At 60.9% G+C, this 57671-nt stretch carries 54 protein-coding genes and 1 pseudogene (1 of these 55 running past the window's edge); 16 read left to right on the top strand and 39 right to left on the bottom strand.

Annotation, left to right across the window (positions count from 1 at the left end; all coding sequences use genetic code 11):
- Positions 1-1130, top strand: partial view of an allophanate hydrolase gene (atzF, locus tag C8D95_RS20760; RefSeq protein WP_109761116.1) — the 3' portion only. 670 nt of this gene lie to the left of the window's left edge; the window shows 1130 of its 1800 coding nt (coding positions 671-1800); its start codon lies off the left edge, out of view; it ends in the stop codon at positions 1128-1130.
- Between the two features lie 408 nt (positions 1131-1538).
- Positions 1539-2453, top strand: a complete 915-nt coding sequence (locus C8D95_RS20755) for a LysR family transcriptional regulator (protein WP_109761115.1) — start codon at positions 1539-1541, stop codon at positions 2451-2453.
- On the opposite strand, the gene C8D95_RS21840 is transcribed toward C8D95_RS20755, so the two are convergent.
- A complete protein-coding gene (locus tag C8D95_RS21840) occupies positions 2450-2866 on the bottom strand; it encodes a hypothetical protein (protein ID WP_126918506.1) in 417 nt (138 codons plus the stop codon). The genes C8D95_RS20755 and C8D95_RS21840 overlap by 4 nt on opposite strands.
- 427 nt (positions 2867-3293) lie before the next feature.
- Here C8D95_RS21840 and C8D95_RS20740 point away from each other — a divergent pair, with 427 nt between their 5' ends.
- Positions 3294-4187 (top strand): tyrosine-type recombinase/integrase, encoded by an 894-nt coding sequence (locus C8D95_RS20740; protein ID WP_109761113.1) that lies wholly within the window; start codon positions 3294-3296, stop codon positions 4185-4187.
- Between the two features lie 71 nt (positions 4188-4258).
- Here the strand turns inward: C8D95_RS20740 and C8D95_RS20735 are convergent, their stop codons facing one another.
- Complete coding sequence (locus C8D95_RS20735) at positions 4259-4597, bottom strand: hypothetical protein (RefSeq protein WP_109761112.1); 339 nt, start codon at positions 4595-4597, stop codon at positions 4259-4261.
- 30 nt (positions 4598-4627) lie between these two features.
- Positions 4628-5290, bottom strand: coding sequence for a sugar transferase (locus C8D95_RS20730; RefSeq protein ID WP_109761111.1), 663 nt, complete (start codon positions 5288-5290; stop codon positions 4628-4630).
- A 142-nt stretch (positions 5291-5432) separates the two neighbouring features.
- Between C8D95_RS20730 and C8D95_RS23005 the strand changes: the two are divergent.
- A pseudogene (locus tag C8D95_RS23005) lies at positions 5433-5684 on the top strand (tyrosine-type recombinase/integrase); the annotation flags it as partial.
- Between the two features lie 45 nt (positions 5685-5729).
- On the opposite strand, the gene C8D95_RS20720 reads toward C8D95_RS23005, so the two are convergent.
- From C8D95_RS20720 to C8D95_RS22185, 4 genes are all read right to left on the bottom strand, one after another.
- Positions 5730-6701, bottom strand: coding sequence for a UDP-glucuronic acid decarboxylase family protein (locus C8D95_RS20720; RefSeq protein ID WP_109761110.1), 972 nt, complete (start codon positions 6699-6701; stop codon positions 5730-5732).
- Positions 6702-6730: 29 nt separating this feature from the next.
- Positions 6731-7573 (bottom strand): glycosyltransferase family 2 protein, encoded by an 843-nt coding sequence (locus tag C8D95_RS20715; protein ID WP_109761109.1) that lies wholly within the window; start codon positions 7571-7573, stop codon positions 6731-6733.
- Between the two features lie 118 nt (positions 7574-7691).
- Positions 7692-8306 carry a hypothetical protein gene (locus C8D95_RS22190; protein ID WP_164721585.1) on the bottom strand — a complete coding sequence of 205 codons (615 nt, stop codon included), beginning with the start codon at positions 8304-8306 and terminating at the stop codon, positions 7692-7694.
- The gene (locus tag C8D95_RS22185) at positions 8303-9028 is read right to left on the bottom strand and encodes a hypothetical protein (RefSeq protein WP_164721586.1); all 726 of its coding nucleotides are present in this window, start codon (positions 9026-9028) and stop codon (positions 8303-8305) included. Before C8D95_RS22185 ends, C8D95_RS22190 begins: the two co-directional genes overlap by 4 nt.
- A gap of 465 nt (positions 9029-9493) precedes the next feature.
- On the opposite strand from C8D95_RS22185, the gene C8D95_RS20700 reads away from it, so the two are divergent.
- Complete coding sequence (locus tag C8D95_RS20700; protein WP_109761107.1) at positions 9494-10405, top strand: tyrosine-type recombinase/integrase; 912 nt, start codon at positions 9494-9496, stop codon at positions 10403-10405.
- 15 nt (positions 10406-10420) lie between these two features.
- Here the strand turns inward: C8D95_RS20700 and C8D95_RS20695 are convergent, their stop codons facing one another.
- The 24 genes from C8D95_RS20695 to C8D95_RS20580 form a co-directional block, all read right to left on the bottom strand.
- The gene (locus tag C8D95_RS20695) at positions 10421-12175 is read right to left on the bottom strand and encodes a carbamoyltransferase family protein (protein WP_109761106.1); all 1755 of its coding nucleotides are present in this window, start codon (positions 12173-12175) and stop codon (positions 10421-10423) included.
- Between the two features lie 62 nt (positions 12176-12237).
- Positions 12238-12657, bottom strand: coding sequence for a glycosyltransferase (locus C8D95_RS20690; RefSeq protein WP_109761105.1), 420 nt, complete (start codon positions 12655-12657; stop codon positions 12238-12240).
- Positions 12658-12916: 259 nt separating this feature from the next.
- Entirely contained in the window at positions 12917-14092 is a 1176-nt protein-coding gene (locus C8D95_RS20685) for a glycosyltransferase (RefSeq protein WP_109761104.1), read from the bottom strand.
- Complete coding sequence (gene wzy / locus C8D95_RS20680; protein ID WP_164721588.1) at positions 14089-15531, bottom strand: O-antigen polysaccharide polymerase Wzy; 1443 nt, start codon at positions 15529-15531, stop codon at positions 14089-14091. Before wzy ends, C8D95_RS20685 begins: the two co-directional genes overlap by 4 nt.
- 10 nt (positions 15532-15541) lie before the next feature.
- Positions 15542-16702, bottom strand: a complete 1161-nt coding sequence (locus C8D95_RS20675) for a glycosyltransferase family 4 protein (protein ID WP_109761102.1) — start codon at positions 16700-16702, stop codon at positions 15542-15544.
- A gap of 301 nt (positions 16703-17003) precedes the next feature.
- Positions 17004-18119, bottom strand: coding sequence for a glycosyltransferase family 4 protein (locus C8D95_RS20670; protein ID WP_126918509.1), 1116 nt, complete (start codon positions 18117-18119; stop codon positions 17004-17006).
- A gap of 78 nt (positions 18120-18197) precedes the next feature.
- The gene (locus tag C8D95_RS21835) at positions 18198-19529 is read right to left on the bottom strand and encodes a glycosyltransferase family protein (protein ID WP_126918510.1); all 1332 of its coding nucleotides are present in this window, start codon (positions 19527-19529) and stop codon (positions 18198-18200) included.
- Complete coding sequence (locus C8D95_RS21830; RefSeq protein WP_146203018.1) at positions 19526-19897, bottom strand: hypothetical protein; 372 nt, start codon at positions 19895-19897, stop codon at positions 19526-19528. The genes C8D95_RS21835 and C8D95_RS21830 overlap by 4 nt, the downstream gene beginning before the upstream one ends.
- 349 nt (positions 19898-20246) lie before the next feature.
- A complete protein-coding gene (locus tag C8D95_RS20655; protein ID WP_126918511.1) occupies positions 20247-21503 on the bottom strand; it encodes a glycosyltransferase in 1257 nt (418 codons plus the stop codon).
- A complete protein-coding gene (locus tag C8D95_RS20650; protein WP_109761097.1) occupies positions 21500-22783 on the bottom strand; it encodes a glycosyltransferase family 4 protein in 1284 nt (427 codons plus the stop codon). The genes C8D95_RS20655 and C8D95_RS20650 overlap by 4 nt, the downstream gene beginning before the upstream one ends.
- Before the next feature lie 387 nt (positions 22784-23170).
- Entirely contained in the window at positions 23171-24211 is a 1041-nt protein-coding gene (locus C8D95_RS20645) for a glycosyltransferase (protein WP_126918512.1), read from the bottom strand.
- A gap of 13 nt (positions 24212-24224) precedes the next feature.
- Complete coding sequence (locus tag C8D95_RS20640; protein WP_109761095.1) at positions 24225-25121, bottom strand: alpha-1,2-fucosyltransferase; 897 nt, start codon at positions 25119-25121, stop codon at positions 24225-24227.
- Entirely contained in the window at positions 25111-25485 is a 375-nt protein-coding gene (locus C8D95_RS23000; RefSeq protein ID WP_428842853.1) for an acyltransferase, read from the bottom strand. The genes C8D95_RS20640 and C8D95_RS23000 overlap by 11 nt, the downstream gene beginning before the upstream one ends.
- Before the next feature lie 207 nt (positions 25486-25692).
- On the bottom strand, positions 25693-26655 hold the full coding sequence (locus C8D95_RS20630) for a glycosyltransferase family 2 protein (protein ID WP_206508446.1): 963 nt from the start codon (positions 26653-26655) through the stop codon (positions 25693-25695).
- Positions 26656-26820: 165 nt separating this feature from the next.
- Complete coding sequence (locus C8D95_RS20625) at positions 26821-27951, bottom strand: glycosyltransferase family 4 protein (protein ID WP_109761092.1); 1131 nt, start codon at positions 27949-27951, stop codon at positions 26821-26823.
- A 33-nt stretch (positions 27952-27984) separates the two neighbouring features.
- Positions 27985-28551 (bottom strand): class I SAM-dependent methyltransferase, encoded by a 567-nt coding sequence (locus C8D95_RS20620; RefSeq protein WP_109761091.1) that lies wholly within the window; start codon positions 28549-28551, stop codon positions 27985-27987.
- Between the two features lie 75 nt (positions 28552-28626).
- The gene (gene asnB, locus C8D95_RS20615) at positions 28627-30462 is read right to left on the bottom strand and encodes an asparagine synthase (glutamine-hydrolyzing) (protein WP_109761090.1); all 1836 of its coding nucleotides are present in this window, start codon (positions 30460-30462) and stop codon (positions 28627-28629) included.
- Between the two features lie 114 nt (positions 30463-30576).
- Positions 30577-31386: an FkbM family methyltransferase gene (locus tag C8D95_RS20610; protein WP_126918515.1), complete on the bottom strand. Its 810-nt coding sequence runs from the start codon at positions 31384-31386 to the stop codon at positions 30577-30579.
- A 222-nt stretch (positions 31387-31608) separates the two neighbouring features.
- On the bottom strand, positions 31609-32181 hold the full coding sequence (locus C8D95_RS21825; protein WP_126918516.1) for a hypothetical protein: 573 nt from the start codon (positions 32179-32181) through the stop codon (positions 31609-31611).
- Positions 32182-32410: 229 nt separating this feature from the next.
- Positions 32411-33133: an FkbM family methyltransferase gene (locus C8D95_RS20600; RefSeq protein WP_109761087.1), complete on the bottom strand. Its 723-nt coding sequence runs from the start codon at positions 33131-33133 to the stop codon at positions 32411-32413.
- A gap of 310 nt (positions 33134-33443) precedes the next feature.
- On the bottom strand, positions 33444-34697 hold the full coding sequence (locus C8D95_RS20595) for an ABC transporter ATP-binding protein (protein WP_109761086.1): 1254 nt from the start codon (positions 34695-34697) through the stop codon (positions 33444-33446).
- Entirely contained in the window at positions 34697-35548 is an 852-nt protein-coding gene (locus C8D95_RS20590) for an ABC transporter permease (RefSeq protein ID WP_109761085.1), read from the bottom strand. Before C8D95_RS20590 ends, C8D95_RS20595 begins: the two co-directional genes overlap by 1 nt.
- A 547-nt stretch (positions 35549-36095) precedes the next feature.
- Positions 36096-36458, bottom strand: a complete 363-nt coding sequence (locus C8D95_RS20585; protein WP_109761084.1) for a MarR family EPS-associated transcriptional regulator — start codon at positions 36456-36458, stop codon at positions 36096-36098.
- Between the two features lie 152 nt (positions 36459-36610).
- Complete coding sequence (locus C8D95_RS20580) at positions 36611-37354, bottom strand: metallophosphoesterase (RefSeq protein ID WP_164721593.1); 744 nt, start codon at positions 37352-37354, stop codon at positions 36611-36613.
- A 206-nt stretch (positions 37355-37560) separates the two neighbouring features.
- On the opposite strand from C8D95_RS20580, the gene nusG reads away from it, so the two are divergent.
- A complete protein-coding gene (gene nusG, locus C8D95_RS20575; RefSeq protein WP_241239819.1) occupies positions 37561-38061 on the top strand; it encodes a transcription termination/antitermination protein NusG in 501 nt (166 codons plus the stop codon).
- A gap of 23 nt (positions 38062-38084) precedes the next feature.
- Here the strand turns inward: nusG and C8D95_RS20570 are convergent, their stop codons facing one another.
- On the bottom strand, positions 38085-39164 hold the full coding sequence (locus C8D95_RS20570) for a polysaccharide biosynthesis/export family protein (protein ID WP_164721594.1): 1080 nt from the start codon (positions 39162-39164) through the stop codon (positions 38085-38087).
- A gap of 254 nt (positions 39165-39418) precedes the next feature.
- On the opposite strand from C8D95_RS20570, the gene C8D95_RS20565 reads away from it, so the two are divergent.
- Positions 39419-40054, top strand: coding sequence for a hypothetical protein (locus C8D95_RS20565; protein ID WP_126918517.1), 636 nt, complete (start codon positions 39419-39421; stop codon positions 40052-40054).
- On the opposite strand, the gene C8D95_RS20560 is transcribed toward C8D95_RS20565, so the two are convergent.
- The gene (locus C8D95_RS20560; protein WP_109761079.1) at positions 40041-40445 is read right to left on the bottom strand and encodes a hypothetical protein; all 405 of its coding nucleotides are present in this window, start codon (positions 40443-40445) and stop codon (positions 40041-40043) included. The genes C8D95_RS20565 and C8D95_RS20560 overlap by 14 nt on opposite strands.
- A 275-nt stretch (positions 40446-40720) precedes the next feature.
- Between C8D95_RS20560 and C8D95_RS20555 the strand changes: the two genes are divergently transcribed.
- From C8D95_RS20555 to C8D95_RS20545, 3 genes are all read left to right on the top strand, one after another.
- Entirely contained in the window at positions 40721-42997 is a 2277-nt protein-coding gene (locus tag C8D95_RS20555) for a GumC family protein (protein ID WP_126918518.1), read from the top strand.
- A 61-nt stretch (positions 42998-43058) separates the two neighbouring features.
- Entirely contained in the window at positions 43059-44378 is a 1320-nt protein-coding gene (locus C8D95_RS20550) for an O-antigen ligase family protein (protein WP_109761077.1), read from the top strand.
- A gap of 1 nt (position 44379) precedes the next feature.
- A complete protein-coding gene (locus C8D95_RS20545; protein WP_164721595.1) occupies positions 44380-45150 on the top strand; it encodes a metallophosphoesterase in 771 nt (256 codons plus the stop codon).
- Positions 45151-45188: 38 nt separating this feature from the next.
- Here C8D95_RS20545 and C8D95_RS20540 read toward each other — a convergent pair whose 3' ends face one another.
- Positions 45189-45851: a sugar transferase gene (locus C8D95_RS20540; protein ID WP_109761075.1), complete on the bottom strand. Its 663-nt coding sequence runs from the start codon at positions 45849-45851 to the stop codon at positions 45189-45191.
- 308 nt (positions 45852-46159) lie between these two features.
- Here C8D95_RS20540 and C8D95_RS20535 point away from each other — a divergent pair, with 308 nt between their 5' ends.
- From C8D95_RS20535 to C8D95_RS22650, 3 genes are all read left to right on the top strand, one after another.
- Entirely contained in the window at positions 46160-46813 is a 654-nt protein-coding gene (locus C8D95_RS20535; RefSeq protein ID WP_109761074.1) for a protein-L-isoaspartate O-methyltransferase family protein, read from the top strand.
- Between the two features lie 14 nt (positions 46814-46827).
- On the top strand, positions 46828-48180 hold the full coding sequence (locus C8D95_RS20530) for a TolC family outer membrane protein (RefSeq protein ID WP_109761139.1): 1353 nt from the start codon (positions 46828-46830) through the stop codon (positions 48178-48180).
- 77 nt (positions 48181-48257) lie between these two features.
- A complete protein-coding gene (locus tag C8D95_RS22650; protein ID WP_241239820.1) occupies positions 48258-49607 on the top strand; it encodes a hypothetical protein in 1350 nt (449 codons plus the stop codon).
- Between the two features lie 94 nt (positions 49608-49701).
- Here the strand turns inward: C8D95_RS22650 and C8D95_RS20520 are convergent, their stop codons facing one another.
- Together C8D95_RS20520 and C8D95_RS20515 are read right to left on the bottom strand one after the other, a co-directional pair.
- Positions 49702-50985 (bottom strand): homoserine dehydrogenase, encoded by a 1284-nt coding sequence (locus tag C8D95_RS20520; protein WP_109761073.1) that lies wholly within the window; start codon positions 50983-50985, stop codon positions 49702-49704.
- Between the two features lie 71 nt (positions 50986-51056).
- Positions 51057-51335 carry a hypothetical protein gene (locus tag C8D95_RS20515; protein WP_109761072.1) on the bottom strand — a complete coding sequence of 93 codons (279 nt, stop codon included), beginning with the start codon at positions 51333-51335 and terminating at the stop codon, positions 51057-51059.
- Positions 51336-51450: 115 nt separating this feature from the next.
- Between C8D95_RS20515 and C8D95_RS20510 the strand changes: the two genes are divergently transcribed.
- Both C8D95_RS20510 and C8D95_RS20505 read left to right on the top strand, forming a co-directional pair.
- Complete coding sequence (locus C8D95_RS20510) at positions 51451-52041, top strand: TetR/AcrR family transcriptional regulator (RefSeq protein ID WP_109761071.1); 591 nt, start codon at positions 51451-51453, stop codon at positions 52039-52041.
- Positions 52038-52526 (top strand): hypothetical protein, encoded by a 489-nt coding sequence (locus tag C8D95_RS20505; protein ID WP_109761070.1) that lies wholly within the window; start codon positions 52038-52040, stop codon positions 52524-52526. Before C8D95_RS20510 ends, C8D95_RS20505 begins: the two co-directional genes overlap by 4 nt.
- 37 nt (positions 52527-52563) lie before the next feature.
- Here C8D95_RS20505 and C8D95_RS20500 read toward each other — a convergent pair whose 3' ends face one another.
- The 3 genes from C8D95_RS20500 to C8D95_RS20490 are packed head-to-tail and all read right to left on the bottom strand — an operon-like array spanning position 52564 to position 55629.
- Positions 52564-53127 (bottom strand): TadE/TadG family type IV pilus assembly protein, encoded by a 564-nt coding sequence (locus C8D95_RS20500; protein ID WP_109761069.1) that lies wholly within the window; start codon positions 53125-53127, stop codon positions 52564-52566.
- The gene (locus C8D95_RS20495) at positions 53127-53885 is read right to left on the bottom strand and encodes a TadE/TadG family type IV pilus assembly protein (RefSeq protein WP_109761068.1); all 759 of its coding nucleotides are present in this window, start codon (positions 53883-53885) and stop codon (positions 53127-53129) included. The genes C8D95_RS20500 and C8D95_RS20495 overlap by 1 nt, the downstream gene beginning before the upstream one ends.
- A gap of 22 nt (positions 53886-53907) precedes the next feature.
- Positions 53908-55629 (bottom strand): TadE/TadG family type IV pilus assembly protein, encoded by a 1722-nt coding sequence (locus C8D95_RS20490; protein ID WP_109761067.1) that lies wholly within the window; start codon positions 55627-55629, stop codon positions 53908-53910.
- A 302-nt stretch (positions 55630-55931) separates the two neighbouring features.
- On the opposite strand from C8D95_RS20490, the gene C8D95_RS20485 reads away from it, so the two are divergent.
- Entirely contained in the window at positions 55932-57368 is a 1437-nt protein-coding gene (locus tag C8D95_RS20485) for a Glu/Leu/Phe/Val family dehydrogenase (protein ID WP_109761066.1), read from the top strand.
- Positions 57369-57671: the final 303 nt, after the last annotated feature.

The raw sequence follows: 57671 nt of genomic DNA, 5'->3' as shown, positions 1-57671 counted from the left end.
TCTTCTCGGCGGCGGCGCGCTATGACGACGCGGACGGCTATTCCAAGCGTGTCGTCGCCCCGCGCATGGGTGCCGCAGAATCCGCTCTGCGCGTGGGCGTGCCAAGCGCGGCGACCCGCCAGTTCTTTGGCGACACGGTACAGGAGCAGGCCTTCGCAGACACGCTCGCGCGGCTCTCCTATCTTGGAGCGACGCTGGTCGAGCTGGACTTCAAGCCCTTCTTTGACGTGGCGGCGATGCTGTACGAGGGCGCCTGGGTCGCCGAGCGCATGGCGGCGGTCGAGACGTTCATGCGCGAGCGCCCCGACGAGATCCATCCCGTCACCCGCCAGATCATCGGAGCGGCTAACCGACTGTCCGCCGCGGACGCGTTTCGCGGCATCTACCGGCTAGCCGACCTTCGCCGCAGCGCCGAAGGGTTGATGACCGGGATCGACCTGCTTTGCGTGCCGACCATCCCGACCTTCTACACCCTGGCGGACCTGGAAGCCGACCCGGTCACGCCCAATTCGCGACTTGGCACGTACACGAACTTCGTCAACCTGATGGATCTATGCGGGATTGCAGTCCCGACAGGCCTTCGCGCGGACGGCCGTCCGAGCGGTGTCACGCTGCTTGCGCGTGCGGGGCAGGACGCGCGCGCGGCTGCGGTCGCGAAGGGGCTTCACGAGGATGCCCTGCCCATGCTGGGCGCCACCCAATTGCAGGTGAGGCCGGGCGACCTCGGCAACCCGCGTCCCGATCCCGACGAATGCGTCATCGCCGTCGTCGGTGCTCACATGTCCGGCTTGCCGCTGAACCACATGTTGACCGAGCTCGGCGGATGGTTCCTCGAGAGTGCTAGGACGGCGGCCGACTATCGACTGTACGCATTACCGGGCGGCCCCCCGCAGCGGCCTGGACTTCTGCGCAGTGCGTCCGGCAGTACAATCGCATTGGAGCTTTGGGCGCTTCCCTTGAGGGGCTTGGGTCCGCTCCTTGCCTCCGTCCCAGGACCGCTGTCGATAGGCAGTGTCACGCTGTCCGATGACCGGTGTGTCAAGGGGTTCCTGATGGAGGCGCATGCGGCTGAGGCATCCGATGACATCACCCATTTCGGTGGGTGGCGGGCCTATCTTGCGAGCCGCTAGGTCGTGCAGAGACCCGTCACAATTCCACTTGCTTGGAAAGCTCGAGCGACTGTCGCTGCGCCGGGGTCGATGTGGCCACCCAGTGGTTCGGTGCTGATAGGCCGCGCGGCCAGTCTTGGCGCCAATCATCGAGGCCGTATGGTCCGCTTCGGCACGAGCGGCTTTGGCAACTGTCGATATCCCGGCCTCCAATTCATGAAGGCGGGTTTCAGCGCGTCGACCATCCTGCGCTGCCGCTCAGGAGACGCTGAGACCAGTCAAACAACAGGATTGCTCTGTTCCGGGGGACAATCATGCGCAGCCGCAAAGAAATTCGCGCTTCAGGGGTCGGAGAGCCCCAAGACATAGGAGTTCGGGACGGGGATGAATGAACAGTGTAGAACCCATTGAGTGTCTAGAAAGGACTGCATGCGACACCTCGATCCGTTCAAGGACATCGTCGTTATTGCCCGGGTCGGTTCGATCCGGAAGGCTGCCGAGATACTTAACATCAGCCCGACCGCGCTGAACCGACGACTGCTTGCGATGGAAGCAGATTTCGGTGTGCAGATTTTCGAGCGCCTGCCCAAGGGGTTGAGACTTTCCTCCTCAGGCGAATTGATCATCCGACACATGCGCAACCAGCTTTCGCAGCATGACTACCTGATCTCGCAAATTGACAACTTGTCCGGATTGCGGAGTGGTCATGTATCGATCGCCTGCAGCCAAGCCTTGCTGCCGCATTTTCTGCCGGAGCAGATCGCGACCTTCAGAACGGCGCACCCCGACGTGACCTTCAGCGTGCGTCTGCGCGACAGAGGGATGGCGGAAAGCAGCTTGCAGGACCATTCCGCAGACATTGCGGTTGTCCTGGAGCCGATGAACCTCAGCGTGTTCCAGAACGAACTCACAGTGGGTCAGCCGGTCTGGTGCCTGATGCGCGAGCAGCATCCGCTCGCGGCGAAAAACACGATCCGGCTGGGCGAATGTTCAGAGTACCACGTTGCGCTGCCGGAACCCAGTTATGGCGTCCGGTTCCTGATGGACCGGACACACATGACCTCGATCTACGGGCTCAAGCCCGTGGTCGAGGCTGACAGCTTCGAGTTCCTGCGCGGCCTTTCGGAATATGAGGACGTCTTGACCTTCCACATCCCGATCAGCCTGCCGGCAAAGCCGCCCCCGGGCATGGTCTATCGGCCGCTCGACCCTCGGGATGTGGCCGAAGGCCGTCTGTCGATCGGGTACCTCAAGGGGCGCACGCTGCCCGTCGCCGCGGCCAGCTTTCTCGAGCACGTCTGCCGTGCACTTGGCGAGCGCCACGGTGATCTGGTGAAAGCCTAGTTTCGCAAGCAGCGGACCGAGCGGACTATCGGCGTGGTCGTGCCGCCCGTCGACACCAGCGCGGCCTTGCGTATGACCCGGGCGGGACCTTCGACCTTGCTTGCTGCGCGTTCGCGCATCTTGCCCACCTGGGCGACCTCCAGCGCGGTCACGTTCCCCGGGTTGTCGGCGCACACGCGCGCGCCTGAGCCCTTGGCTTGGGGCATTGGCAGGAGCGCGACGATGCCAAGGGCCAATACCACATTCAGGACCATAGACATCCGCATGGACCTGTTCTGGAAAGTATCAATTGCGATGGACATTTCATCTTCCCTGCTACGTCGTTGCTGGTGTTCTGGAGCCCATTCACCAAGACTGGAAGGAACACCGCTATAGGAAGAATGAAGCGCAGTACGCGGGATGTCGCGTGACATCTTTGCACTCGCCCAGTGCATAAAACGCAGATGAAGGTGCATTACGGTACTCACGGCGTCTCAAGCTGTTCAACGCAAGGTGCAGTGCTAATCGTCACCTACAGTTCGTCCCGCCTTAGCGATTCCTGAGCTCTCGAGCCGGACTACTATCCCCGGTGCGCCGTCAGCCGCCTCGATGAACTCGATACCGAAACCCTCAAGGGTCTCACGCAGCCTGATCACGTTTGCGGCTGTGGCTGACGGCTTCCCATCCGTCATTTCAATCCGCTTGATCGTGCTGGTGCCCAAGGAACTTGCCTTCGCCAACTCAACAACGCTGAGCCGCAAAGCCAATCGAGCCACTCGAAACTGCAGTCCAGTCATGCTTGACCTACTCCATATGATACCATATATACCATATGGTACCGTTTAGTAAAGGCTAGCCCACATGAACACGTTAGAATGGCGTTCAGAGTTCCTGCGCTTGGAAGGAGCCTACTCACCAGCCACCATGAAATCCTACTATAGTGATGTCGACATCTTCGCGGCTTGGTGCGCGGAGGAGGGCAGGAACGTCCTTCCAGCCACGGCCGACACAGTCAGTGCCTTCCTCGAAGCGCAGGCACTCGGTCGCTCAATGTCGACGGTGCAGCGGCGGCTGTACTCGATAAGAAAGGCGCACCGTCTGATGCGCCTTCCCGACCCTACATTGGATGAAGAGGTCTTGCTGGCCTTGCGTCGCGTCCGTCGAGCCAAGAACGCACGTCCGAAGCAGGCCCTTGCGCTCACACGAGACGTCCTCGACCGAATTCTGAGGACTCAGCCCGAGACCCCAGTCGGTCTACGTAACGCGGCGCTGCTCTCCCTCGGCTATGAGCTCCTGACCCGGCGCTCTGAATTGGCGGCGCTCAGGCTCGAAGACGTGACCTGGCGCGAAGATGGGACGCTTAGGGTTTTGATACCGAGGAGCAAGGCGGACCAGTTCGGTCAAGGTCGGCTCGCATTCACTTCAGTCAGTACACGCGAACGAGTGGACGCCTGGCTTTCCTGTCGCGGAGCGCACATCTCCTGGCTGTTCTGTCCGATATACGCCGGCAAGCCTATCGCGCGACCGCTCGGAACCTCGACCATTCGGGACATCGTGAAATCGTCTGCAAAGGCCGCGGGCTATGACGCAACTTTTGTCCGAGACTTGAGCGGTCACTCGATGCGGGTGGGCGCCGCGCAGGATTTGCTCACTGCAGGGCATGACACGGCCGCAATCATGAGGGCAGGGGGCTGGAAATCGGTCGCCGTGCTTAGCCGGTATCTGGAAGCGGCAGAACACAACGTCTGGAACTGAGGGGACAAATGTCATTGAGGCAGCGGAGAGGTCAGGTGATCCGCGCCACCTTGATCTCTGACGCGCGTGGTTCACGAAACGCTGCTGTGGCGCAAGATAAATGCCTCTATTGCTTCGCACTTCTTGTTGTTCAGCTGGGGCCCGTTTAGCCTGCGATAAGACACGTCGAGAAGATGTATGCGCGTCTCGACATGCCTGATCTTCTGCTCGATACTCCGCCTCTCGCTTTCCGGCGCGGTCTCGAGTTGGGCCGTCAGGTCGGCCAAAAGGTCGGACAGTGCGGTTGACCGCTGGACCTGAAGCTCGACGACCGCCTGACACTCTTGCACCGGCTGCGCGTGCCCCGCGGTTACCCCGAACATCACGATACCGAAAGCCGAAGCGACGGAGCGGATCCTGTGAATAGACATGTCATCCCCCAATTACATGTGGATGCGCCGCTACCGGGCGCCGAAGCCGCTGAAGAAGATCACCACAGTGCGCCAGATGATGAAGGCCTCGAGAGCGAAGCTGGCGCGCCGGACGTAATAGCTGTCGAACCTGGCCTTTCGGCGGATCGCATTGGCGCTGTCTGCATAACCGCCCTGGACCTGTGCCAGCCCCGTGATGCCGGGGCGGACGCGGAATCGTTCGCTGTATCGAGGGACCGTCTGCCAGAACAGATGGGAGTGCTCCCAGGCGTCAGGCCGGGGACCAACAACGCTCATTTCTCCGCGCCAGACGTTTACGAAGTTCGGCAACTCATCCAATCGGAATCGTCGGAGGATCCGCCCAAGAGGCGTGATTCGCTCGACTTCCAGCGGAGCAGTGGCTGGACGCGCGTTCGTGACGACCTCCTCCGGCAGCATCGTCCGAAACTTCAACATGGTGAACCGGTCGCCATAAAGCCCCATTCGATGCTGCGAATAAAGCAGCGGACCCGGATTGAAGAGCGGATTGAGAAGAAAAAGGAGGATGCCGACAAAGGCTGTGAGAACCAGTCCGAAAGGGCAAAGGATCAAGTCGAATGCGCGTTTGCTGAGTACTCGCTCAAGCTTAATGCCGGACTGGCGTTCGGCGGCGACAACCAGAATAGGATTCTTGTCGAAATCACGGGAATACATGGCGGGCAGCCCTCAACGAAAATGAATTTGTCGACTGATCAACCACCGTTGGATATGCGGTAACACCGTTTGTCGAGTGACACTAGCCTTGACAGGGCATTTTTCCGCGGCGATCTGAAATGGACGATTCGAAGTCCGATGAATGAGCACCAAGTCCGTTCCCAGGGCAACTTCTTCGTCTATGATCGTCTCTGGCGCAGGCTCGCGCGCAACCCAAACTTCAGTAATGGACACAGGGCGCAGGGCCGCTGGGTCCGATGCCTCTGCCGTCCTGGATCTGAGCAGCCATTCGATGCGGGTCGGCGCGGCACAAGACCTTCTCACGGCGGGGCATGACACGGCCGCGATCATGAGAGCAGGGGGCTGGAAATCGGTCGCCGTGCTCAGCCGCTATCTCGAGGCGGCGGAGCGCATCGTCTGGAAGCGAGGCGTGAACCTGTCACGCAGCGGCGAGTTCAGGCAGCAGTTTCCTGAAATAGTCGATGGTCCGGTCGAGACCTTCGTCCAGAGCGACGGAGGGCTGCCAGCACAGCTTCTCCTTCGCCACAGAAATATCCGGCTGGCGCTGTTTCGGGTCGTCTTCCGGAAGGGCCTCGTGGATCAGCCTGGACCGCGATCCCGTCTTGGAGAGCACCTTCTCCGCAAGCTCGCGGATCGTGAACTCCCCCGGGTTGCCGAGGTTCACCGGCCCGGTGACGTCGTCCTCGCTCTCCATCAAGCGGACAAAGCCCTCGACGAGGTCGTCGACGAAGCAGAAGGACCGCGTCTGCTGCCCTTCGCCGTAGATTGTAATGGGATCGCCGCGCAGCGCCTGCACGATGAAGTTCGACACCACGCGGCCGTCGGCGTGATGCATGCGAGGCCCGTAGGTGTTGAAGATCCGCGCCACCTTGATCTGTAGACGGTGCTGGCGGTGATAGTCGAAGAAGAGCGTCTCCGCGCAGCGCTTGCCCTCGTCATAGCAGGAGCGCGGCCCGATGGGGTTGACGTTGCCCCAGTAGCTCTCCGGCTGCGGATGCACGCTCGGATCACCGTAGACCTCGCTGGTCGAGGCCTGGAAGATGCGGCACTTCAGGCGCTTCGCCAGACCGAGCATGTTGATCGCGCCGTGCACCGAGGTCTTCGTCGTGGCCACCGGATCATGCTGGTAGTGCACCGGCGAGGCCGGGCAGGCGAGGTTGTAGATCTCGTCGACCTCGACGTAGAGCGGGAAGGTCACATCGTGGCGCAGGAACTCGAAGCGCGGATGGCTGTGCAGGTGATCGATGTTGCGCTTGGTCCCGGTAAAGAGGTTGTCGGCGCAGAGCACCTCGTGGCCCTGCTCGAGCAGCCGGTCGATCAGGTGGGAGCCCAGGAAGCCGGCGCCGCCGGTGACCAGGATACGTTTGCGGCTGTCATAGAGGCGTGCCAAGCGGGATCACTCCTTGCAGTTCTGGAACATTATTTCGTGCGCGACTGCTCTCGGAGGAGGAGCCGTATCGTTCGGAAATACCACGCCTTGTAAGTGGCATAGTGGTAGCCGGCACGGCCGTCCAGCACCCCCAGCTTCACCACGTAGGTATAGACAAAATAGAACATTGCGTACCACCCCGCACCAATGTGGCGATACTTGAACCGCTGCCGCCCGGTGAGCGCCTCCCAAGCGAGGGGATCGCCGGCGAGCGCCGCCGTGCGCTTCGCTTCCCAGGCGGCGTAATCGATGTGCTTGCGGAGAAACTGCGCGAGCCCGCGGTCGTCGCGATGCTCGATCGGCACGGTGATCTCGGCCGTGCGCCCCTCGAGGATGGGATGCTCGTGGATCTCCATGTCGAGGCCGCTCCAGGCCTCCTCCTCGATCCTCTCGTAGAGCCCCGCGCCGACGCGGAACAGCGCAAGCTTGCGCTGCGGCACGCCGTGGCGAAGCGGGCGGCCGAGAAAGCTGTTGCTATAGGTGAGCCAGTAACCGACGACGTCGTCCCGTCGGATGGCGCGGGCCAGCGCCTCGACGAAGGCTGCGTCAACGAATTCGTCGGCGTCGAGGAAGAGGACCCAGGGCGTCGCGGGCGGATGAGTAAGCAGGAACCAGTTCCGTTTCTTGGGGTAGCGCCCGTCCCAGGCAAACTGCAGCACGCGGGCGCCATGCGCCTCCGCGACCTCTGCCGTCGCGTCTTCCGACTGGCTGTCGAGCACGACGACCTCGGCGAAGCGGGAGAGGCGGGAGAGCACCTCGGGCAGGGCCGCGGCCTCGTTCCTGGCCGGGATGACGACCGTGCAGGGGATGCGAGGGACAGCGTTATCGGGCATTTGCCGGACCCGAGAGGCTTGCCACGCCGGGCATACGTCGCGGCGGGGCGCGGAATGGAGCTGAAGATATGAGAATTATCAATGTGTTACGACCTAACCCTCTGCACAAGCTACAACCTTAAGTTGAAATTTGGCTTTGTTTCGGGAAATCGGGCCTTCGAGGGGCGAGGGAGGCCGCATCGGCGTTGTCTGCACGCCCCGCGGCCCAGGCTTCAAAGGCGTGCCGGCGCCCTGTGCGCGCCTCCCGGAGATAGCGCCTCAGAAGACGGTGCCGCTCGCCACCGGACATTGTCTCTTCGGTCTCGACGCGGGCGATGCGCCGCAGGATCGACAGGTCCGGGCGGACCTCCCGCCTGGTCCCGACGAACTCGAGCAGCTCGTCCATGATCAAGTCCGCCGTCTCCCGCAGGTCCTTCGTACACTCGCCGGGCTTTGCCGCCCCCGTTTCGAACGCCTGAAGGGCCCGTTCTGCAGCGACGAGGTGCGCCTCCGCCTGGGCCAGGGCGAGCGCCCTCACGCCGCATTCGTCCGCCGGCAGCAGGTCGCCCGGCGTGATGTGCGGACTGTCGAGGATGATGGCCAGCCAGCCGGCGACGCTGCCGGGATCGGGGCGTGCCGTCGCGCCGTGGCGCAGGGCATTGGACGCCACCATCGCCTTGCCGGGGGCCGTCCTGGGGCCGGTGCTGCGCCCCGCGTTGGCGCGGTTGCGGGCCGCGATCTCGTCGGACGTCATCCCCCGACGACCTCCGCCTCGACGACCTCCGCCTCGACCACCTCCGCCTCGACCACCTCCGCCTCGACAACCTCCGCCTCGATGGCCTTCACGTCGACGGGCCGGGCTTTCTGAAGAGCGTCGTAGTCCCGCTTCACCTCGCGGCGGCGCCGCTCGAGGGACTGGATCTTGTCGTCGTGCTTCGACGCCGGCGCGGGCCACGCGAGATAGGCCGCGCTCATGAGTTCGACCGGGTGCAGACCGAGTGCGACGACCTCGGCATAGGCCTCCGCCTGGAGGTCGGGATCCTGCGACACCGTCCGTGCGGCGAGGCCCTCTGCCATCTTGAGCGCCGCCGCCTTGTCGAACTCGAAGGGGGCCTTCCAGGCGTCCTCGTCCCCTCCCTCCGCGATGAACTTGTCCCAGGCCTCGTCCAGGGCCGCCTCGTGCCTGGCCTCTTCACGCGCCAGCACGGCGTCGCTGACGGACGTGTGGATCACCCGGCGGAAGTTGGCGTCGCGCATGCGGCGGTGCTGCAGAAGCTCCCACTCGATGGCGACGAGGTTCTCTGCGACGACGCATTCATAGGGTGTGAAGGGTGTGAGCGACTGCATCATGCCCCGGTGGAAGTCCCGAAAGGAGCCCGGGTCCTCACCGAGGATCGGGTCTCGCGCAGGCAGGAGGTCTGCAAAGCTGGTCATGCCGAACCGCTCCGGGCTGGGCGAGGTCAGGTCTCTGGACATGGGGCATCTCCATCATTGTCCCTGCCTCCTTCCGCCGCCACGGCCACCGAGCGAGGCAATTATCCGACGTACGTTGTGGGACGCGCGCAATCAAGCCCAGCATCTTGATTGCCTGCGTCCGTCGATCAATCCCCTTGCGCCCGTGACACACTTACCATGCCGGGGCAGGGATCAGGACCGTTTACGTTCGCTGGCCGGGATGTCTGATGCGGATACCGGGGCGGTCCTCCGGGGTGCCGATGAAGTCGATGCCGGCGGACTCGAAGGCGGAGACAAGCTTTTTGACTGTGCCTGGTCTGCATTGAGGTGGTCCGTCACGCGCTTCGATCGTCTTGATCGTACGAACCGAGACAGTTGACGCGCTTGATAGGTCCTGTATCGACCATCTAAGAACTGCGCGCGCAGATCTAAGTTGCTGGACAACTACCATTGCGCCGAGCCATATTTGCACTTAAGGTGCAATTTATGCAACGCCGACCTATCCACCCTTTTGTCGACTGGCGCTCCGAATTCCGACGCCTCGAGGGCGCCTACGCTCCGTCCACCATGCGCAGCTATCACGCGGATGTCGAGGCTTTCGAAACCTGGTGCAACGATCGAGCCATGTTCCCCTTTCCCGCAGAAGTCGACACCGTCTGCCGGTTCCTCGAGGACCAGGGACGGACGAAGGCGCCCTCGACCGTGCGGCGACGCCTTTACGCCATCCGCAAGGTGCATCGCCTGCTGCGACTGCCCGATCCGACACATGACGAGGACATCAACCTCTCCCTCAGGCGCGTCCGCAGGGGCAAGGCCATTCGTCCGAAACAGGCGAAGGGCCTTACCCGCGACTACCTCGACCGCTTCCTCGAAATCCAGCCCGACACGCCCCGCGGTCTGCGCAACCGCGCCATGCTGTCGCTGGGCTATGAGCTTCTCACCCGCAGGTCGGAACTGGTAGCTCTCAGAAACGACGACCTCGACGAGAGGTCGGACGGCACCCTCCGCGTCCTCATTCGTCGGAGCAAGGCAGACCCCTTCGGCGCAGGGCGCATTGCCTTCACCTCCCATCGGACTGCCGACCTGATGCGGGAGTGGCTTGATTTGCGCGGGCAGGACATCGACTGGCTGTTCTGTCCAGTTTACCAGGGCAAGCCCGTCAACCGAGACCTCAGCACGACGACCGTCAAGAGGCTCGTGAAACAGGCCGCCGAACGCGCCGGGCTCGATGCAGCCGTGGTGGGGGAGTTCAGCGGTCACTCTCTGCGGGTGGGGGCGGCACAGGATCTGCTCACGCGAGGCTTCGACACGGCCGCCATCATGCGCGCTGGCGGATGGAAATCGGTGAACGTGCTCGCGCGCTATCTTGAACTGGCGGAGCACAACGTCTGGGCGTGACTCGTTGAGTTTCAGTCAATCCTTTAATTCAGCCTTCACAACTACATAGCGACCAACGCAGATTGCGTCCATGTCGGTCCTCAAGAAGCAATCCACGGCCTGCTCTGGCGTATCCACGATGGGTTCGTTTTCATTGAACGACGTATTCAGAACCATGCCGACCCCTGTTCGGGACTTAACGGCGCCAATCAAGAGATGGTAGAGCGCATTGGAAGTCGGGTCGACGCTCTGCAGCCTTCCTGTTCCATCGACATGTGTGATGGCAGGCAGACGTTCGCGCCATTCCGGTCTGAGTTTCACGACATGCATCATGAAGGGTGAGTAGATGTCCTGCTCGAAGTAGGTGGCCACATCCTCACGCAGAACGCTTGGCGCAAAGGGACGGAAGCTCTCGCGCCGCTTGATCTTCGCGTTGATGATGTCCTTCATTGTAGTGATGGCCGGGTTCGCGAGGATGGACCGGTTCCCGAGTGCTCGGGGCCCCCATTCGCTCCGCCCCTGGTACCATCCGACCACCTGTCCATCGGCAATCAACTGGGCGACGCGCTCCACAAGCGGCGCGTCCGCGGAATATTCTTTCACCGGCAGACCGGTCTTCTCGACGGCACTGCGATGGCGAGCGTCACTGTATTCGGGTCCCCAGAAGGCGTGCTCCATATGGAAACGCTCGGTCGACCCAATGACGTTGTGCCAAGCCCAGAATGCGGCACCTACGCACGTGCCGTCGTCCGATGACGCGGCCTGCAAGTAGGGAGACGTGAACTGCGTTTCACGCAGGATCCGCGCATTAGCAACGCCGTTGAGCGCACAGCCACCGGCCATCACGAGTTGTTCCGTTTCGACCATTCCGTGAAGACGATTGAGGCAGTGCACGGCCGCTTCCTCGAATCTGACCTGCACCGAACGAGCGATATCCTTTTCACGCTGGGTTAGGGTGCCGCGTGCCGCCGGCGCGCCCAAGGATTTTCGAACGACATCGCGCCAGAGACGTCCCATCACGATATGTTCTCGGTCGTCCTTTGAACCTGACTCGCCGCCCTCGTGCATCCCGAAGGCGCCTTTCGCTAGCCTAAACCAGCCATTTTCGGGCAGCTTGACGAGCTTGCGCATCAGTTCGCGGTGGACGTCTTCACCATAGGGGGCAAGCCCCATGACCTTATATTCTTCCCCGAATTCATCGAAGCCGATGAACTGACAAAGAGCAGTGTAGAAGAAGCCCAAGCTGTCTGGGAGCGTGACGCGATCGAGGACGTCAATTCTAGGTCCCTCACAGCGGGCCGCCATCGCCGAAGCAAAGTCCCCGGATGCGTCGTAGGAGAACCCAGCGGTAAGTCCATCGAAGGGGGAGCAGTAATACGAAGAAGCGATGTGGGCTAGATGATGTTCGACTGGTACTGTTTTGAAAGTGGCCAGCGACGGGTCCTCATCACAGACCTGTGCAAGCTGATCGAGCATGGATTGCGTCTTTTTCGAACGCGAAACGTGTTCCAGCGCGGCGCGCCCACCGGTGACTGGGTGCTTCATCACGTAACGTATCTTTGCTCCCCGGTTCGCCTTCGTATCACGGGGTAGAGCGATATGGGTCACGTCGGAAAGCTTGAGCCCGTTGTCGGTCAGCAGCCAACGAACCGCATTTTCGGGAAAGGCCGGACTGTGCTTCTCCCGAGACCCCAGCCGTTCTTCGGCAACAGCGCCAACAAGCTTTCCATCGACGACGAGGCACGCCGCAGAATCTGCATGGAAGGAATTCAGGCCAAGAATTGCGGACATATCGAAACCTCGAATGACGAAGGTTGGTTGAAGCGCTTGTTACGCGACGCCTCTAATGTGACTCAGTCTAACCGTCTGGCGTCCGGCGGAGCGCTGCCGGACGCGACGCTCTCGTAGTTACTCATTATCTTCTCGTCGACGCTCTGCCAGCCGAAATCACTTTCCATCCATGACCAACCGCGCTCACCCATATCGCGTAACGCGGAGCGTTGGAGAGCGGTCGCCTCAACCAGAGTCCGGTCCAGCGCCTCGGTCTCAAGGTCGAGCCACCGGCCACAGCGATGGTCGCTAAGGCCGCTGCGAGGAGCGTTCCGGGTGGTGACGACCGATATGCCGTGCGAGAGCGCCGCGGCGATCACGAGGCCGAAGAACTTGGCTTTAGTGGGAAGGACGACAATGTCGGCGGAACTATAGAGATCGGACTTCACCTCGCCAGGATCGGCGCTCTTTGAATGGGGAGGTCTTGTCGCCTCCGCGGACATAGCCTCATGGCTCCCAGGGAATAGGGGATTTCACGATCTGCCTCACGCAATTGCCGAACATCAAGCTCCAAGGGATCGGAATATGCGCGCGGGGATAGACATGGAACCTCAGGCTTACTGTCGCAGCGAATTTGGGAAGTGGCTGGAGCCGCAAGCGCTAGAGTGAGGGTTGCATGGCAGGACACAGAGGACACTGGCAGATTGTTCGCGAATCGTCGATTTCCGTGCAGCGTGGTTTTCTCGGTATTCTGCGAATTAGTCACTGCACTACACATTCGGGGCGCTCTCCTTCGCCAAGGCACCATGCATAGGTTGCTGCCATCCGTTCGGCTATACTTTCCCAGCCAAACTCGCGCTTCATCCATTCGCGGCCGCGCCGACCCATAACCAGGCGCTCCTCCGGTGAGATCGCTAGGGCACGGCGGAGTGCTGCCTCAAGCGCCTCTACGCCGTGGTCGACCCACCAGCCGCAGCGCTCCTCAACAAGCCCCGACCACGGTGCACCTTTGCTCGAGATCACAGGCGTTCCTGTCGCCAAAGCTTCGGCAACAACCATGCCGAAGTTCTCGTTCAATGTCGGCAGGACGAACAGTCCAGCTTCGCGATAGGCACTCCATTTGTCATCACCACGGAGCGCATCTTCAAAACAGACACGCGGCACTGCGAGACGCACCACCTGCGCCTCAAGCGCTTCACGACAGCCGATCTCCGACGGCCCCACAATGCGAAGCCGCCAATCCGGAAAGTCGATGGCGAGACGCGCCCATGCCTCGATCAGACGATCGATCCCTTTTTTCGGATGTAGTCGACCCAGATACAGGATCGTGTATGCCGGATTTGGCTCGCCGACCGGGATATGGATTCCGTTCGGTATCACGGCCACCGGAGCGCGCAAGGACATCCTTCGAATATCCTCATACTCGGCGACGCTTGTTGCATGAAAGCAGTCGGCCAATTCCAGGGCGTTGTGCTGCGCGAGCGCCCACATGACCTTCTTTCGGCGGGAGGAAAAGGCCAGCGCCTCGGGACCAAGCATCCCGCGTGGTGAGACCAGGAAGGGAACGCCGTGCCGGGCAGCAATCCGTGCCGGACGGATGTTGGGCATCAGCCAAAGCCCGTGCCCGTGGATGACGGCACCTTTCCTCGCAGCCTGATCCAAAGCGTTTATCAGGGACGTTGAATACATCAGGTGCTTGACACCGGGGACCCACGCCCAGTCCTGTTGAAAAATTTCAAGGCCCGGTTCCGACATGCGCCGACCTATCGCCATGACCACGCTATCGGCGCCCAATGAGCTGACCGCCTGTGCCAGGGAAACGACGGAATAACTTGGACCAGAGGCCTCCTCATCGACCGAAGCCACGACATGCCGGCAAATCATTTTGGTTTGGCTATCCACGATCAATCGAATAAAATCGACATACTGAATCCTCACGCCGCCGCTGTCAGGCGATACTTCCCTTTACCCGCTCGAAGCCAGGGAAGACACAAGGGAACGACCCATCTTGCGATCAGATATGCAACCAGAATGCTCACAATGAGCCCTCCGATAACCTTTGTTATGCTTGACTCCAGAGCCATCGCACCGAGAAGAATTGCGCTAATTAAAGCCATGCCAAGTAGGCCTCGAGTGCGTGGCCCTCGCACGAACCATCTGTAGACCCGGCCCAGTATCAGGCCATAAATGAAGATGACCACCATCATCCCGATGGTACCGAAGTCGATGTAGGTTTCAGCGATATAGCCGATGCTGATCGACGTGCCGACATCATAGCTCGAAACGCTCAATCGCGTGTAGTAATTGGTCCGTTCGCTGTCATGGATTGCTGACTTTTCCGGAAACAAAATGCGAGGCATGAAAGGTCGACTGATCGCGTCCAACCAGAGCGCACCATGTTCATGCGGAACTACTGCCGGTACTCTGTCGAGGACGACCGCGAAGAAGTCCACATAGCTTATTCGGTTGATTGACTCTTCAACAGCATCAGCGAGATCCCTAGAATCAAGGCGTGCAACCATTTGCGCCAGTGTTGTGATGCTTTCGCCATAGTTAGCGGTCACGACTTGTGCTCGCTCTCCGGCGCTAAGGAAATAACGGTATTCTACCTTTACCGCGGTCCAGACAACCGTCACCGATACAAGGATCAGGGCCACTGCCGTGAGGGAAACAAGTCGTCTTCCCGAGATCTTCATGCCCGCGGCCGCCATCGCCAAAATTGTTATGAAAAAGACCGTCTTGAAGTCGGAAAAATAGCTCCCCAATCCGAGGGAAAATTCAAACAGGAACGCCACCAAGAGGTACCTTCTATCCGCGTCGGGCCGGACGAACGTGGCATAGGCCAGGACCCAGAAAAAGGCCCACTTCATTGTCGCGAGGGCCAGCAATGGTTGACTGAGGGGCGGAACGAAACGCGCCAGGAAGAGCGCAGCCGCTGCACCAGCTGCGCCCAATAAATAGAGCCGGAACCAAGACCTCGTGTTCCGCGAGAGCACGATTTCGCGGCACAACTGTCCGTCAATCCCGCGCCACCGTCCGACGCCAGCGCGAAGGCCGGCGGCGAGAGACAGCAAGGCCAAAAGCGAGAGCGTAGATGCCAAGGACACCTGCCCGCCTGCATATGAAAGATCGGCAACATCAACGCCTTTGAAATTAGCATGAAAAATCCGTGCGCTGGCCTGAAGCCACTGGTAGCCAAAGAGCAACAAAAGGATCGGGGATTCCCCGGGGCGCCAGAGAAGCGCGCTACCGACAAGCAATATAGTAACCGCTAACAGCGCCAATGGCAGGTTCGGCCCGAATCCGAACAGCAGCAGGATTGCGACTGCGACGGGAAGTACGGCAGGCGGTAATGGCGAGCGGGCAGGCGTTGTCATCCCGGTATCCTCATTGAGGGGCCATTCGCCTGATTGCCTGAAAGGCTGTCTCGATGCCGTCGACCGCATTCGACAGGGAGTATCGCGAGATCTTTTTAGCGATCTGTGCATTATCCGGCGGCTGGTCAAGCAACTGCGACAGTCGCTCAGCCAAGGCCCGGACATTGCCCGTGGGAAAGGTTGCCCCCGCGATGCCATCGGCTGCGAGGTCCGGCGCGCAGCCGCAGGCATCCGACACCACCACTGGTGTGCCGCAGGCAAGCGCTTCGTTGGCGACAAGGCCCCAAGTCTCTGACGAGGATGGCAGCACGAGTAGGTCTGCTGCAGCATAGGCAGCCGGCATGGCCGACTGGTTCTGGAACCCCAGCATATGCAGAGGCACGCCGGCGGCATCCGCTCTTTGCCACATGGCCGCATCAAGTTCGCCTGAACCGGCAACGAGCAATTGCACATCTCGCCCGTTCCGGCGCAGAAGAGCTCCGGCATCGATGACGTCAAGCGGCCGCTTGAACGGTTGCAGCTTGCCGGCGAAAAGCAACACCTTCGTATGTGGTGCGATGCCTAGCTTCTGACGCAAGGTTGTGCCTGCCTCGGCACTCGACCGCTCCGCGAACCAGGCGTTATCCACACAGTGGGGCGAAAAGAAAAGCCTTTCTCCAGGATAAAGATAATGACGCCAATAGTCCTTCGAGCGTGTGCCAACGTAGAGCGCCGCATCGAAGGTGCGCAAGAAAGCCGGATAGGCCACTGCCTTGGTGGCCCTTTTTGCGAAACTACGTTTGGTCTGCAACTGGCTATCGCCGCGCACCATGACGGGAATGCCCAAGCGCTTCGCCGACATTATCGCCTGCGCATAGCCCCATAGGTGCCAGCCAGTGAGCAGCACAGCACGGAAGCGACCCTGCTTCAGTGCTGCAGCGATGCCCGGCGTGCTGACACCCCTGAAGTGATGCAAGCCAGGACGAATCGCAGCATTCTCCAGAAAGCTGCTTTCATAGCCAGACAGCAAATCAACATCCCACTCGAAGCCAAGATCGAACCCTGCTTCGGCCTGATCATGCGCGGTCACTTGGTGAAGATAAAATACCTGCACATCAATCCGCCGAGCCAGCTCACGAAACAAGGGCGCATAGTATTGTATCGGATGCGAGCTCACAACGGCGAAGGTCATGGTTTATCGAGAATGCCCGCGAGAAACGCATAAAGACCCGCCTGCCAGAGATTGGTTGTCAGGACATGTCCTTTCCTCTTCCACAAGATATTAGGTTCTAAGCTGTATGTCATGAAACACTGATTCTGAGTGGAGCGGAAGGTCACTTGGCTACAGCAATGCCTCGCGCTACTTGCAGCACGCCCCTGCAGAAGATACAAGACCCATAAAAAACAGCATGTGCTTTCCAAACGCGTCCGATTTTTGAAAGATTCGATCAAGCGTCACCTAGAAACTCCAATCGCCTAGGAATTACCAAGCCTCAAGATGCGCCATTATTATTTAAAAATGACGCAACACTTCTAGAAAAGTTTGCTGCGGCCAATGATTGACTAAAATTTTCCCGGACATGCTGCTTCGCAGCATTTCCCAGTCGGCATCTCTTACTGACATTTAGCAGTGAAGAGATTGCAGTCGCTAAGCTACTTGGGCTTTGTGGATCAATCAGTAAACCAGTCTCCTCATCAATTGCCATTTCAGGAAATCCGCCTGATCGAGCTGCGACTACGGGCAAGCCACAGCTACCGGCCTCCAGAATCGTCGTTCCAAAGGGCTCCTCGATCGCAGGAGCTACAACGAGATCGAGATCTCCGTAAATCTCTTCACGGGAATCAACGAAACCCATCCATCTAAAATATTCCGTAAGATTATTAACTTGAATCATATCCCTAATCGTAGCTGCGTATTCAGTTGTGTCGTTACCAAAAATGCGTACCTCAATCATAGCTCGCTCGTGAGGCGACAGCAAACCGACTGCGTCAATCAGTACGTCGTGCTTCTTTCGCGCAATTAGCTGTCCAATGATTCCGATCCGCAGCTTGGCGGAATCAGATTTCTCGACGAACTCGAGTGAAGGCGCGCCATTGTGGACAGTTCGCACTGAAATCCTGCTACCAGCGACTGCGATGACCTTATCTCGGATGAAGTCTGATACCGTGATGATCCCACGCGACCTCGCAAGCACATATCGCCCTATCAGTGAGGACCAGTGTCTGCTGGGCACGTCATGAACGTGCAACACCACAGGAACACTCTTTGGTATTACTTGCAGAGCTGTAACCGCAAACTCAACGCTGGTTAAAACGACAACATCAGGGCAAAACCTACGAATCACAGACCGCAACTGCCTAGCAGCCCCCGCAAAATGCAAAAATCCGTCTGCATTCCAAACTGGCTTTGTCAAATAAAAGCGCCCAAGTTTGATACACATATGCGGAATGCCCGCCTCGGTCAATTTCGCAGAGTATTTACCATCATTCCAACCACTAATGACAGAAAAGCACTCATGCCCCTGATTCTGCAACTCCTTCATTAGTGAAAGCGTCACGACTTCCAGGCCCCCAATATAACTTCCTCCAGCGAAGAACAGAAACCTCACTGCGATATCAATATATAGGAGATGAGCTCAGCACAGTCAAAATGTATAGCGGGCTGAAGCAAGGAGGCGTACATGAAATCATTGCGTACGGCGCTTCACGCGCTCATCAAATTTTGCCGACGCCAAGTCCATCGCCCTTCCCAATCTGGATGCGCTCTCGCGGGCCGAGAACTCGTCAAAGGCCGACCAATCTACTTGATCAGCGTCATAGTCAAAACCGACTGCGAAATGCTGCAAGGCCGCTGACACCTCGGCAATGCTCGGTAGGCGATCTGTGGTGTGTGTCACGGCGAAGCCAGCGCGACTTTCTCGAAGCACATCCACGGCCGTGCTGGCGTGGTGGAGCATGGCAAATACCGGGCGTCGGGACTGAACTGCTTGATAGACCTTGGAAGGAGTATAGTGAGCTTCGGTGGAACCAAGGACAAGAATGCCGAACGCCTTGGTCAGATGGGCAAGTACGTCGAGATAGCCGATCCTATTGGGGTGTTCTCGGACTTGGCCGCTCACTCCTAGCCGCTCCGCCACTGGTACTACGTTGAAACCATTGCGATCATTTGGCGATTTTCCCGTGCCGATGAAGTGCAGTCTGAATCTTTTGGCAACTTCCGGATTCTCTCGCTTAAGAAGTGCCAGGCCTTCGAACAGCCGTTCGAGAACGCTGTATGCCTTTGGCAGCATAGCTCCAGCATACACAAGATGCAGGTGCCCATCATCTGGGTCGAAAAGTTTCGGACGTTGGGAGTACACACTGGGCGCGACGAAATCGGCACTCGAAAATCCATAAGGCATCGCGGCCTGCACTGCAGTGGTCTCAAGCTGCGGATTTCGTTCGATGACACCCTGGTAGTAGCCTGAGGCTACTCCTGTAATTAGACTGGCATTCTTTACAGCCCAGGGTTCTAAACGCTCACCGAGTTTGTATGAGAACCAGGCCTTAGAGAACCGCACTTCAGCCGGCGGCCACATTTGCACCCAAGGATCGATATAATCAATGCCAAACGGTAATGGCATACGTCGATATGCAAGCTGACCTAAAACAGAGGAGTAAAACGAGGGCACTGTAATGAGGAGAAAGTCTAGCCTGTTGGCCCTACGTAGTTTCTCGATGGCGGCGAGATGCCATGGCAGAGCCCGAACTCCAATGTCGCCAATGGTGCGCACCGGTTTTGTCGGCGCCGCTCGAGTATGGATAACCTCGAGTTTTGGATCGACGAGGGAGTTCAAGCCCCAATCGAGCTCTTCTTCGTAGTGGCGCCAGTGTGTTGTCACTATGATCGGTCGCCAGCCGAACTCAGCGAGGTGCTGGCTGAGTAAGCGCGCCCGATGCACCCCCGCGAGGTTGCTCGGCGGAAAGTGCGGGGCGACAATGGCCACGTTGCGCGAGCGGCCTTCGTCCGTCATCCTCATGCCGTGTCTTGCCTCAGTTCGCTACACTCGGCGACAGACAGACAGTCTGCCTGATGCGCACGATTGGCCCGCCGCGGTACCGACAGAGAGGCCACAGCGTGCAACCCGAATTTGCGCGATGCAAAGAAATCGATGACATCTGATGAAGGTCCGTAGGCTTGTGGAAAAAGTGAGCCTTCAATCAGAATCACTTCGATATCCATCAAGGCGGTTTGCCGAGCATTGGGCGCCTCGGTTTCCGTGCCCTGAAGATCCAAATTCAGAAGCGCTCGATCGCCTCGCTTCAATGTGCCGCTCAGAAGCGTATCAGCACTCCGCACTGGCACTGTCCTCAGTGCTGTCCTTTTTTCCGGTTTTTCAGGTGCCACATGTGCTCCAGTTGTTGTGCACTGTGGGTCCACTACCGGACGCAAGCTTCGCCATTCATCGCGCCCAGCGCGACCGGATAGAATACTTAGCCGGGAAGTGCGAAGAATTTCGTTACAGTTTGCCAACATGCCGGTTACGGTTCAGTCATGTGGGCGGTGGCAGAAGAAGACAGTCGCTTGGCGAGCCTCGAAACGTCACGAACGTTGGCCCCACCATCTAAAATCCTTCTCGGATCGTAGCTTCCTTGGGCAAGACTGCGCAATGTCGATTGAAATGCGTCAATTCGGTTCTTGGCTGGGGCTCGCCCGATCCTATATGGTGCATGCAGAAGCAGCTTTTTAAATCGTCTCAGCATTTAATGCCTTGTATAGCAGATCGAATTAGGTTGCGCTCAACGTCCCAGTTGTAGCGCTCCTGGCCGAGGCGCCAGATTTGCTCGCGCAGTGATGCGAGGCCGTCGGGAGCACTAAGCAGTCTGTCGATCAGCGCCGCGAGGGCGGGTGCATCGTCGACCGGATAGACGAGGTCGGCAAGTCCCGATTCAGCCGCGAAGCGCCGCTGCGCGGGCGTTGCCGACATTAGCGGTGGCAGGCCGGCCAGCAGGAAAGAGAAGAGTTTGTTGGTCAGGCAGACCTCCCGATTGCGGCTCACCGGCACCTCGGAGGCGAGACCAAGATCGTGATGCGCCGCGAGATTCTCCATCTGATCTGGTGAGGCAGGTGGGAGGACATGGACGCGGCCTTGAGCGCCAGTTTCTCCCGCGATCTTTTCAAGCTGTGCGACGTAGCCCACGGCCGGCGTACCGCGCAGGTAGAGATGTGGCCGATAGGCGGAAAGACCGATGGCGCGTACGGCGCATTCGAGGCCGCGGTTTGGTCCGATGGTTTGCGAAAACCAATAGAGTGAAGGCCTGGGTGCGGCGCTTCCTTGGGTCGTTGGCGCGGCCGGCGCCTGGCTGCGAGGAAAGACGTTAAGCACCACGTGCGGCGGCTCAATTCCATAAGTCTCCACCAGCGCCTCAGCGATCAACGGGGATGCGGCGGTAACATAGGCACAGCTCGGCAGGTAGCGGCCCTCGATGGCGTGCACCAACCGACGTTCTGTGTCATAGGCCGGATCATCAGGCCATTCGCCCAAGTGAAAGTCCTCAGCGTCGTAGGCGTACTGTGTTCCGTGGCGGCGGGCAGCAGCTGCGGCCGCCGGCAACGCTGCGGGATAGTGTGCAATAAAGAGGTCAGCTGATCTGGCAGAGGCCGCCCGGACTAGATGCCGTGACATTGGACTCAGCGCCAGCATATCGAGGCGCCTGCTCGGCGTGAAAGTTCTGAGCAAGCGTGCCACTATCTGCAAAGAACGGCCCAAACGCCAGAGCCAACGGTTGTCAAAGGTCACCCGCTTCAGGCGCCAAGGTGCGGCGGCCATAATGGACTGATCCCGCGGCTCTACGAAATCGGCCAACTTGGTAGCGATCACCTCCACATCGTATCCTGACATATGTAGCGTATCAGCTTCTTTCACCACACGAGGGTTCGAGCCGAGCTGACCTGGAGTGACGATAACAACTCGCTTCCGACAGTCCGATACAGCACGGGTCTCTAACGTCAATTTCGCCAATCCTGTGGATCAGTCTCTTGTCCGCACCGCCTCAGCCCTTCAGCTACAGCCCCCCGGAGGGCGGATCGGTATTCGGACCATTGCCACCCACGAGCCGTCTCGAGGGCGGCCTCGCGCATACCGGCAAGGGCGGTGCGATTATCCAAGCACCAGCACAGCGCGTCTGCAATGGCTTGGGCATTGCCAGCCTCGATGATCAGCCCATTCACGCCGTGGCGCACTAGGTCCGAGGCCCCGGCCTGGTCCGTGGTGATCACCGGCAGGCCCCGAGCGAAGGCTTCGGTCACCACCATTCCGAACCCGTCGGAGAGTGTCGGGAACATCAGCACGTCCGACGCTTGAAAAGCATCGAACAGAACCGGGCGCACGACCGATCCATGGAAAGTCATCCCCTCGGGAGCCGGCTTCCAGAGGCGGTCCGGCAGCCCGATCGCGCCAAAAATGTCGGCTCGCGCATGTGCGGGATCCATATTGCCGCGCCAAGCCTCGGCAAACAGATGGGCTGCCTTGCGGATTGAAAATGTGCCAGCCCAGATCACGCGAAGCGGGCCGTGCGGATCAGGTGCGGCAGTCACCGCCTCCAGAGGTGCTGGGGCGCCATAGGGTACAGCGAAGGTCTTCTTAGGATCTGCACCGCCGGCGATATGCGAAGCCCGAGTGAGCGACGAATTGGTTATGATCACGTCAGCCGCGCGCATCTCGGCATCGCGACGAGCCTGACGCGTTTCGAACAGCGCCTCGAAGTAGGCATCATCAGGGGTGCGCAACTCGGGATAGATTTCCTTTTGGGCCCTTTGCAGTGTCTCGAACTGTCGGCTGTTCAACGATGGAAAATCGAGAATTTTGGCAATGCCGAGCCGGTCTGCCGCTTCAAAAGCTTCGAGCGCGGAGTACTCGTAGGCATAGACGGCCCCGACCCCTCCGCGGGCGATCCGCCGAGCTGCGGCTCGAGTGAAGTCCTTGGACAGGTAGTCCCAGATCCTGTCAACGGTCCGGGTCCGAGCGCCGCCGCTGGCGGCGGCGGTATAGAGAATCTCCAGGAGCGGGCGCGTTTCGATCTTGTCGTCCGGAAGGGCCGTGATCGCTCGGCGCTCCAGTTGGGTCAAAATACTTCTACCCCGCGGGACGACGGGCAGAATTCGCGCCAGTGGACCGGATCGACAATGTGCAAAGGACGTGAAATATGCCTCAAGCCCTCCGACTTCATCAAAGGCCCGCGCAGCCTCCTGCCCAAAAATGGCTGTGGACGGAAACGCAACGAGAGTTTTCATTAATGTTAATTCCAAAGGCTGACAGAGCGTCAAGGACGCTCAACCAGGATCGCACTTCTCAAGCGAGGGTAACAGGAGCGCTACAAAGAGGGCTAACCCGCTTCCAGAAAAATCCACCAGACCGCGGCGCGGCGCCTGCTTCCTTGCAAGAATGACGCCCAGTCAGAAAGTTGCCGCGCATTACTGCCGTCGCCGATCGAAAATAGGTACTCCACGGAGTACCGCCGGGCCTACCGGACCGCGGCGGCGATCTTGGCGTGACCGCCGGCAGTCGCGCGAGGTACTGCCCCGATTTTGCGGACGAGACAACCAGGCAACAGCCGCAAGAGCGTCGTTCTGCCCTGGGACGCAAAAGCTCACTAGCCAGGAGCCTTGGTGTAGCTTCGGTCAGCGGCCGCCTCCAGAAACTCGCTTCGCCAGCAGCGCTCGATAGATGGCGAGATAGGCTTCAACCACTGCATCGTTGGAGTAGCGCACCTCCACTTCGCGTCGACAGCAGGCGCGGTCGAGGGTTGGCAGACGCGCCAGCGCCTCCACAAGTTCATCGACCGTTTCGCCTACGAAGCCGGTAACGCCGTCCTTGACCACCTCGGGCACGGCGCCGCGCCGCGTTCCTATCACCGGTGTTCCACAAGCCATCGCCTCGGTCATGACGATGCCGAATGGCTCTTCCCACAGGATTGGCATCAATAAGGCGCGGGCGCGGCCGAGCAATTCATTCTTCTGCGCATCATTGACGGGACCGACATAGGTGATTTGTGCGCCGTCGATATGCGGAGCGACGTGATGCTCGTACCATTTCTTATGTTCGGCGGGGACGTTGCCGGCTATGACCAACTTCGAATTCGTCCGCCTGGCAATCTCGATCGCAAGATGCGGGCCTTTAATCTCCTCGATGCGGCCGAGGAACACCAAGGGGGCATCTGGTGCAATCTCCGAGCGGAAATCGTAGACGTCGAGCGGCACACCGTTTGGCACGAAATGCCATTTGCCGATGTGCTTTATTCCTTCGACCATCCACTCGCTGATTGCCGAAAATTCTAACGTACCGCGCGCAAGCTTGTGACCGAACCACACCGATTTCGAAGTGATCGCGCGCTGATAGGTCATCAGCTTGGGGATCGGCAGGGGAAGCAGCGGGGTTAGGTAGGCTAAGCGCGAGAAGGAATGGACGAGGTCGAAACGTCCGGCGAACACCTTGGGCGCCAGCGTTGCACAGTTCCTTATAGAATCGAGTTTGCTGACGCTGCTCGCTCCGCGCCAACCTACCAGCTCGACTGGGCAGATCGACTTGGCATGGGCGAATAGCGTTACCTCGTGTCCGCGCGCGACTAGGCTCTGCGCGAGCATATCGACAATGCGTTCGATCCCGCCGTAGCTCACAGGCGGAACGGGAATTTCAGGATCGACGGTGAGGGCTATACGCACGGTCTAACATTGCCTACATTACAATCCAATGGTCAGGTACGATATCAAAATCGCGGGACGATTTTTCGCCGAACCAGTATTCTGGCGCAATCACAATCTTGTCAGGACGCCAGTTCCACCAAGCGCCCCACCAGCTGAAGCTGCTGTTCGCCACAATGTGATGGCTACATTGACTCATAGCGTACAAGTCGTAGCGATGATCGCTAGGGAGAAGGGATTCGAAAAACTCGCACCTTTCAAATAAGGGTTGCTTACGACACCAAGTTACGTCATCGGAAAATATCACAAAGCGTGCATCAGGAAATTGGCTCTTCATGTATCGCATTGCGCGAGAATAATACGCATGCGGATCTTTCATTTGAAACTCTTTAAGCGATAGATAGTCCCCCCTGCGAACATGCACAGAGATCATTCCGTCAAGTTCTGTTCGATTGCCCTCGACCTGGCGTGAGGCAAGCATTCCCAAGTCCAGTTCTTTTCGGATCAAGTCCGCATGTTCGACAAAGTACTTTTCCGAGTGAAACCAGCCACTAATGATCATGCTATTCCTTATAGATAGAGCGGAGTCGCAGAAGCCAAGTCGTGGCTCAACGTACTTGCGGCCGGGACGCTCGGTGATCAGTCTTCGTGTCACTCTTCTCACGATGGAGTTTGGCCCCCACAGGCCGGCCGGATATCCTACGATCCTCGCCTGGATAGGGTAGGTGTCGATGCAGAAGCGCATTGGCCCATCTTGGGCCTGGGACGCATAGTGACGGGTATCGATTGCAAGCTCAGCATCTGCTCTAAGTGCAATTGATCGCGCAGCAGCATACTGGAACAGTTGGTTGCCAAGTCCCCCGGCCGCTATGAGTTTAATCTGCTTAAGACTTGGCATGGTCCTATATGCTGATGTCGCACTAGCTGTCATGAATGCGTCGAGCGGGGTTGCCTGCCACCATGTCTCCAGCGTCAACGTTCTTGGTGACCACCGAACCTGCCCCAACAGTAGCCCCAACGCCAATGGTGACGCCTCTTAGAATGGTCGCATTGGCGCCGATCCACACGTCCTCTTCGATAATAACTTCACCCTTGCGGCCATACATAGACCGACCCGAACCTGCCATCGGTCCATGATCGAAATCGCCGATATAGACGTTGGGTCCGATGGCAACCCGTTCCCCAACGTGTATACCGACATGACAATCAATGGTAGTGTTTCGGTTTATGTAACAATCTCTACCTATTGTTAGACTGCTAGCTATATTGTCCACGCTTAGCAATGCTCCCTTCATGATCCGAACGCCATCACCCAATTCAAGGCCGTGGGGCACACCTCTAAAAAAATGCCCATACGTCTGTACGCTCCTACCGATCTTCGCGCCATAGGAGCGAAGCATCGTCTGTCTGATGGCTCTGTCCACCTTATTAAGCGCTAGGCCAAGGAACATCGCGTCTTCATCACTATTAAGGAATGAGACACGCGAGCCGATCGACTTGCATCAAATCTCTGTCACTATATCACGGCCCGTAAGCCAATCGAAGCTAATGTAAGTAATCTTTGGCTTAGCTTTTGCAAGAAAGGGAAGCGCGACCACTAGTACAAAATTGTGGAACCTGGTGCGCGCTACCCTTTGCAGCAGTCGTAACAACAAATTATCACTCGCAGGAGGGGTTCTGAGTTTAGTTATCTCGTATTCGTCAGAACGCTGTGTCTGTCTTGTCTTTTGATCTGCGTGCGACATTAGCAGAGAAAAAATTTGTTCTGTAATAGTGATGCGCTCAACGCAGTTCAGGGCGCGGGTGAAGTAATCGACATCAAATTGATAGTGCATGCGCTCATCAAGAGCGCCAATTTGTGAATGAAGAGCGGCAGAGAAAAATGACGCATCCGTTGCAATGATTCCGCGTCGCAGCTTGTAATTCCACCAGTCTCTGTTAAGCGCAGGGTCAACATGTTGGGCAGAACCGGTCATGGTCCGGATAATTCGACGGCCACATATCAATTGAGCATTATGTTTCACGAAGATAGCTGCTGCGCTGGATAAGGCGCTGACAAATAGTATATCATCTGAGTTTTGCCAATTGTACAACGCACCACTCGCCCATTCGAAGCCCTTGTTGATTGCGTGGCTCTGACCCCGATCCCTTTCGCTGACCCAATAGGTCAGCCAGAGCTTGTATTTCTTGATTATATCCACCGCTCCGTCGGTGCTACCGCCATCTATGATAATGTATTCGAGGTTCGGATAGCCCTGCAGTAGGACGGAGCGGATGGTCTCTTCGATGAATTGGCCTTGGTTGTAGCTTGGCGTGACAATGGAGATGCGTGGCCACGCTCCGCCGTCTGGCATAGTGTCGGGAAGTTGTGGGCTCTCGGTGGTCCAGGGCCAACCTGTCCGGCCCTCTGGCGGCGGCGGCAGTTCAGCAAGAGTCGGGCAGCGCATTGTCAATATACCTTTCACTTAGCTATTTCCATCCATTGGCGCTCGCCATTGTTGCCAAATTGAGCCGCGCCGCTCGTGAGCCATTCTATTCGAAGGTCTGAAACCAACTCAGACGCGTACTCCGTTCAGTTGGCACACATACGGATGCCCTTAGTCGAGTAAATGCTGTTCCTGAGGCGGCAATCACGTCTGACAGTGGATGTCGTTTGCATCGCTTTTCAAACAGACATGCTGGACAAGACTACTCACCGCCTCCCCGAAACGTTCAGGACAGAGCCGGCGCACAGCTTCGGGGGAGGGCAGATTCGGAGCATTCAATGCATCCTGCAAGGCATCTGCAAGCGCGTTTTCGTCGAGCGGATCGATGAGGCGCCCAAGGACACCCTCAGCCAACGCATCGACACTGCCATCACGATTTCCGGCGATGACTTGAAGTCCGCAGGCGGCCGCCTGCAGGAACACGATGCCAAACCCTTCGCCGATGCTTGGCATGACGAACACGTCGGCCAAGCGAAATTGATCCACCAACTCTTCCTCAGGAACCTGACCCGCAAAAATAACATGTTCGGCTACTCCGTTGCGTCGGGCCAATTCTTCGAGGCGCGGACGGTCGTCACCATCTCCGGCAATCAAGTAGCGCGTCTCCGGATGTTCGGCGAGTAAGCCTGACATGGCTTGGATCACTCGGTCATGTCCCTTATAGCGCTCGGACGCCGCAAGGCGGGAAATGGTCAGCAGCACTTTCTTGCCACGAAGGCCGTAGCGATCAAGCAGCGCCGTTGATTTTGGTCCGGGGCAAAATTTGTCATTGATTGTGTTCGGCAGGACCTTGACCTTTTCAGGGGCGATCTCGGCCCAGGACAGGAAGCGCCGGCGCGTATGTCGGCTGACGGCGGTGACCAGATCGGCTTGCCGCACTGACCATCGTAAAAGACGCGACGGTCGCTGCCAGGCATCGATGCCATGAACCTGCAGCCACAGCGCGGCACCGGCCAAACGGGCGAGAAGGACTGCGACCGGCATCATAAAGACATGGCCACAAAAAATAAGATCAACGTGACCAACTCGACGAAGGTTAACTAACGATTGCAGTGCGTACGCAATGCGGCCATGCACAGCCGGCAGTTGCTCCACCTTCGGCACGGGATCGGTGCCCGGCACATTTCCAAAGCGCGGCAGCACGGTGATCCGCTCGACCTGTCGGCTCGCTGCAAGCGCCTGTAGAAAATCCCGGTTGTACTGCGCTATGCCGCCGAATCCGCCAAATGCGTCGGTAACGATCGAGAAAACAACAATTTTGCGCCCTTGGAACATATTCACGCTAGCATCTTGGCTATGAGATGTAATTCAGCTTACTCTTCTAAGAACGTTTAGGGAATCGACGGTTTCAGCAATTTCAAAACGCTCATCCTTTGATATATGGTCTCGGAAATAAATGAACGATCCAAGTGAAGCGACACTTGGATCGCGATCTGGAACTGACGTATCGTGAAGGGCCAGTATGCCGTTAACTTGTATCCTATCACTAAATAGAGAGTAGTCTTTCCTTATGGAATCAAGAGAATGATCTCCATCTATGAATAAGAAATCAAAATCGCCATCAATACATTTAGCAGCATCCCAACTCAACCCTTCAAATATTTTAACACGTGAGGCCACTCCTGATCTCCATAGGTTCAGTTTAGCGATGTACTTCCCCCAGCAAACCCCAAAGCGACCCTTAAAGAAAGGGTCTACTCCAAAAAATTCTGCATTACGTGGGAGGTTATTTGCTATTACGATCGTCGTTACCGCCTCAAAAACACCTATCTCCATGGCTCGGAGCTTTCCTCTCGCGTGAAGCGCTAAACAATCTCTCTCAGCTTGAGTTGTTTGCGTTTCCGCTCTATCGATGCCGATGCAGAAGCGGAGCATATGGATAAACGATTGTCCGGCAGCGCTCACTTGCCTACTCCATTACCTGGTTTGCAGTATTTCGAATAATAGAATTCAAGCGACCGCCACGCTGTAGGCCCAACGCCTAGCCCATGGACAATGAGCATCGGTCAAGACTGACTTCTTTTTCCATTTCTGGAACCGCCGCCCCCGCTGCAGCCATGACGCGATAGGCGTCGTGAACCCGGTCTTGGGGCGGTGGATGACTTTGTCCGGCAAGGGCTTTGCGGGGCTCATCGCGAGCATGAACTTGGTGTCAAGGCCGCCTGTCGTATGCAGCGCTGGGTTTAGTGCCGCCAGCAAGTAGCTGTCGACGAGTGGTACCCGGACCTCCAGAGAGTGGGCCATACTGGCCCAGTCTGTGTCACGGAGCAGCTGGTTGCGCATGTAGAGCGAGGCTTCGAGCGCCGCTACTCTCGCAAAGCTTGACTCTGGCATAGGATCCAGAGCTTCGCGGATATAGGCCAGCGGTTTAAGGCGCTGCAAACCTTCGCGCGCCATTGGGGGGTCCATCACCGTGTCCAGCTCCCACGGCATGAACAGGCCGCGCCGCAACATATAGCCTCCGGCATAGGTGCCGCCATATTTCAAGAGGCCTGCGGTCTTGGGGTTCAGCCCGGGCCACAAGGGACGCCCGGCCGTCAATGCAAGACGAGCTATATCGCCTAGGAACGGCAGGCGCGACGGGACCGCCAGCAGACGGTGCCAACGAGGGATATCGCGGAAAGACGGATAGCCACCGAACAATTCATCGCCGCCAAGCCCGGAAATCGCGACCTTGAGGCCCAATTCGCTAGCAGCCTTGCTGACAAACCAGGTATTGAGGCCGTCAATGCTGGGTTGATCCATCGCGTCCAGGATGCCCGGCAGGTCCTGGTGAAACTCACGTTCCGTCACCAACCGCCTGTGATGGTGCGTGCCGTAGTAGCGGGCGACCTCTGCCGCAAGAGGCGCCTCATCGTCGTGGCGGCCCTCGAATTCGTCAAACGCAAGCGTCACAGTAGTGATATCGGTCTGTCCCGCATCGCGCATCAGGCCCACCAGCGCCCCGGAATCGATCCCGGCGGACAGGAATGCGCCGACTGGGACGTCGGCTACAAGATGAGCGCGGACGCTGTCGAGGAGTGCGGTGCGCGCCTGTTCCTGGGCATCACGCCCGCTGGCTGACCCCGCCCACTCGCCGTTCTGCTGCGCGTAGATAGCGGCGACCGAGAAATAGGGTTGCGGCACGCGCGGACCCTGCGCATCCACACGTAGGGTTGAACCAGCAGGAAGCGCGCGCACTTCTTGATACGTGGTGAAGGGCTCCGGGACGCTGCCGAACAGGTAGAACCCGGCCCAACCGGCAGGTTCGGGATCCGTCGATACTTTGCCGCCGGATATTAAGGCCTTGACCGACGAAGCAAAGCGCAGCGTCCAGCCATCATCCGCATAGTAGAGCGGCTTGATGCCGTAAGGGTCGCGCGCCATAAACGTCATACCGCGTCGCGCATCCCAGATTGCGAAAGCGAACATGCCGCGCAGGTCATGAACCATTGCCTCACCCTTGGCGGCGTACAGGTGAAGAAGAACCTCGGTGTCCGAGTTGCTGCGAAAGACGTGACCTTTTGACTCGAGGCCAAGGCGAATCTCTCGGTAATTGTAGATCTCGCCGTTGAACGTCACGACGAGCGATCCGTCTGCGTTTGCCATCGGCTGGGCACCGCCTTCGGTCAGGTCGATGATTGCTAGACGCCTATGACCGAAACCGATGCGGCCGTCCTCGGCCAGCCAGACGCCAGTTGCGTCGGGGCCTCGCGCGGCCATGTAATCACGTGTGCAGATCAATTCCGCGCGGTCGACAGGATTGGCCGCATAGTGATAGGCGAAGATACCGTTAATCCCGCACATGTCAGGCTGATCTCGTCGATTGTCCGAGAAAGAGGAAATTCATCCGGCGATCGCTGAATGCTAGGTCTGGTGACTGCCTGGTGTTGACACTAGGCCTCGCAAACTGCGTACAGATCATTGGCGGGGCGCGTTGTACAAAGAGGGACGGACCATCAACGCATTCGCTGATCGGACCACTGGAACGTGTCCTACGATCCGAGTTTCCGGATCATAGAAGGCTCTTTCGAAGCCAGCACGGGTCAGTAGCGCCTCGACATCCTGGTCGAGGGTCTCCGTAATGATTGCTTTAAGTCTATCGTCGTGGAGTGTTGCCGATGCGCCCTTGAGGACTTCGGCCTCGAAACCCTCGACGTCGATCTTGATGATGCGCGGAACTTCTCCGTCAAGAACCTCGTCCAGCGTTCTGAGCGCTACCTCGCGGGTGTTAAGGTCGCCTGTCTGGGCCACACGATTGACCGTGTCGAGCCCTACAGTAAAGGACACTCTCCCTCCAGACGCACCGAGCGCTGCCTCGACCACGTGAACGCTGCCAGCGATGCCATTGATCGCAATATTGCGACGCAGAGCTCTTGACGTGCCGGGATCAGGTTCCACTGCAATTACGCGCGCGTTACAGACCTTTGCCGCCAGAATCGTATAACTCCCGATATTGGCTCCGACATCGACGAAAAGGTCTTCCGGTTGCAGGATGTCAAGGACAAATCGCATATCGACATATTCGTGCAGGCCGCAATAGATATTGCCGGTCGCACCGGACATGCCGCGTCGCACCGCGAGTTTGGCCCCACTGATCCAGTCAACAATCACCTCGTCCTGCAGGCGACTGCGCACCTGCCAGGCAGCGAAGCGGGCCAGCGATGCCACCGGCCGTCCACGGTTCATCGGATGACTGAGGATGAACCGAATTATCTGGTTCAGACCCAAGCGGCGCACCCCGCCATGGTGGGTCTACAGGACATCTTTATGCGCATCCAAGGGGACTCCTGAAGGCTGCCGGTCATGAAGATACAGCCTGCGAAGCACCGACGACGCCAAGCCCAAGAACCGACGCTATCGCCCTTTTGCCTTCAGGGACCGAAATCCTGCCTTGGAAGCGATGGACAGCCGATGACCTTGTGGTACTCAGACAGTGGTTGTGAACCATCATTAAGCTTTCAAATCCGCGTCTATAGGCGATCTTAACAGGCTGACCGCCCCAAGGATGTTGTGTACCATCGCTTTTCTTGTGAGCACGGCACAGCCCCTCTTTGCACCCGTCTCTAAATCAGACGAGACCTTCGGATACATGATGACGAGCCCGAACTTATCGAGACTCGGTGCAACATATTCTGCAGTTAAGGCCTTGCCTGGTCCATAATCGTCATAAGAATATCCCGTATCTCCCGGCACCTCGAAATCGTCGATCAGCACGACTGCGCGCGGGCAGGCGGCGAAAATGATATCAATCTCATCCGCCAAGGGCAAATCGTCCTCCCAGTGTGCGTCCAAGTAAAACAGGATGGTGTTGTGCACTGCCGATTTGAGCGGACCATCCAGTACCTCTCGAAGCGCGGTACGACTATCTGCAAGTACTAAGTTGGCGTTGGGAACCGATTTAAGTCGCTGCCGAGAAAAGCCAAAGTAGCTTTCCGATGCCTCGCACGACCACACAGGTGCTTGGAAACTGCAGAACCATTCCGTACTGGTTCCGAGAAAAGTTCCTGTCTCCACAATCGCCACGGGCTCAGTCCGAATAATGATCTCGGCTACCAATTTACAGCGCCACCCCTGCCCATTAAGCGGACCACCCCAAGCCCTACCCAGCCAAGGTCGACGACGATAGCGAAAGGCGCCGGTGCGGATTTTGCCTAACAATATGTCTGATAGGGCGCTTAGCAAGAGAGTCTTTCCTGCACGGATATATCCGTGAGTTCGGTAATATATCTAGGCAACTGCTGCATACAAGACTTTAGTAATTAACGGGCGATCGTCCACGTCCGAAAAGGACATCGTAATACTTGCCGCCGGCTGGGTGTTCGGCGAACTCGAATGACCTTAGAAGTGAAAAGCCTTGCGGGACGAGGAATGCCTCTAGGTCAGCGACTGTCGCGCCGTCCTTGTAGGCTTCGAAGTCCGCAGCCTCAGTCAGGATGAATTTTACTGTGTCGAGCACACGGTCGGCTCCCTGTAGAACCAAGAGTTCGGCGCCTTGCGTGTCAAGCAGCAGCGCGTCGATACGACGAGTATCCCAGCCGGCCGCCTTTACTGCAGTGTCGAGGCGCATTGTGGTCAAGGCCAGTTGCTCAATGTAGCCGACTTCAGGCCAGATATCCCGGTGCAGGCCGAATTCGAGCATGGACGATGACGCACCCTCGTTACTGGCGACGTTGAACGCGACCGCGTGCCCGTCCTCTGCAGAGATCAGGCCTTGGAACGCTTGCTGGTGCGGAAAATCGGCCAGATTGCGTACCAGTGCCTCGTAGACGTTTGGAATCGGCTCGATCCACAGCACGTCGAGGCCTAGACGGTTGTATAAGTGGCGTTCCTGACCGGTGTTGGCCCCAATGTGGACGAGCGTGCGGCACGTCTTCAGGAAGCGCAAATGCTTCGGTGTCATCCGGTCGCGCATATCAAGTTCTATCTTGCGCAGCGTTTGCCGGATAGTCTCTGGTATGAATGGAAAGCGCGTCATGATGCTGTGTTTGCTTAAGGCCGCATACGTATCGCACGGGCGTCGGAGGCTATATCAGCGGACGTTCCCCAAGTGGTCTGCCGATTGACCTGACACTCCCGAAGTGGAATGAGTTCATACGTCACCGTTACCTGATTTTTCGGGTCGATCAATCGCGTTCCTTCCCGAGCGGTGTACGTTTGCGCAGCAACGCAGGAAGTCAGGCGGATCGGGCCGTGAGCTCCCAGCGCCGCGCCCCCACACCTCCGTTCTTCAGTGCGCCAGAAAGATTTTGGGAGCCTCTTTCGTGTGGTTTCGGGCAGTGTCAGCATCACGCGCATGGTAGAGATGCTCGATAAGTTTTCCAACCTAAAACCGGCGCTAGTGCTCCGGGCCTACTCGAAAAGTCATGAACTAAATGATGATTGAATTCCTTCTCTATCGTAAAGTGGGCCAAATCCCCTTTTTTTACTATCCACTCTTGATTGTGTATAAAAAGTACAAAGAACAGCTTGTACCTCCCGGTGTTGAGAAGATTGTATGGAATTTCTAATATCAAACTAAAATCTTCGCCTTCCATATCGCGCCCCAACGTGGGCCCTGCATCGCGGTTGGTTGTCCAAAAAAGCTCCGTTTCATCGTTGGCTGCAACAATCGCGGAAAACGTAAGTGCCGGGTGCCACTTAAGAAGCCTGCCAGAAACGGCAAATTTGTCATCGGCCAATTCAATTGAATGCAATTCAACGTAGTCGTTACTAAATCTTGAAAATTCTTCGATTTTCCTTGGGCCTGTTGGTATGCTTTTCAGATAGTTCTGAACTGCTTTCTCCGTTTCTTCTGTTCCCTGCCCTGTGCCGCCGTTCAGATACATTGCTTTGGGGCACAACGACTTCACTGCGGCCATGTTGTGGCTCACGAACACCACGGTACGGCCTTCGCTCGCCACGTCCTGCATCTTGCCGACGCACTTCTTCTGGAACTCGGCGTCGCCGACCGCCAGCACCTCGTCTACAACCAGGATTTCGGGCTCCAAATGAGCCGCGACCGAGAATGCCAAGCGCACATACATGCCGCTCGAATACCGCTTCACCGGGGTGTCGAGGAATTTTTCCACCCCAGCGAAGGCAACGATCTCGTCGAACTTCCGCCGGATCTCGGCCCGCGTCATGCCGAGGATCGCGCCGTTCAGGAAGATGTTCTCCCGCCCCGTGAGTTCTGGATGGAAGCCGGTGCCAACCTCCAGCAGGCTCGCCACCCGCCCGTCGATGGTAACACGTCCCTCACTGGGTTCCGTGATGCGCGACAGGACCTTCAGCAGTGTCGACTTCCCAGCACCGTTCCGGCCGATGATGCCGACGACCTCGCCCCGCTTGATTTCGAAATTGACGTCCCTGAGTGCCCAGAACTCCTCGCGTTCATCCCCGGCGATCAGCGCGCGCCCGGCAGCCATGTCACGCGCCGAGCGAACCAACCTGCGCGCCTGCTGGGCAAGCACGTCGCGCAAGGCGGTGTAGCGTTCGGCCGACTCGTGACCGATCACGTATTTCTTCCCGAGGCCTTCGGCACGGATAACCACGTCGCTCATCAGATCAGGTCTGCAAAGGTTCTTTCAGTGCGGCGGAAAACGTGGATGCCGTACCAGAGGAAGACTGCGATCACGCCAAGGCTGAGGACGAAGCTTGGCGTGTGAAGGGTGGCTTCGCCCCCCAGAAGGCACCAGCGGAAGCCGTCGATCACGCCGACCATGGGGTTGAGGCCATAGATGAACCGCCACGCGTCGGGGATGTTCGCGCTGGAAAAGCCGACGGGCGAGACGTAGAGACCAAACTGGACGATGAAGGGGATGATGTAGCGAAAGTCGCGGTACTTGACGTTCATGGCGCAGAAGAGCAGCGCCGGGCCGAGAGCGGCGGCGACAGCAAGCAGGATGAAGAATGGCAGGAACAGCACGCGCCAATCGGGCAGGAACCAGAGCGCGATCATCAGGAGGATCATCATGGCGAAGCTGATCGCGAAATCCACCAGCGACACCACGGCCGCCGCCGAGGGGATGACAAGGCGCGGGAAGTAGACCTTTCCGACCAGCGCCGAATTCATGACAAGGCTGTTGGAGGACTCGCTCAGGATGGACGAAAACAGGAACCACGGCAGCATGCCTGCAAAGACCATGACCGGGTAGGGCGCGTCTCCCTCAGAGGGCAGCTGCGCCACTCGCCCGAAGATGACGGTGAAGACGATCATGGTGAGAAACGGTCGGATCACCGCCCAGAGGACACCGATCACCGTTTGCTTGTAGCGCACGGAGACGTCGCGCCAGGCGAGGATCGCGAAGAGCTCGCGGTAGTGCCACAGATCGCGCCAGTACTGCGCCTCCGCGCGTCCCGCCTCGAGCACGAGGCGAGGCGACTGTGATTTATGTTCGGAGATGTCAGTCATGTCTTCTCAAGGGAGGTCGTGAGCCGTTAGGGCAAGGTCCTCACAGGGGAGGGTGAATGGCGCCGAGGAACGTCTGTTTGGGTCAAGACTTCAGTCTGCATGGGACCACTGCAGGAGGAGCGTGGTACCCTTGCATCGAGGTACCCGTCGCACAGAGGGTCTGGCGTACCCTTCGAACGACGATGGAGGGTACCTTTGAGGCGGTGACGAAAAGGTACCCCAGGGATGGCTTCCTCAGAAAGGGTACCATATGCAGATTGCTTAACTGGGCTCTGGCGCCCGATCCCGTCTCAGTTCGTCGAACGGTACCCGGGATTTCACCCGTCGTCGCTTCAGTCGCAGGTCGCAGAGCCATGGTACCTTTCCGAGCAAACTGGGGCCTCAAACGAGAGTTTCCCAAGATTGTACCAATTTTGGAAACGGCGGTAACGCGTTGTAATAACGAGGAAATAATTTCGAGAATCCCGAATTCGGCACCCCCCTGACGGATTCCCGAAATTCAATCTTCAAGATTATTGTTTCCGTCCCAAACGCCCGATAACGCAAGCTACCGCCCCGCATCCGCCGTCCCGACCTCCGCCTCCAGCGCCTCGATCTCCGCCTTCAGCGCCTGGTACTCCGCCATCCGCCGCTCGAGGAAGGCGCGCGTCAGCGCCGCCTTCTCCGACGCGCCCTGCGGCGTCAGGAAATAGGCATAGGCAAGCTTGTTGCCGCTCTTGCGGAAGTTGCGCACCTTGACCATGCCGCGCTCGACGAGGCCCTTCATGCAGAAGTTCACGCCGCCGAGACTTAGCCCCAAGGCCTCGGCAAGTTCGCGCTGCGACATCTCGGGGCGGTCGGAGATGAGGCGCAGGATGCGGAACCTCGCGTCGTCGCGCATCCGCGAGCCGCCGTGAAGATCATCGTCCATCGCCGTCACACGGCTACCGCACCGAAGCTCGCGGCCGCGGCCCGGGGAGACATCAGGAGGACGGCTATCGAGACGACAGCGTTCATCGCTGAACACGCTAGACGACCCGGGCTATTCTGCAAGTGCGAAATGACGGTCTGACGGACCTCAGGTCACGACAGGCCGGACCCCGCCACGAGGAAGGCGTCCTCGTCGTCGAGGCGGACCGCCGTCAGCCGGTTCGAATAATAGGCGCCGGTATCGACACAGATGCGACCCGGTTTGCAGACGGGCGCGGCCTCGTCGAAGTGGCCGTGGACGACGCGGAGACCGGGGACAGGGTTGTCCCGCAGCACGCCCGGGTGGCTCCACAAGAGCGCACGCGCGGGCTGCTGGTCCCAGGCGCGCGACGGATCGAGACCGGCATGACTGAAGACCACGTCTCCCGAGCGAAAGCCGTTCCGGAGGCCTGCGAGGAAGCCGCGGTAGGGCTGGAGCGCGGACCCGAGTTCCGAGCGGATGCGGAACAATTCGAAACTGCCGACGCGCCCGCGCGGCGGGGCGACGCCGAAACTCGCGAGAGTCTGCTGCGCGCCGAAGTCCAGCCAATCGCGACCCTCACGCGGCGCGGCGAGGAAGGTGTCGAGCGCCTCCTCGTGGTTGCCGCGCAGGAAGATCAGGTTCTCCGAGTGGAACTCCGCCATCCGCGCCAGGAGGTCGAGAACACCTTTCGGGTCCTCGCCTCGGTCGATGTAGTCGCCCAGGAAGACGATGCGCGCCCTGCGTCCGTCGGTCTTTTCGTGCCCGTCCGCCGCGATCTTCTCGAGAAGTTCCAGCAGCAGGTCCAGGCGGCCGTGGATGTCGCCGATCGCGTAGATCCGCTCGTTCGACGCGACAAGGGGCCGTGCTTTCTGCACGGCACGGTCCAGGAAGAAGGCCTGACGCGTACCCAAACTGTCGTCCCCGCTCGTCGCCAGTGGTCAGGCTAGCGTTAACACTCTCTGGAAGTCCAGTATCGATCTCCGCGGGCGGCATGGAGCGGCCGAGATCGCACGCGAGCGGTTCTCCTCTCCGGACCACTTTGCTAGCCTCGGCGGAGCATCTTCGAAGAAGGCCGACTCCCGTGACCACCCCCCCATGGTTCATCGTTCAGTTCAAGCCGCAGGCGCACCGCCTGGCTGTCCGGAACCTCGACCGGCAGGGATTCACGACGTTCCTGCCGCTCCACGACGTCACGCGAACCGAGCGGGGACACTTCGTCACCCGCGCGCGGCCGCTGTTCCCGGGCTACCTCTTTCTGATGGCGGACGACCGGCCCGAGGCGCCCCGCCTCGTCAATTCCACGCTCGGGGTGAACCGGCTCGTGACCATGGCCGACCGGCCCGCACAGGTCCCGGACGAGGTCATCGAGGCCCTGCGTCGGCGGTGCGACATCGACGGACGATTGACCGAAGCACCGGAGCTGGAAAAGGGCGACCAGATCCAGCTTCTGACCGGCCCCTTCGCCGACTTCGTGGGCACCGTCGAACGCATCGATGCCGACAAACGAGTCTGGGTCCTGCTCGATCTCCTGGGACGCACGACCCGGGTCGCCCTCGACAGGGGCCGGTGGCAGGCCGTCTGAGGCCCGCCGCCGGCTCAGGCACGTCACTCGCCGCTGAGCGTGGCGCCGATCTGGATCGGCCGAAGCACCGCATTGCTGAAGACGTCGAGGGCGGCGTCGATCTCCTCGTAGCGGCTGTTCGCGATGTAGAGGATGTCTCCATCCAGCACCTCGAATTCCGACAGGGTGAAGAACGACTTCGGATTGGTCAGGTCGAAGCGGTAGACGACGAGGATTTCCTCGCCCGGGTAGGCGGAGGTGTCGATCCCCAGCATCTCCGCCAACCGCCGCGGCGTCGGACGGAAGATGAAGACCCCCTTCGGATCGGCGCGGCGATTCTCGAGCCCGCCGATCTGGCCGAGGACGTTCGACAGAGGCGTCGTGGCGGTGTCGAACAGAACCTCCTCGTTCTTGCCCGTAGCGCCAAGCACCACCACCGAATGGTTGCGCGGCTCGATCGAGATCACGTCGCCGGGCCGCACATGGATGTTGAGGGCCGGGTTGGTATAGAGGTCGGTCAGCGCGACCGTCCTGACTTCTCCATTCCGCGACAGCGTGACGTCCAGACCGTCGATCGGAGCGGCGGCGCCACCGGCGAGGCTCACCAGCTCGAGCAGACGCGCATCACCGTCGGTGTAGGCATAGGAGCCCGGAGCGCCCACGCTGCCGACGATCGAGATGAGGGCGCTGTTGCGCTGGACAAGCTCGACCACGACCGACGGTTTGACCAGCACCTCGCTCAGGCGCTCGTTCAGGAACTCCTCGAGGGCGGGCACCGTCTTGCCCTTTGCTGCGATCCGTCCAAGCGGCGGGACGTTGATGGTCCCAAGCTCGGTGACGCGCTGCGGGGGCAGGGGGGTGGAGGACACCGGCGCCACGGCGTTGCGGGTGAAGTCGACGTAGCCGGCCTCGTTGTACGAGACGAGGGAGATCGACAGGACGTCCCCGCTCTGGATGGCGACGCGGCCGGCACCCGGATCGCCGAAGAAGCCGCCCCGCGATTTCTCGTACATCTGCCAGGTGAAGGCGACGTTGCGGTCCGCCTCGACGACGACGAAGTCGCTTCCGGTATCGGCGCGGGACACCGACTCGCGCGATCCCACGACGTCGGAACTCGACCGCAAGATGTCGCCCGTTCGGGGGCCGACATTCGTGCAAGATGCGACGGCGCAAGCACACGCCAAGAGAACAGCCCGACTTTTCATTACCTTGCCTCTATTTTTTAAGGCATAATTGCGGCAAGATGTTGGCCTGACAAGCCGCCTTGGGCACGCGGGTCCCGCCTGTGTGCGTCGAGACACAAAGGGTGTTGCCCCTGGAGCCGTGGCCGTGGTGAATTGGCCGGACCAGCCCCGGACCGTTTCAAAGGCGCCGCCACATGATCTTGCGACTTGCAGCCTTCCTGCCCCAACTGGCGCTGCTTTCCGCCGGCGTGACGTCGGCATACTTCGTCGTCTCGTCGATGCCGGCTTTCGACAGCGACGCCCGGGTCGAGGGACTTTTCGGCGACTGGCGCGTCCCCGTGGTCGAAGCGGTCTACAATCGGTCGGACTATCTCTTCCAGGTCGGGTTCGGGCTTCTGCAGGGCGACCTCGTGGCGTCGTCGGCGACGGAAGAGCGCGATGAACTGGCCTCTGTCGACACGGCGATTGCGCGGGCCCGCCGGGCGCGCGAAGCCCTTGCGGAAAGCGCGGCACTCGCGCCCGGCAACGCCTACACCTGGGCCTATCTCGCCTGGGCGGACGCGATGCAGGCGGACGACGCCGCGGCGTTGTCTGATCTCAATGTGTCGTGGGCCCTGGCCCCCGCGAGTGCGCAGCTCGCGCCGGTGCGCCTCAACCTCTACGAACTTCTTCTGGACCTCGGAACGCTACCCGACGACCGGGGCGAGGTCGAAGAAAAGGTGAAACGGGATCTGGCGGTGATGCGGCGCTTTGAGCCGCGTCATCTGGACGTCATCCTGAAGGACAGCGACGGCCTGCGAAGCCTCGCCGCCGAGATTACGACGGACTGACAGGCTCGCCCGACGACCCGCCGCCGCCTGCAAGTCCGAGAAGGAGAAGCAGCAGGAGGAGGGGAATCACATACCCTGCACTGCCGCTGCCGGCGGGGGCCAGGACGACGCGGTCCGAAGTCATCTCGGCCATCTGCTGTCGGGCGCGGAGAACGGCAAGACGTTCTTCTTCCGTCAGGTCATCCTCCTGCACGACCGGATAGGCCGACCCCTTGACGAGATCGCCCTGGATGCGCGTTGCCTGGATTTGCTGCGACAACATGCACTGGCGCGCCGAAATCGGGTTGTCCAGCAGGTCGCACCGAAGTGCGGTCGTCGACTGCGCATGGGCAGGCATCGCCGAGGCGAGTGCGGCCAAAAGCAGAAAGCGGTGGGAAAAGGTCTTAAACATCGGATATCCCTTGCTGTCTGCAATGTGACATAGACCACTCCGTGGATCAAGCCAGTCAGTAGCATGCTATGGCAATGAGGTATCGGGAAAATTGGCTGACCCCGCAACAAACCGCCAGGTGCTGTGACATCTCGGTTCACCAGCCTTGACGCTCAAGTCCGGAGGTTGCTCTCGGTGCCAATTCGCGATTAGTGTTTTGCCAAGAAGTGAAGCAGCCAAAAGCTTTCTGTGCCCGTTTGAGGCGGTGCTTACTCGGCTAGGAGCAGGTATTGGACATGAGGCAGGAAAGCACGCTGAAATTCCGGACGATGCGTGTCGGCGACGCGCCGGTCGAGGATGACAGCGACGACGAGATCGACCTGCGCGCCATCATCAGCAAGCTGTGGCGCGGTCGCTGGATCATCATCATCTCGACGCTTTTCGCAGGGCTCATCGGGTTCTTCCTGACCTCGCAGTACGAGGCCACCTATACCGCCCGCACCAAGGTCATGTTCGACATCGACCAGGCCAACGTCGTCGACGTGGGACAGTCGGTCGTCCGCATCGATGACACGCTCGAGAATCAGGTCGAGATTCTCCAGTCCACGACGCTGATCGAGCGCGTGATCGGCGAATTGAACCTTCTCGAAAACCCTGCCTTCAACTCAAGTCTCAGGCCACCGAGGGAAACGCTCGGGACCCGCATCCGCGGCATCTTTTCGATGCCAGACGGCGTCAAGGAAGTCCTGCGCGACGTGGGCCTCATGTCGCCGCCTCCCGCACCGCCCGACGCCGCCGAGGCGGCCGCGCTGCTGCGGCTCCAGATCATCAGCCAGATCCGGAACAGCCTGAAGCTGTCGCCCATCTGGGACACCAAGGTGATCGAGATTGGCTACACCGCCGGCGACCGCAACCTGGCCGCCCGCGTCGCCAACACCTTCGCGCAGCAGTACATCACCGACCAGCTCGAAGCGAAGCTCGAGGCGACCCGTGAAGCGACGACCTGGCTCAGCAACAGGGTCGAGGAATTGCGACAGCGCGTCCAGGACGCCGAAGAAGCCGTCGAGGCCGCGCGCGCCGAGCTCGCCGCGGACGCCGGCCAGAGCCTCGAGATCACGCAAGCCCAGATCGAGGCCCAGAACGCGGGGCTGTCCATCGCACGAAACGACCTGTCGCTAGCCCAGGCGACCTATGGCCGTTTGCGTGATGCCGTCGACGCCGGCCGCGACTTCGGCGCGATCAATGAATTCCGGGCGTCGCCGCTGATCCAGACTTACCGCGCCAGCGAGGACACGCTCATGTCCCAGCAGACGGCGCTGGGCGACACCGTCGACGAGGATCACCCCGCGCGCGTCCGGCTGGCGCAGCAGCTGTCAGACGTGCGCGAGAACCTCCAGCGAGAAGCCGAGCGCATCGTCGAAGGTGCGCGCATCGAGGTCGCCGTGCAGACCGACCGGGTCGCCAGCCTCGAAGCTGAACTCGACGAGCTCGAGATACTCGCGAGAGGGCAGTCGCAGGACACCATCCGCATTCGCCAGCTCGAGCGCGAGGCCGAGGCCAGCCGGGCGGTCTACGAGAACTTCCTGGGGCGGCTCAAGGAAACCACTGAGCAGGAGGCGCTCCAGACCGCCGATGCGCGTATCCTGTCGCCCGCCGAGGTGCCCCTCGGACCCGATGCGGCCCGCGCCCGCCGGACCCAGCTTCTGTCGCTCATCCTCGGGGCAATGGCGGGCGTCGGCCTGATCTTCCTGATCGACCTTCTGAACAACACCTTCCGCGCCCCCGATCAGCTCGAGCAGCTCACCGGACTGCCCTATCTGGGCGCGCTTCCCTCGGCAGGACGGCGACTGCACAGGCGCGATGTCGTCACCCAATTCAGAACTTCGCCCAAGTCCGCCCTTGCCGAGGCCGTCCGGTCGCTGCGAACAAGTATCCTCTTCTCGAAGGTCGACGAGCCTCCTCGCACCGTCATGTTCACCTCGTCCGTCCCACGCGAGGGTAAGTCGACGACCTCGATGCTCGTCGCCATGACCAGCCGCCAGATGGGCAAGTCCGCCGTCATCATCGACTGCGACCTTCGCCTGCCATCGCTCGCGCGCCTTCTGCCGGACGAGGGCAGGGAGCAAGGCCTTCTCTCTGTCCTCGATGGCACCGCGACGATGGACGACGCGATCTACCACGACGAGGAAACCGGCCTCGACGTGCTGATGACGGTCCCCTCCGAGCCGCGCTCGAACATCAACGCAGCCGACATCCTGTCGTCCCGCAAGTTCCACGAGATCGTGGCCGAACTGAAGGCGCGCTACGACCTCGTCATCTTCGACACGCCGCCGTCCCTGGTCGTGGCGGACGCCAAGATCCTGTCGCGGCTCGTCGATGCGGTGGTCTACGTCGTCCGCTGGGATTCGACCCCTCGCGGCGCGGTGCAGGAAGGCATCAAGGAGCTTCAGTCCGTCGGAGCGCCCCTCATCGGCGTCAGCTTCACCATGCTGAACGAGGCGAGGGCGGCCCGCTATTCCTATGACGGCTATTCGTACTATCGCGGGCGCTACAAGGATTACTATGTCTCCTGAGACACGCGTCGTGCGCCGGCGTGCGGGCGCATGACGTCATGACCCCGGCTGGAGTGAGGGGATGATCGGGCGTGTGACGCTCGTCTTCGTGCTGGTCAGCGTCCTGCCCCTGGCGTCCAACCGCCCGATGTGGTGGACGCTTCTCAGCCTGGGCGTGATCCTGCTTTTCATCCTGCGTGTCCTTTTCGACTTCCGCTCGGGGATAGACCGCTATTCCCGACAGGCGCTTCCCCTGGGCCTCGTCTTTGCGCTGGTGATCGCCTGGGCTCTTGTCCAGTCGCTCTGGGCGCCGCCAGTGGGTTGGGCCCATCCCGTCTGGCGTCTCGTGCCCGAGGTCATCGGCCGAATATCGGCCGATCCCATCGCAGGGCTGCACCACGCCATGCGGCTCTCGGCCTACGCGATGGTCTTCTGGATCGCCGCGCGCCACGCCGTGAAGTCGGACGATGCCGAGCAGAGCCTGATCTGGATCGCCGTGGGGATCAGCCTCCTGTCGGCCTACGGCATCGTGACGGTCGCGATTTCCCAGAACCCGATCCTTGGCGAACGCGCCACGACCAACGTCACCGCCAGTTTCATCAACCGCAACAATTTCGCGACCTACGCGGTCTTCGGACTTCTCGCGAACCTCGCGCTCTACCTGCGCGTATCGCCCGATCGGTCGAAGGATCCCCACCGCCAACTTCGCGACTTCCTCGAGGACTTCTTCGAATCGAACTGGCTCTACGCGACCGGTGTCCTTCTCTGCCTCGGGGCGATTCTCCTCAGCCAGAGCCGGGCAGGGGCCGCGGCGGCGGGACTGGGCCTTGCGGCCTATTTCCTGTCCGGACGCCGCACGTCGCAAGGCTCGACGTCGCTCGCGCTGGCTTTCTCCGCAGCGCTCATCGCCTTCTCGTTCATGGCGCTCTCGAGCGGGGTCCTGACCCGAATCTTCGTCGACACCACGGAAGAGGCACGCTTCCTGATCTACCCCCTCGTGATCGACGGCATCCTCGACAGGCCGCTCCTTGGGCATGGGCTCGGCGCGTTCCAGGACGCATTCCGGATCTATGTAACGCCCGACATCTCGATGGCTGAAGTCGATCTCGCCCATTCCAGCTATCTCGAGAATGCATTCGAATTGGGATTGCCGGCGGCCGCACTTTTCTATGGCTGCCTCGCCATCATCGTTCTGGTCATCCTGCGCGGAACCTTCGTCCGAAGCCGAAATCGCCTTTACACCCGCTTCGCCTTTGCGGCCGCAATTGCCGGCGGGTTCCATTCAGCCTTCGATTTCAGCCTTCAGATGCCGGCCTCTGCGGCGCTCTTCGCCTTTATCCTCGGATTGGGCTGGGCTCAGGCATTCCCGCGCCAGAGGAATTCATCCGAGGTGGCAGCCTGACATGCGCGGGCTCCCGTTTTTCACGCGGCCGTCCCGACACACCGCAGCCGTCCGCCCTCGTGTCGCCGAACGCGAAAGGGTCTATGCCGTCGGCGACGTCCACGGACGGGTCGATCTTCTGAACGCCCTGCTCGACGACATCCGCGAGGACATGGTGCTCCACGACGACGGTCGTACCGCACGCGTTGTCCTCCTCGGCGACTATATCGACCGAGGCGACAGTTCGCGCCATGTTCTCGAATGCCTTCGCGACCTGTCTTGCGAGTTGTTCTCATGCGACTGCCTGATGGGAAATCACGAGGCGGCGATGGTCGACTTCCTCGAGGATCCGACGCATGGCGAGGCGTGGATGAAGATGGGTGGCTCGCAGACGCTGGCAAGCTTCGGCGTGCAGGTTCCGGTGCGCCCCCTGACGCAAGACGATCTCAGCCGGATCAGGGATGACTTTCGTGAGGCTGTTTCGCCCCTGCTTCCCTTTGTCAGCGCCTTGCCCCTGATCGCCACGTCGGGAGACGTCGTCTTCTGCCATGCCGGAGTGAATCCGGCCCGAGACCTCGACGCGCAAACCACGCGCGCGTTGCTCTGGGGCCATCCCGATGCCCTGCGCGACGAACCCCTTCCGGGCAAACTCGTCGTCCATGGCCACTACGACGACCCCGAAATCGTGAGCCGTCCCGGACGCATCTGCCTCGATACAGGGGCTTATTACTCGGGAATACTGACCGCCATCCGCTTCGATGACGACGAACATGTCATGCGGGCGGGTCGCTGAAGTCGGAGGTGCCGGACTGCGAAGACGTCGACCGCAGACTACTTGGCGCCGAACCCGCTGAAGAAGATCACGACGGTGCGCCAGATGATGAACACCTCCAGCGCGAAGCAGGCCCGGTTGACGTAGTGACTGTCGAGCCGCGCCTTCCGACGGACGGCGTTCGCGCAGTCGGCATATCCGCCCTGGACCTGCGCCAGCCCGGTGATGCCTGGACGAACGCGAAAGCGCTCGCTGTAACGCGGCACTGTCTTCCAGAACAGGTCGGCATGTTCCCACGCGTCGGGGCGTGGGCCGACGACGCTCATTTCGCCCCGCCAGACATTCACGAAATTCGGCAACTCATCCAGTCGGAAGCGTCGCAGGATCCGTCCGAGCGGCGTGATTCTCTCGATCTCGAGCGGTGCCGTCGCCGGTCGCGCATTCGCCACGACCTCGGGCGGCAGCATGGTGCGGAACTTCAGCATCGTGAAGCGGTCGCCATTAAGCCCCATGCGTTGCTGCGAGTAAAGCAAGGGGCCCGGATTGAAGGCAGGGTTGAGGATCATGAGAAGCAATCCGACAAAGCCGGTCAGAAGCAATCCAATGGGGCAGAGAATCAAATCAAATAAGCGCTTGTTGAAGAAACGCTCGAACGCCGTATTCCGCCGCCGCTCGGAGGCAACCGCCAGGATAGGGTTCTTGCGGAAATCGCGGAAATACATTGCCGGCAGCCCTGACGGTAAGGAAATTATCGACTGATCAACCCTTATTAAGGATTCGTTAACACCGATTTTTGAGGGGAGCCAGTCTTGACAGCGAACTTTCTCAGCCCGTTCCCCGTTTTCCGCCGACGCCTCGCGATTCGATGATTAATGCTTGCGCACGGGGCGCAATGATGGGGCAGTTCAGGTTCGCGATGCATCGTGGCCATCGGGCCGACAACCGTGCCGGTGTGGCTTCGGCTCCATTGCGCGGTCACCTCAAACGTGGTTCAACGGGCGCGGGGTTACTGAACGGAAGAGTTTAGCGAATGACCGATTTCGCCCGCCGCCGCACCACGATGGTCGACACGCAGGTCAGGCCTTCGGATGTCACCCGGTTTCCAATCATCGAGGCCATGCTGTCTGTCCCGCGCGAGGATTTCGTGCCCCTCGAACGGCGCGAAGCGGCCTACGCCGGCGAGCATGTCGACCTCGGTCGAGGCCGGGTCGTTCTCGATCCGCGGACGCTGGCCAAGATGCTCGACGCCGCTGACATCCAGTCGGACGAGATCGTTCTCGACGTGGGGGCGGGGCTTGGCTACTCCTCCGCGCTCGCGGCGCGCCTGGCCGAGGCCGTGATCGCCCTCGAAGAGGACAAGGCCCTTGCGGCGGAAGCCGAGCGCGCGCTCTCCTCCGCCGGCGCCGATAACGTCGCCGTGGTCGAGGGCCCGCTGGCCGAAGGCGCCGCGAAGCACGGTCCCTACGATGTGATCCTGCTCGAGGGCGCGGTGGAGCACATGCCCGACAGCCTCGTCGATCAACTGAAGGAGGGCGGTCGTCTTGTCGCAATCTTCGCCGAGGGTGCGCTCGGTGTCGTCCGTGTCGGGTACCGCATCGATGGCCGCGTGAACTGGCGATACGCCTTCAACGCGGGCGCGCCGGTACTGCCCGGCTTCGAGGCGCGCCGCGCCTTCGTTCTGTGAGACGGCGAATGAACATGAACAAACTCCGCACATCCATCGCCGCCATGGTCCTGTCGCTGGCGGCGCTGCCGACAACGGCGGAAACGCTGACGGACGCACTCATCGACGCCTATCGCGACAGCGGGCTGATAGACCAGAACCGCGCCGTCCTGCGTGCCGCGGACGAGGATGTGGCCCAGGCCGTTGCGACCCTTCGGCCGGTCTTGAACTACGCCGCCGGAGTGAACTACGCCGATCCTTCGACCGGCAGTGACGTCAACGCAACGATCTCGCTGACAGCGGGAATGCTGCTCTACGATTTCGGTCGCTCGGAACTCGGGGTCGACGTGGCGAAGGAAACCGTACTCGCCACCCGCGCGGTTCTCGTCGATGTCGAAAACACGGTTCTGCTGAACACCGTCACCGCCTATCTTGCCGTGCGCCGGTCCGAGGCTTTCGTCGACCTGCGCCAGAACAACGTCCGCCTCCTGACCGAACAGCTTCGCGCAACCCGCGACCGCTTCGATGTGGGCGAGGTGACGCGCACCGACGTCTCGCTCGCCGAGGCTCGTCTTGCCGCGGCCCGGTCCGGTCTCGCGGCCGAGCAGGGCGGCCTCGCACAGGCGCGCGAGCAGTATCGCGCCGTCGTCGGCCAATATCCCGACAATCTTGCGCCTCCGCCCACGCCGCCCGCCATTCCGGCGAGCGAAGAGGCCGCGCGCGCGATCGCACGTCAGGAAAACCCTCAGGTCATCCAGGTCCGGCACCAGGTCAAGGCGGCGGATATCGCCGTCGAACGCGCCTCGCGCAACCGGCTTCCCAACATCGAGGTCTCGGGCCGGTTCGGGATCGACGACGAAGGTGACGACAGCACGTCCCTCGGGGTCGAGCTCTCGGGGCCGATATATCAGGGTGGCGCACTGTCGTCGCTGAAGCGCCAGTCGTTGGCGCGCCGCGACCAGGTGCGGGCGCAGCTCTACACCACCGGTCTTCTTGTCGACCAGCAGGTCGGCAACGCCTACGCCAACCTCGCCGTCGCCATTGCATCCATCGATGCCTCCGACCGCCAGGTGCGCGCCGCGCAGCTCGCCCTCGAAGGCGTGCGCGAAGAGCTTCAGCTTGGCGCGCGGACGACGCTCGAGGTCCTCGACCAGGAGCAGGAGGTGCTCGACGCCCTCACCAGCCGCGTCGCGGCCGAGGTCGACCGGTATCTCGCGATCTACCAGGTTCTCGACGCGATGGGACGGCTCACGGCCGAGCGGCTGGGCCTCAACGTCCCGATCTACGATCCGGCCGCCTACTATAACGCCGTCAAGGACGCGCCACTCCACATAAGCCCCCAGGGGCAGCGACTGGACCGGGTCCTGAGATCCATTGGTCGCAACTGAGTCAGGGCCCGCGGTGGTTGTCTGCCGCGGGGTCTGGCGTTAGGCTGAGCCTTCAAGAGGCAGCAGGAACGATCTCAATGTCTGGAAACGCGACGGATCCCAAGGTCGAAGACGTTCTGTCGTCCGTCAGGCGACTCGTCTCGGGCGAGCTTCCCCGCACGCCGCGCCCCGCGTTGCCCGAAGGGCCGGGGGCTCTTGTGCTGACGGCCGCGCAACGCATCGTGACCGCTCCCCGCGGCGCGACGTCGGCCACCGCGCGCAAATCGCTCGAAGAGCGGATTGCCGAGCTCGAGGCCGCCGTCAGCTTCCGCAACGACGAATTCGAGCCCGACGGGTCCGAGGATCAGTCGCAACACCGGCCCGACCGCATCGTCTACACCCGCCCGCCATCGGAAACCCCCGACACGTCCCGCCGCCGCAGTTCTTTGCGCCTCAGCCAGATCGCGCTGATCGAAACCGGACCGGCTGCGGACGACGAGGAGATCGGAACCGAAACCCCGGCCTTCCGGCGCAAGAGCGACACCAATGCGAACGATCAAGCTGCCGTCGATGACGAAGAGGCGCCGATGGCCGAGGACGTGCAGCCGGCCCCGCACACCGCCGAGGTGCGTCGCTTCACCGACCCCGACGACGTCGCCACGCGACTGGCCGCGCGCTGGTCCGGCGACCCGACGCGCGCTTCAGCCCCGGTGATGCCCACGACCCTGGCGCGCGACGGCGACGACTTCGACGACGCCCTGTCGCGCGCCGTGCGCGAGTCGGTCCGAAGCCTCGTCGCCGAGGACAGGCTGGTCGAAGCGCCTGAGACCACCGATGAGACCAGCGGCGTCCCGGTCGATATGTCGGCTGAAGATTTCGATGACGAACCCTCCGCATTCTCCCGGTTCTCTCGTGACGAGCGGGATGACAACGACGCCGACCGGATCGCCGACACGCAGGACGACGACCCGGAGATCGATGCGCTGATTGCCGAGGCCGAGGCTCCCGAGCCGTCGGTTATCTTCGTCCACAAGGATCAGGACGAGGAATCCGGTCGAGAGCCGGACGAACCCGTCGACGACGAATACGAAAGCCGCGCCGACGCGGCGGGGCCTGACGTCACGCGCGGCGAGGAAGTCCGGACCGCTCCACCCTTCGACGCCGCCATCGAACCGGCGCTCGCCGCCACGACAACGCGCGCCGCCGTTCCGGTCGAGGACGCTGTCGCTCCCGAAGACGGGGCCATCGAAACCGTCTCCCCGTCGCCGCTCGACGTCGCGGGTGCGGCCTTGGCGGTGCTGCCGAACGAGGACGCGATGCGGCTGATGGTCGGACGCCTGATCCGCGAAGAGCTTCAAGGCGAACTCGGGGAACGCATCACGCGCAACGTCCGAAAGCTCGTTCGGCGCGAAATCCTGCGCGCGCTGAACGCCCGAGACCTGACCTGAGACCTCAACGCCGTCTCATCCCGACGCACCTCGCGTCACCAGGCGAAACACATCGCGGCGGGAGCGCCGTGAGGGTCAGCCGACCTCGCAGTCCCTAGACATCCTCGATCCGGATCGCCACGGGGTCGGACGACAGCACTCCCGTCCCCGCCATTGCCGCAATCGCCAGGTCCAGCGCATCGCGCGACGCCTTGTGGGTGACGATAAGCACAGGTGCATCCTGCTCGTCGTGCCCGTACTGGCGCATCCTGTCGATCGAAATCCCTGCGTCACCGAGGACGGCCGCGATCTTGGCCAGCGCACCCGGTTTGTCGACCAGCTTCATGCGCAGGTACCAGGCCGCCGGAGGGGCGGAGACGCCCTTCGCGGCCGGGGCGAGTTTCGCCGCGGGAATGCCGAAGACCGGAAGCCGGACGCCCCTCGCCAGATCGCAGATATCCGACATCACGGCGCTGGCTGTGGGTCCTTCGCCCGCGCCCGCTCCGCGCAGGACGATCTTGCCGACGCTGTCGCCTTCGAGAACCACCATGTTCGTGGCCCCCGGCAACTGGCCGAGAGGCGAGGTATCCGGCACGAGGCACGGTGTCATCCGCGCGTCGATCCCGCGACCCGTCTTCTGCGCCACGCCCAGAAGCTTGACGCGATAGCCCATGTCGGCGGCCTGCTCGATGTCCTCGACGCTGATCCGCTCGATCCCCTCGATGGTCAGCGCCTCGAAGTCGATCTGCGTGCCGAAGGCGAGGGAGACGAGGATCGCAAGCTTGTGCCCCGCATCGATACCGCCCACGTCGAGCGTGGGATCGGCCTCCAGATAGCCCAGCTTCTCGCATTCCGCGAAGACGGTCTGGTAGTCGAGGCCAGCGTCCTGCATCCGCGTGAGGATGTAGTTGCAGGTGCCGTTCATCACGCCCATGACGCGCGTGATCTCGTTGCCGACCAGGCCCTCTGTCAGCGCCTTGATGACAGGGATGCCGCCCGCGACCGCCGCCTCGTAGCGGATCGTGACGCCCTTCGCCTCGGCCGCTGTCGCCAGCGACTGCCCATGCAGCGCCAGAAGAGCCTTGTTCGCGGTCACCACATCCTTGCCGGACGCGATGGCGGCCTCGATTGCCGACTTCGCCGGTCCCTCCGACCCGCCCATGAGCTCGACGAAGACATCGACGTCGTCGCGAACGGCAAGCGCCACGGGATCGTTCTCCCAGGCATAGGACGAGAGCCTCACGCCCCTGTCGCGCTGCGACCGCGCCGAGATGGCGGAAATGACGATCTCTCGACCCGTCCGCGCGGCCAGCAGGTCGGCATGTCTCTGAACGATGCGCACGACACCCACGCCGACCGTACCAAGACCGGCGATGCCGAGGCGAAGGGGCTGGGTCATGTGGCGCGCTCCGTGTGACTGGTTCCGCGCGTGTTAGCCGGTCGGCCCGTGCGGGGCAACGTCCGAGAGGATCATCCCGAAAGGCGCGCGCGCAGGGCCTCCATCGCAGCCTCGTCCTCCACTGGACGGCGCAGGACAGCCGCCCGCGTCCGCAAGGCCGCGGCCCGCGCCGACAGCGCCTGCGCCTCGGCATCTCCCGTGAACGCTGGACCGGCGGGGTCGAGGATCGGGTCGAGAGGCAGAAGTTGCGGCCAGGGCTGGTTCTGACGGGCGAGAGGCGCGCTACTGGTATCGGGCCAGGGGCCGCAGGAGCAGAGCGTCAGGAAGGCAAGAAGGACCGTGCGCGTCATGTCCCGGACATTACGGGCGGGCAGGGCGCTTGGCCAGTCCGCTGCCATGCACTTCCAGGGTCAAGCAGCGGAACTTTGCGTTTGAACTGAACAAGCGTTCAGATAGAACGGAGGAATGGCGCGCAAGGCTGGCTCTCACGCGGAAATCACGGGTCCCGCGATACGCGATGCGGCGCTGCGCCTCTTCGCGCGCTCGGGTTTCGCTGCCGTCTCGATGCGCGAAATCGCGGCCGAAGTCGGCGTCCGGGCCGGTGCGCTTTATCTCTACACGCCCGACAAGCAGTCGCTGCTGTTCGATCTGATGCACGATCACATGCAATCGCTGCTGGCTGCATGGCGCGAGGTGCGCGTGGACGGGGGCGCGCCGTTCGAGAGGCTCGAGACATTCGTCCGCTTCCACATCCGCTATCACTTCGACCGCAACGACCACGTCTTTCTCGCCTACATGGAATTCCGCAGCCTCACCGGAGACAACCACGGCGCCATCCGTGACCTGCGCCGCGCCTACGAGGCCGAACTCGAGACGATCCTCTCCGACGGACAGGCTTCGGGCGACTTCGATCTGCCGGACGTGCGCGTCACGGCGCTTGCCCTCATCGCCAAGCTGAACGGCGTGCTGACATGGTATCGGGACGGGGGACGGCTTGCGCGGGACGACATCGAAAGGGTCTACTGGACCATGACACAGCGGATGGTGACGGCGTGACGGCAGGTGAGCGCGATGGCGTCCTGATCTCGATTTCGGCCTCCCCGATGCGGCGCTGGCTGGGCGTGCTGTGTCTCGCGGCGCTGGGCGTGCTGATGTTCACGCTCGCCGTCGACGACCTCGGCGGCCTGTGGCGGCTTCTGTTCCTCGCCTTGGGGCTCGTCGCGGTCTGGTTTGCCGACGCCCTGAGGCGCGCGACGCAAGACAGCCTCGTCCTGACACGCGCGGGGCTTTCGACGTCCAGCGGGCGGATGCTGGCGCCGGTCGACGACATCTACCGCGTCGAAAGCGGCGTCCTTGCCTTCAAACCCTCGAACGGCTTCCTCGTGCGGCTGAAGACGCCTCAGCCCTGGGGCTGGGCGCCGGGCCTCTGGTGGGTCCGCGGCCGATCCCTCGGCATCGGCGGTGTCGTGGGCGGCGGACAGGCGCGGGCGATGGCCGAGCTTCTTTCGGCGCTGGTTGAAGGTGTTCTTCCAGAGCGTTGAATAGACGCTAGAACGCGCCGCGCTGGTGCGTCCCTACCTAGCTCGCCGCGCCGCTCAGCCCGTCGTCAAAGACGAGCTGCGGCGAGAAGCGGGGCCGTGCCAGCGCCACTTCGCGGAAGCGGTAGGCGGCAAGACCCACGGCGAACGCCGGCTGCCACTCCTGCTCGCTTTCCACGACGATCAACTGCTCGCCCACGGCCATTTCTGGCAGGCGCGTCTCGATCATGGTGAGGTCCGTATAGGCGGGAATGTCGGCGCCCTCGGACCAGACCAGCGCGACCTGCTCGATGCCGGTCACCGGATCGGTGATCTTGGTGACGACGGACACGCGGATCGCGTTCTGCCCCGCCGATCCGGCGAGGAAGTCGAACATCTCGTGCATCGCGGCGATGTAGTCGTCGTCGATGGGGTCGGTCTCGCGCGACAGCATGTCGGCGACTGTGTAGGTGGCTTTCTGGCTGACGTTCAACGTCTTGAAGGCGTCCCAGAAGACGAAGGTCGCGATGATCGCCCAGACCAGAAGCGGAAGGGCGAAGACGGCCTCGATGGACAGACTGCCGGTCTCGTCGTGGCGGAAGCGCCGGGGGAGGAAGCGTGCCATCAGTTCTGATCTCCGGTGTCGCTGCCCGACTGAGTGTAGCCGGGTCTCAGGAGCGAGCCCCCGCCCAGGTTCGCGGCCGCTTCGCCGACGTCGTCGCCGGCCGCATTGTGGTCGCCGGACTGTCCGGGATCGCAGCCTTCGCTGCCCGTTCCGATGCCCGAGTCGCAGCCTTGGCCATTGTTCGCCACAGGCGGGTTGAACGGGTCGGGTGCCAGCGAACGGTTGCCCGGCTCGTTGACGAAGGCCGATGTCGCGACGAGCGCATAGTTGCCCTCGGCGTCGACCCGCATTCCCACGCCGATGCCCGTCGAGGGGAACAGCGGCTGCGCAAGGGCGCAGACGCGCACCATCATCATGCTGTTCTGGTCGCCCACTTCGTAGGTCGTGCCGGTCAGCGGATTCTCGGTCGAAAAGCGGTCGACGCATTTCGCCGGACCGCGAACGGCAGCAGTGCTGCCGGGCTCGATCGGGATCGGCTGCATCTCGATCTGAAGCGCGTTCATGCAGTCGGGAATGATGCCGGCCTGATTGCAGATCCTGGCCTTCAGATGCTCGTAGCCTGGCACCTTGCCGTTGCCGAGCCGCACGTCGCGGACAGCAACGTCGACCGCGCGCTCGAGCATCACGTTGCGGACCATGTAGTAGCCGGATTCGAACCCGGTCAGGAACAGGAAGATGAAGGCGGGGAACAGGACGACGAACTCGACCGTCGCGCTACCGTCCTGCCTTTTCCTGAAATCTTTGAACCATTTACACATCACACACCACCACCGTTTTAAGTCACTGAGTCAGTCTGAGCTGAGAAATCTGCGCCGCGATCGCGCCGAACGCGTCGCTGATCTGCCTCCCGTTCACGTCGAAGAAATTGCCCGTCTTCGGCGAGACGCAGTCCCGCAGCAGGTTCGCAGCGTTGGTCGGCGCCTCGAAGGCGACCGTGAAGATCTCGATCTCCTCGTTCGCCGCGGCGGCCGAGCAGATCGACCGCACCCGCGTGTCGGCCGCGCCATAGCTGCCCACGTCGATGACGGCGTTCCAGTGGGCGTTGTACGCCGCGTTGTCGCCGGAATTCTGGAAGAACATCCGCGCCACGTCCCGTACGGCGTACTCCCGATACAGCTTGTGATAGTCCCACTGTTCGGCGTCCGCCGGAAGTGCAGACTCGGCAAGGAACTGGTCGTCGTTCGTGGTCCAGGTCGCGCGCGGGCGGTAGAACCGGGACGACGCCGGACCATTGGACCGCGCGACGAGGAAGCCGTCGGCCTTCGTGCCGTTCGCAAGCGTTTCCGAGTACCACACGGGCGAGGGGCCTGACTTGAATGGCTCGGCCAGGTCGAAATGCTCGGTGTTCTGGCCGTCCGTCATCAGGACGACGTACTTCCTCACGTCCTTGTCGTCGGCCGCCGACACGTCGTTCTCGTAGGCGACGGGGTGACCGCGCATCGTTTCGACAAGAAGGCCCGAGTCGACCATCGACGTGATGATCGGCTGGAAGGACGGATCCAGGACACCCACGCCCCAGTTCATGCCGTAGTCGATCGCGGTATAGCCGCCCGCCGACAGGCTATCGATGAAGTTGTGCAGTTGCGTCTCGTCGTTCTGGTAGAGGAACATCTTGGGACGGGCGTTCCCGCACCAGTAGGCGCTTTCGGCCGGCTTCGTGTTGCTGTTGCCGCCCGACTTGAAGACCGCCGTCGTGTCGACGTTTCCGACGGCCAGGCGGCGCGTCGCGAAGTCCGCGTCGCTGAACCTCGCACAGCGCGAGGTGGCGTCGTTCGTCTGGTAGGACGTCATCCCGAGGCCATAGGCCGGTGCCGTGGTGACGGTCACGTCATCGAACGCCAGCCGGGCCATCAGATCATCGTCCATGTAGACCTGCTGGTTGTAGGGCACGATCGAGATCGACACGCGGTCGGGGCCGCTGGCGGTCAGCACGGTCGTCACGAAGTCTTTCGCGGCGACCTTGAGGTTGTCCATCTTGCCGTTGTCGCCCATCGACCCGGACATATCGAGGACGAGAGCGATCTCGATCAGTTGCTGACCCTCGCGGGCCGTGCCCCTCGTGCGGCCCTCGAGGTGATCGATGCCCATCATGTTCATGAAGATCGTGTCGAGCCGGAAGTCGACGTTGGCCGAGACCGAGCGGCCTACGGCCACCGATCCGCCCGTCGGAAACTCGATCACGGGGGTCACATCGACCATGTCGGGATCGTAGCCGGCCTTGCTGACGTAGTCCTTCACCAGCGCCTCGATCTCGGCGTCCGTGGTGGCCGTCTGGCTGAGGCTCGACGCCGCGATGATCGCCGTGTCGATCGTGTTCTGGATCGACGCGCGCTCGGATTCGTAGCGCATGATGTCCACGGCCATGCCCGTGATGAACAGGATCAGGACGAAGAGGAAGATGCTGAAGATGGTAAGGGAACCGCTCTCGGAGTCGCGGTAAGCCTTAGCCTCGAGCCACGCGTCACGGACGACGCGATGCGAACCGTTTACTGTCGTCCTCATGGGACCTCACACTCATTACCCACGACATCCTGTCCGAACAACCGGACGTTTCGCACAGATATCGATAAAACTTTTCTAGACGAGAATTGTGGCGCAACTGTGGCAGCCATCCGGATTTAGCGAGCGTAAACAAAGGCATGGTGGGACCAATCCACGCCATATTGCAGGCTTTGGTGCCGACGCCGGGACAATCGCGTCGGTTGCGATCACTGAAACGGTGCTTCATGGTTTTTGTTAGGCAAACGGTAACCCCCGGCAATGCAATGATGCCGGCGCACCATCATCGGCCAGGGAGGTGAGCGATGGACGGATCGTCAGGACGCGAACCCGGTTTCCGCGACAGCGTCGATCTCATGTTCAATCGCGCGGCAGCGCTCATGGATCTGCCGCCGGGGCTCGAGGAAAAGATCAGGGTCTGCAACTCGACCTACGTCGTGCGCTTCGGCGTCAAGCTGCGCGGCCGCATCACCACCTTCACCGGTTACCGCTCTGTCCATTCCGAACATATGGAGCCCGTGAAGGGCGGCATCCGCTATGCCCTCAGCGTGAACCAGGACGAGGTCGAGGCGCTGGCGGCGCTGATGACCTACAAGTGCGCCCTGGTCGAGGCGCCGTTCGGCGGCTCGAAGGGCGGGCTCTGCATCGACCCCCGCGCCTGGGAAGAGGACGAGCTGGAACGTATCACGCGCCGCTTCGCCTACGAACTCGCCAAGCGCGACCTCATCAACCCTTCGCAGAACGTCCCGGCCCCCGACATGGGCACGGGCGAGCGCGAGATGGCCTGGATCGCCGACCAGTACCGCCGGATGAACACCACTGACATCAACGCCAACGCCTGCGTCACCGGCAAGCCGATCCACGCCGGCGGCATCCAGGGCCGGGTCGAGGCGACGGGGCGGGGCGTCCAGTACGCGCTCCAGGAATTCTTCCGCCACCCCGAAGACATGGCCGAGGCCGGTTTGACCGGCAGTCTCGACGGCAAGCGCGTCGTGGTGCAGGGCCTCGGCAACGTCGGTTATCACGCGGCCCTCTTCCTGTCGCAGGAAGACGGCGCGAAGATCGTCGGCGTCATCGAGCATGACGGCGCGGTGGTGCGCGAGGCCGGTCTCGACATCCCCTCGCTGCGCAGCTGGATCGTCAACCACGGTGGCGTGCGCGGCTATCCCGACGCCACCTTCGTCGAAAACGGGGCCTCGGTCCTCGAAAACGACTGCGACATCCTCATCCCCGCCGCAATGGAAGGGGTCATCAACCTGTCGAACGCCGAACGGATCCGCGCTCCCCTCATCATCGAGGCGGCAAACGGTCCCGTCACGGCGGGGGCCGACGACGTCCTGCGCAAGCGCGGGACGGTCATCATCCCCGACATGTACGCCAACGCGGGTGGCGTGACGGTGTCCTACTTCGAGTGGGTCAAGAACCTCAGCCACATCCGTTTCGGCCGTATGCAGAGGCGGCAGGAGGAATCCTGGCACAGGCTCATCGTCGACGAACTCGAGAGGCTCTCGGCCGACAAGGGCCTCGGCTGGACCCTGTCCCCCGGCTTCAAGGAACGCTATCTCAAGGGCGCGGGAGAACTCGAACTCGTGCGGTCCGGTCTCGATGACACCATGCGGGGCGCCTACCAGGCGATGCGGCAGGTCTGGCACGAGCGCGACGACGTAAGCGACCTGCGTACGGCCGCCTACCTCGTCTCCATCGCGCGCGTTGCCGCCAGCTACCGCGCCAAGGGGCTCTGAGCAGGCGCGCAACACGCGAAAAGCGCTTAATCTGCTGTAAAAATCTGGTTAATGGCCGCTCCTCCACCGCGCCCCGACCGGATTTCGGACACAATCCAGATCTAAGCATGTCTCTGGGATGAAAAAGGGATCTTGCGATCCCGGGAGACTGCCAATGCGCGCGATCGCTCCACTGGGACGTCGGCTTCGATACCTCCTTCTTAAGGAAACGGGCGCAGTCACGGTCGAAGGGGTCCTCTGGGTCCCGATCTACGGCGTCTTCTTCGCGCTCCTCGTCGACGTCTCTCTGATGTTCAACGGACA

The organism is Silicimonas algicola (genome assembly GCF_003148765.1).
GTDB classification, from domain to species: domain Bacteria; phylum Pseudomonadota; class Alphaproteobacteria; order Rhodobacterales; family Rhodobacteraceae; genus Silicimonas; species Silicimonas algicola.
Note: the sequence above shows the minus strand (reverse complement) of the source record. Positions and strands in the feature narration are given on the sequence as shown.

What these genes read in the sequence shown, in the direction of transcription:
- C8D95_RS20755 (WP_109761115.1), top strand. Translation starts at nt 1,539, where the DNA reads ATGCGACACCTCGATCCGTTCAAGGACATCGTCGTTATTGCCCGGGTC.
- C8D95_RS21840 (WP_126918506.1), bottom strand. Translation starts at nt 2,866, where the DNA reads ATGTCACGCGACATCCCGCGTACTGCGCTTCATTCTTCCTATAGCGGT.
- C8D95_RS20740 (WP_109761113.1), top strand. Translation starts at nt 3,294, where the DNA reads ATGAACACGTTAGAATGGCGTTCAGAGTTCCTGCGCTTGGAAGGAGCC.
- C8D95_RS20735 (WP_109761112.1), bottom strand. Translation starts at nt 4,597, where the DNA reads ATGTCTATTCACAGGATCCGCTCCGTCGCTTCGGCTTTCGGTATCGTG.
- C8D95_RS20730 (WP_109761111.1), bottom strand. Translation starts at nt 5,290, where the DNA reads ATGTATTCCCGTGATTTCGACAAGAATCCTATTCTGGTTGTCGCCGCC.
- C8D95_RS20715 (WP_109761109.1), bottom strand. Translation starts at nt 7,573, where the DNA reads ATGCCCGATAACGCTGTCCCTCGCATCCCCTGCACGGTCGTCATCCCG.
- C8D95_RS22190 (WP_164721585.1), bottom strand. Translation starts at nt 8,306, where the DNA reads ATGACGTCCGACGAGATCGCGGCCCGCAACCGCGCCAACGCGGGGCGC.
- C8D95_RS22185 (WP_164721586.1), bottom strand. Translation starts at nt 9,028, where the DNA reads ATGTCCAGAGACCTGACCTCGCCCAGCCCGGAGCGGTTCGGCATGACC.
- C8D95_RS20700 (WP_109761107.1), top strand. Translation starts at nt 9,494, where the DNA reads ATGCAACGCCGACCTATCCACCCTTTTGTCGACTGGCGCTCCGAATTC.
- C8D95_RS20695 (WP_109761106.1), bottom strand. Translation starts at nt 12,175, where the DNA reads ATGTCCGCAATTCTTGGCCTGAATTCCTTCCATGCAGATTCTGCGGCG.
- C8D95_RS20690 (WP_109761105.1), bottom strand. Translation starts at nt 12,657, where the DNA reads ATGTCCGCGGAGGCGACAAGACCTCCCCATTCAAAGAGCGCCGATCCT.
- wzy (WP_164721588.1), bottom strand. Translation starts at nt 15,531, where the DNA reads ATGACAACGCCTGCCCGCTCGCCATTACCGCCTGCCGTACTTCCCGTC.
- C8D95_RS20675 (WP_109761102.1), bottom strand. Translation starts at nt 16,702, where the DNA reads ATGACCTTCGCCGTTGTGAGCTCGCATCCGATACAATACTATGCGCCC.
- C8D95_RS21835 (WP_126918510.1), bottom strand. Translation starts at nt 19,529, where the DNA reads ATGAGGATGACGGACGAAGGCCGCTCGCGCAACGTGGCCATTGTCGCC.
- C8D95_RS20650 (WP_109761097.1), bottom strand. Translation starts at nt 22,783, where the DNA reads ATGAAAACTCTCGTTGCGTTTCCGTCCACAGCCATTTTTGGGCAGGAG.
- C8D95_RS20640 (WP_109761095.1), bottom strand. Translation starts at nt 25,121, where the DNA reads ATGACAGCTAGTGCGACATCAGCATATAGGACCATGCCAAGTCTTAAG.
- C8D95_RS23000 (WP_428842853.1), bottom strand. Translation starts at nt 25,485, where the DNA reads ATGAAGGGAGCATTGCTAAGCGTGGACAATATAGCTAGCAGTCTAACA.
- C8D95_RS20625 (WP_109761092.1), bottom strand. Translation starts at nt 27,951, where the DNA reads ATGTTCCAAGGGCGCAAAATTGTTGTTTTCTCGATCGTTACCGACGCA.
- C8D95_RS20620 (WP_109761091.1), bottom strand. Translation starts at nt 28,551, where the DNA reads ATGCTCCGCTTCTGCATCGGCATCGATAGAGCGGAAACGCAAACAACT.
- asnB (WP_109761090.1), bottom strand. Translation starts at nt 30,462, where the DNA reads ATGTGCGGGATTAACGGTATCTTCGCCTATCACTATGCGGCCAATCCT.
- C8D95_RS20600 (WP_109761087.1), bottom strand. Translation starts at nt 33,133, where the DNA reads ATGACGCGCTTTCCATTCATACCAGAGACTATCCGGCAAACGCTGCGC.
- C8D95_RS20595 (WP_109761086.1), bottom strand. Translation starts at nt 34,697, where the DNA reads ATGAGCGACGTGGTTATCCGTGCCGAAGGCCTCGGGAAGAAATACGTG.
- C8D95_RS20590 (WP_109761085.1), bottom strand. Translation starts at nt 35,548, where the DNA reads ATGACTGACATCTCCGAACATAAATCACAGTCGCCTCGCCTCGTGCTC.
- C8D95_RS20585 (WP_109761084.1), bottom strand. Translation starts at nt 36,458, where the DNA reads ATGGACGATGATCTTCACGGCGGCTCGCGGATGCGCGACGACGCGAGG.
- C8D95_RS20565 (WP_126918517.1), top strand. Translation starts at nt 39,419, where the DNA reads ATGATCTTGCGACTTGCAGCCTTCCTGCCCCAACTGGCGCTGCTTTCC.
- C8D95_RS20560 (WP_109761079.1), bottom strand. Translation starts at nt 40,445, where the DNA reads ATGTTTAAGACCTTTTCCCACCGCTTTCTGCTTTTGGCCGCACTCGCC.
- C8D95_RS20555 (WP_126918518.1), top strand. Translation starts at nt 40,721, where the DNA reads ATGAGGCAGGAAAGCACGCTGAAATTCCGGACGATGCGTGTCGGCGAC.
- C8D95_RS20550 (WP_109761077.1), top strand. Translation starts at nt 43,059, where the DNA reads ATGATCGGGCGTGTGACGCTCGTCTTCGTGCTGGTCAGCGTCCTGCCC.
- C8D95_RS20545 (WP_164721595.1), top strand. Translation starts at nt 44,380, where the DNA reads ATGCGCGGGCTCCCGTTTTTCACGCGGCCGTCCCGACACACCGCAGCC.
- C8D95_RS20540 (WP_109761075.1), bottom strand. Translation starts at nt 45,851, where the DNA reads ATGTATTTCCGCGATTTCCGCAAGAACCCTATCCTGGCGGTTGCCTCC.
- C8D95_RS20535 (WP_109761074.1), top strand. Translation starts at nt 46,160, where the DNA reads ATGACCGATTTCGCCCGCCGCCGCACCACGATGGTCGACACGCAGGTC.
- C8D95_RS20530 (WP_109761139.1), top strand. Translation starts at nt 46,828, where the DNA reads ATGAACAAACTCCGCACATCCATCGCCGCCATGGTCCTGTCGCTGGCG.
- C8D95_RS22650 (WP_241239820.1), top strand. Translation starts at nt 48,258, where the DNA reads ATGTCTGGAAACGCGACGGATCCCAAGGTCGAAGACGTTCTGTCGTCC.
- C8D95_RS20520 (WP_109761073.1), bottom strand. Translation starts at nt 50,985, where the DNA reads ATGACCCAGCCCCTTCGCCTCGGCATCGCCGGTCTTGGTACGGTCGGC.
- C8D95_RS20515 (WP_109761072.1), bottom strand. Translation starts at nt 51,335, where the DNA reads ATGACGCGCACGGTCCTTCTTGCCTTCCTGACGCTCTGCTCCTGCGGC.
- C8D95_RS20510 (WP_109761071.1), top strand. Translation starts at nt 51,451, where the DNA reads ATGGCGCGCAAGGCTGGCTCTCACGCGGAAATCACGGGTCCCGCGATA.
- C8D95_RS20500 (WP_109761069.1), bottom strand. Translation starts at nt 53,127, where the DNA reads ATGGCACGCTTCCTCCCCCGGCGCTTCCGCCACGACGAGACCGGCAGT.
- C8D95_RS20495 (WP_109761068.1), bottom strand. Translation starts at nt 53,885, where the DNA reads ATGTGTAAATGGTTCAAAGATTTCAGGAAAAGGCAGGACGGTAGCGCG.
- C8D95_RS20490 (WP_109761067.1), bottom strand. Translation starts at nt 55,629, where the DNA reads ATGAGGACGACAGTAAACGGTTCGCATCGCGTCGTCCGTGACGCGTGG.
- C8D95_RS20485 (WP_109761066.1), top strand. Translation starts at nt 55,932, where the DNA reads ATGGACGGATCGTCAGGACGCGAACCCGGTTTCCGCGACAGCGTCGAT.